Origin of the sequence: Amycolatopsis sp. NPDC089917 (genome assembly GCF_040684635.1) — a bacterium.
GTDB lineage: Bacteria > Actinomycetota > Actinomycetes > Mycobacteriales > Pseudonocardiaceae > Amycolatopsis.
Genome location: NZ_JBFBGL010000015.1, coordinates 55,662 through 112,268 on the forward strand (window position 1 = coordinate 55,662; position 56,607 = coordinate 112,268).

Genomic DNA, 56,607 nt, shown 5'->3' on the forward strand with positions numbered 1-56,607 from the left:
GCGCGTCGTCGAGATCGGGCAGGTCCAGCAGGTCGCAGAAGTTCACGGTCGTGGGGTCGCCGAGGGCTTCGCGTAGCGTCAACGGGGCCGAAGGCGGGGGCGCCGGAGTCGGTGGCGGCGCAGTCGTGCAGCCGGTCAGTACGAGAAAGGCCGCGGTCAGTACGGCGAACGCCGTCGCTCTCCCCATCGTCGAAGCCTACGGGGAAGCGTCCTCGTACAACATCACCGCGACACGTTTCCATTCGTCGAGCAACTGCCGTCGTCGTTTCGGATCGCCGCCGAGTTCGGCGTCGAGCGCGAGCCCCCGGGTGAGGTTCACGGTCAGCCAGAACAGGATCTCCGCGCGTTCTTTCGGCAGGTCCCCGGCGACCGCGGTGATGTGCTCCAGCGTCGAGCGGCCCAGCGCCTTGTCGACCGGGCGGATCGCCGCGCGGAGTTCGGGGTCGGTGCGCGCCGCGACCCACAGTTCCGTGGCGGCCGTGGACAGCGTGCCCGAATAGCCCTCCCACAGCAGGTCGATCGCCGCCGCGACCCCCGACGCGCCGCCGGGGAGTTCCGTGATCGACGTCGCGAGCCGCCCGCGCAGCTTTTCCGTCAGGTGTTCGACGGCGGCCGCCATGAGTTCCGCCTTCGCGGAGAAGTGGTGCTGCACGGCGCCTTTGGAGACCCCGGCGCGGGCGCAGATCTCCTGCACCGACGTGCGCGCGTACCCGAGGTCGACCAGGCAGTCGATGGTCGCGTCGAGCAGGGCGGTGCGGGTCTGCTCACGCCGTTCGGCCTGGGTGCGGTGGGTCCTGCCGATCACGCTCACGGACCTGACCCCCTTTACGTGCAGCTCGGTACGGATGTACATTCCGAATGGAACTTACATCCTAAGCGTCATGTTTTCCAGGTCCGATCAGGAGGCGTAGGCCGTGCCGTTGCAGATCCAGAAGAGCTCGTGGAGCACGACGGAGCTCGAAGACCTCCGGGACCTCGCCCGGACCTTCTGCCAGAAGGAACTCGCGCCGAACCAGGAGCGCTGGGCGGCCGAGAAGAAGGTCGACCGCGAGCTGTGGACGAAGGCGGGCGAGGTCGGCCTGCTGGCACTGTCCATCCCGGAGGAGTACGGCGGTGGCGGCGGCACGTTCGCCCACGAGGCGGTGCTCTACGAAGAGCAGGCCCGCTCCGGAGACAGCGCCTGGGGCGTCACCGTCCACAATGGAATCGTCGCGCACTACATCCTCGAGTACGCCAACGAAGAACAGAAGAAGGCGTGGCTGCCGAAGTTCGCCTCCGGCGAGATGGTCGGCGCCGTCGCGATGACCGAGCCCGGTACGGGTTCGGACCTGCAGAACATCAAGACCCGTGCGGTGCGCGACGGCGACCACTACGTGATCAACGGCGCGAAGACGTTCATCACCAACGGTTTCCACGCCGACCTCGTCGTCGTCGCGGTGAAGACCGATCCGGACGCGGGCGCGCAGGGCGTCTCGCTGATCGCCGTCGAGACCGACACCCCGGGCTTCAGCCGCGGCCGCGTCCTCGACAAGATCGGGCTCAAGGGCCAGGACACCGCGGAGCTGAACTTCGACGACGTCCGCGTGCCCGCCGCCAACCTCCTCGGTGACCAGGAAGGCCTCGGCTTCATCCAGCTCATGCAGCAGCTGCCGCAGGAACGGCTGATCATCGCCGTCACCGCGGTCGCCGGCATGGAGGCCGCGATCGACCAGACCATCGCCTACACCAAGGACCGCCAGGCGTTCGGCCGTCCGATCTACCACTTCCAGAACACGAAGTTCAAGCTCGCCGAGGCCGCCACCGAGGCCGCGGTGTCGCGCGCGTACCTCGACCAGTGCATCGAACGGCACCTGCGCAAGGAACTCGACGTGCAGGGCGCGGCCATGGCGAAGCTGTGGACCACCGAACGGGTCAACAAGGTCGTCGACGACTGCCTGCAGCTCTTCGGCGGCTACGGCTACATGACCGAGTACCCGATCGCGCGCGCGTGGGCCGACATCCGGATCTCGCGGATCTTCGGCGGCACCAGCGAGATCATGAAGGAAATCATCTCCCGCACGCTGTGAAACCGTTGCCGTATCAGGAAAGGACGTGGCGATGAAGGCTGGGCCGCTGAGCGGGCTCAAGGTCGTCGAACTGGCCGGGCTCGCCCCGGCGCCGTTCGCCTGCACGATCCTCGCCGATCTCGGCGCGGAGGTCGTCCGGATCGACCGGGCGACACCGGGCAACGACGTCATCGGCTTCCCGAACGACCCCCTCGCCCGGGGCAGGCGGTCGATCGGGATCAACACCAAGACCCCCGAAGGGGTCGAACTGGTGCTGAAACTCGCCGAGGGCGCCGACGTGCTCATCGAAGGTTTCCGCCCCGGCGTCGCCGAGCGGATGGGCATCGGACCGGACCAGGTCCACGCCCGGAACCCTCGGCTGGTCTACGGCCGGATGACCGGCTACGGCCAGGAAGGCCCGCTGGCGACCGTCGCCGGGCACGACATCAACTACATCGGCATCTCCGGCGCGCTCGAACCCATCGGGCACGCCGGGCAGCGGCCGGTGGTGCCGCTCAACCTCGTCGGCGACTTCGGCGGCGGTGGCCTCCTGCTCGCGATGGGCGTGCTGGCGGCGCTGTACGAACGCACGTCGTCGGGCAAGGGACAGGTGGTCGACGCGTCCATGGTGGACGGCGCGGCCCTGCTGACCACCAGCCTGCACGGGATGCTGGACTCCGGGCTGTGGCCCGGCGGGCGCGGCGAGAACATGCTCGACGGCGGCGCGCCGTTCTACGACACCTACGAGACCGCCGACGGCAAGTACGTCGCCATCGGCGCGATCGAGATGCGGTTCTGGGGCGACCTGGTGAAGGTGCTCGGCCTCGATCCCGAGAAGACGCCGGTCCACGTCGACAAGAACGAGTGGCCGAAGCTGCGCGAGATCGTCGCCGAGGCCGTCGCGAAGCACACCCGTGACGAACTGGTCGCGAAGGCCGAGGGCACCGACGCGTGCCTGACGGCGGTGCTTTCGCCGCGTGAGGCGCCGTCGCATCCGCACAACGTCGCGCGGGGGACGTTCGTCGACGTCGGGGGCATGATGCAGCCCGCGCCGGCGCCGAGGTTCGACCGCACGCCGCCGGAGACGCCGGAACCGCCGCGGCCCAAGGGCGGCGACACCGCCGACGTCCTCACCGAACTCGGAGTGGACGCCGACGGGATCGAGCGGCTCAAGGCCGCGGGAGCGATCGTTTAAGGACGTTCCGGGCCGGGGTCCAGATCGGACCGCAGCATCGAATAGAGGATGTGGTCGCGCCAGGCCCCGTCCCGGAACCCGTAGCCGCGTAGCACGCCTTCCCTGCTGAAGCCCGCCTTCGCCAGGGAGCGCTGCTCGGCGGTGTTGCCCGCTTCCGTCGACGCCTCGACCCGGTTCATCTGCGTGTGCGCGAAGAGGTAGCGGACCAGCTGTCGCTGGGCCTCGGTGCCGTAGCCGTGCCCGCGGGCCTCGGGGATGAGCACGAGGCCCGCGTTCCAGCAGTACGACGTCGACCCGGTCCTGGTCTTGTGCCACGAGACGAAACCGAGCCGCTGCCCGTCGAGCTCGATCATCAGCATCCCGTTGTCCGCCGCGAGCATGCCGGTCTCGGTCCAGCGGCGGCGCAGGAAGTGCGGGTCGTGCCAGCCGTGCCACTCGAACGCGCCCGCCGCCCGCGGATCGTTCGTGAGCGCTTCGAGCATCGGCAGGTCTTCTTCGGACACCGGTCTGAGTGAGACTCCGGTTTCGTTCATCCTCAGAGGCTAGGGCTGATGGCCACCGAAGCTGCCGTGACGCCCCGCGCCCTCACTGAACCGGCCGGCGCCCGCGACGGCCTCTTCGGCGAGCCCTCCGCCGATCAGGGCGTTCGAGAACTCGGCCCGCATCGCCTCTTCCTCGGTGAGCCCGTACTGGCCGTACGCCGAGTTCCGGTCCGCGCGCAGGCAGGCTTGCGGGAACGCGGCCAGATCAAGCGCCAGGGCCTGCGCGGCCGCCAGTGCCTCGCCGTCGGGGACGACCCGGTTCGCGAGCCCGATGGCGAGCGCCTCGCCGGCGTCGACCGGGCGGCCGGTGAGGATCAGGTCCATCGCCCGCGAATGCCCGATCAGCCGGGGGAGGCGCACCGTGCCGCCGTCGATCAGCGGGACACCCCAGCGGCGGCAGAAGACGCCGAACACGGCCGTGCTGTCGGCGACCCGCAGATCGCACCACAGCGCCAGCTCCAGACCGCCCGCTACGGCGTGCCCGCGGACCGCGGCGATCACCGGCTTCGACAGCGTCATCCGCGTCGGCCCCATCGGCCCGTCACCCGATGGAGCGAGGGCGTTCGCGCGGTCGGTCCCGACGGCCTTCAGGTCGGCTCCGGCGCAGAACGCGTCACCCGAACCGGTGAGGACGGCGACGGCGGCCTCCTCGTCGGCCTCGAAGGCGCGGAACGCGTCCGCCAGCGCGGCCGCGGTCGGCCCGTCCACCGCGTTGCGGGCTTCCGGCCGGTTCAGCGTGATCGTCGTCACCGGTCCTTCCCGGTGGACGAGAACGTTTTCTCGCATCGATCGCTCCCTCGGGGAAACCTGGTGGGCAACGGGGCCTGATTTTCCTTAAAGTGGTGACAAAGTCCGCAGTGCGCGCGGAGTCATCGTCTGGACACTACGGTGTGATGGGATGGAGCCATGTCGCCCGGCTTGAAGAAATTCCTCGTGATCGCTGTCGTCGCGCTCGTGCTCTTCTTTCTGATCAGCAGGCCGACCCAGTCCGCCGACGCCGTCCACACCGCGCTCGGCTGGCTCCGGTCCGGCGCCGAAGCCATCGTGACGTTCGTCCGGAGCCTCTTCTCCTGACCTTGCCGCCACGTCCACCGGTGTCCCTGGTGACGCCGGCGGTCACTGTGCGCATCCACCTGCGGATATGACTCAGCGTAACCCGTCTCGGATTTCGGTCGGACGACTCGACCATCCGGGTGGATTGCCCCCGAAAACCCGCTGGTCGACGAATTCGTGCCCTGGAAGCTCTGGCGGAAAAGACCTCCGCGCCCCTACGGTGCTCACATTGCGTGATCGGTTGGTCCTCCAGGCGCCGGAGCCGGCCTCCTGGGCGAGGAGTTTCCGCAGGTGCAAGCCCCAAGTCAGCGGGAACTTCCAGCCGGGCAAGTAAGTCAGGACTTGTCAGTCGGGGAATCATGAGGAGGCAGGGATGACCGGAGATCCCGGAGTCGATGCGTTGATCCGGCAGTGGGCGGCCGAGCGTGAGCAAACCCCCGAAGAGCAGGAGACGGACAGGATCGCGTCCGCGTGGCTCGCCGACGCACCCCGTCAGGCTCCCGGTATCCCGGGTCAGCGTCAGCAGTCCGGCCAGGCGCGCTGGGCGCCGGTCGAGGCCGCCGACCCCGGCTACCTCGACGCCATGAGCAGCCGTCTTCCCGACGTCCCGCGTGACCTGCTCGTCGCCGCCGCGGGCTGGTGGCAGATGGTCGGCGGCGTCGCCGAGGCCGAAGCCTGGTGGGACGCCGGCATCAGCCCGCTCGACCAGCGTGCTCTCGACTACCGCGCGGCCGGGCTCTCGCCGTCCGACCTGAGCCGCCGTCTCGGCCCGATGACCGTCTTGCAGCACCTTCGCCGCGGCAGCGCCCCGGCCTGGTGCGTCGCGCGGCTGGCGAGGCAGCAGAAGTCCGCCTGATGGGAACTTCTCGCACGCGCGGGTGAACCGGCGTGGCAAGGGCGATCTCGGCTACCGCGTAACGCTAACCTGCGCGGGCTCGTTGTTCGAGCATCGGTCGTGATCGCCGCCCACGCTGGAGGACCCGCTTCGTGCGCACCACCCCGGAAGACGACGAGCTCGTCGAAGACCCGGCCACGCCCGCTCCGCGACGTCGCGGGGTGGGTGCCGCCGTACTCGGCAGGCTGGTGATCGTGCTGGCCGTGCTCGGCCTCGCCGGGGGCGGGATCTGGCTGGTGACCAAGGCGTCCGCGCCGGTCGCGAGCCCCACGACGATGGAGATCCCGGCGCTGCAGGTCAAGGCGGCGGACGTCAAACCCGGCTCGGTCGCCCCGGTGAACGCCACCCTCGCGGGCGGCGGCACCCAGCAGACCACGCCACAGCAGGCGCAGCCGAAACCCGGCAAGGACCCTCTGGCCGCCTGGTCCGAGCGGGCGGCGCAGGCCACCAACATCCCGGCCAGGGCCCTGCTCGCCTACGGTAACGCCGAGCTGGCGATGCGCCAGATGCAGCCGAACTGCAAGATCTCGTGGGCCACCCTGGCGGGGATCGGCCGGATCGAGTCGAACCACGGCCAGTACGGCGGCGCAGTCCTCGGCCAGGACGGACGGCCCTCGAAGCCCATCATCGGCGTCCCGCTCGACGGGTCGCCCGGGGTGAAGGCCATCGGCGACACCGACGGCGGCCAGTTCGACGGCGACCCGGCCGTCGACCGCGCGGTCGGCCCGATGCAGTTCATCCCCAGCACCTGGCGCCGGTACGCCGCCGACGGCAACCGCGACGGCGTCGGCGACCCGCAGCAGATCGACGACGCGTCCCTGGCGGCGGCGCGCTACCTGTGCGTGAACAACCGCGACATGTCGGCCGCCTCGGGCTGGTGGCAGGGGATCCTGTCGTACAACAACTCGACCGAGTACGCGCAGAAGGTCTTCGGGCTTGCGGACGACTACGCGAAGGCCGTCGCGACCGCCAAGTGACTTCGGGCGCGTGTGATGGCTCCCGGATGTGTCATGAAAGGGTCGTTCAGGACATTTTTCGTCCTGAACGACCCTTTCATGACATGCGGGGGAAGCTCCACCGTCGCTCCCGGAGCGGCCGGGACCAAGGTCCCGACCGGCCCGGTCGCCGAACTTTCGCCGCGCGCCCAGTGCTAGCGTCGATGCGTGCCCGCATCGTCCGTCACCCTGCGCCGTCTCGGCATCGCCGGCGTCTGCCTGGTGAGCCTGGCGCTGTGCTGCGGGCTGGCCTGGTGGCAGTGGGAACGGTTCTCCTCGGCCAGCGGGACCTTCCAGAATCTCGGGTACGTCCTGCAGTGGCCGCTGTTCGGGCTGTTCCCCGCGTTCATGTTCTGGCGCATCCGCAAACTCCGCCGCCGCGCCGCCGAGGCCGACGCCCAGGAGATCACGGCCGAGACCGCCGTCCCCGAGGTGCCGGCTCCCCGGCTGCGGCGCGCCCCGGCACCGCAGCCGCCCGAGGACGACGAGCTCGCCGCCTACAACCGGTACCTGCGCGAACTCAACGCCCGCGACAAGTAGTCCCCAGAGAGGTTCGAGACCCTATGACCACCCGAACTGACGACGCCGCCCCGGCCCGCCCGGTCTCGCTGGGCGGACCGCTGATCCGGTTCCGCGTCGCGGCGTACGCCACCGGTGTGGCCCTGCTCGGGCTGGTCGTCGAGATGCTGCTGCAGTACGTCTTCCGCGTGGAACTTCCCCAGTTCGTCAAGATGATCCCCATGGTCCACGGCGGGCTCTACCTGATCTACCTGCTGCTCGCGGTCGACCTCGCGATCAAGGCCCGCTGGTCGATGAAGGGCACCCTTCTCGTGCTGATCGCCGGGTGTGTCCCGTTCTTCTCGTTCGTGATGGAGCGCAAGGTCACGCACAAGGTCCACGCGGGCGCGAAGCTCTAAGCGCGACGCCGGAAGGTCGTGGCCACCAGGAACGACAACGCCGTCACCACGGCGGCCGCGGTGAACGCCGCGGTCATCCCGTCGACGGTGGTCTCCGCGGGGCTCCCCGACGGCGTCCGCGTCACCGTGCCGAACACGGTGATCAGGATGGCCAGCCCCAGTGTCGCCCCGACCTGCTGCAACGTCTGCAGCGCGCCGCCCGCGGCACCCGCGTCGTCGGTGGGCACCGTCGCCATGATGATCACGCTCAGCGGGGAGAACGCCAGTCCCGCGCCGATCCCCATCAGCAGCATCGGCCCGAGCAGATGCGAGAAGTACCCGCTGTCCGTGGTGAGCGTGGTCAGCCAGGCGACCCCGCCGGTCATCAGCGCGGTCCCGGTCAGGGCGAGCGGTTTCGGCCCGAAGCGGGGGAGCAGCTTCGGGATCAGCCTGCTGAGCCCGAACATGCAGACCGCCATCGGCAGGAACGCGAAACCGGTCTCCAGCGCGGCGAATCCCACGATGTCCTGCAGGAACTGGGTCAGGAAGAAGAACATCGACATCATCGCCATCGGCCCGAGGAAGAAGTTGACGTAGGCCGCCGCCCGGTCGCGTTCGGCGAACAGGCGCAACGGGATCAACGGCTCGCTCACCCTGCGCTCGATGGTGACGAACGCGGTCAGCAGCGCCAGACCGGCGGCGAGGGCGCCGAGGGTGATCGTGTCGCCCCAGCCGTCGGAGGCGGCGTGGGTGAAGGCGAACACGAGCGAGCCGACGCCGAAGGTGCCGGTGACCGCGCCGGGCAGGTCCAGCCGGGCGCGACGGCGCGGCGGATCGGCGACGTACCTCGGGGTGAGCAGGACGATCGCGAGCCCGAACGGGACGTTGATGTACAGCGCCGCGCGCCAGGAGATCCATTCGGTCAGCAGCCCGCCGAGCAGCAGGCCGATCGCGAAACCGCCGCTGGACATCGCCGAGAACAGCGCCAGCGCGCGCACCCTGGCCTTGGCCTCGGTGAACGTGCTGGTGATCAGGGCCAAGGTGCTCGGACCGGCGAGTGCGGCGCCGACACCTTGCGCGACGCGGGCCGCGATCAGCGTCTCCGCCGAGCCCGCGAGGCCGCCGAGCAGGGAAGCGGCGGTGAAGACCGCCGCGCCGACGACGAACATCCGGCGTCGGCCGAACAGGTCGCCCGCCCGTCCTCCGAGCAGCAGCAAACCGCCGAAGACGAGGCTGTACGCCGTCATCACCCAGGACAGGCCGGTGTCGCTGAAGCCGAGATCGGACTGGATGCGGGGGAGCGCGACGTTCATCACCGTCGCGTCGAGGATGAGCATGAGCTGGCAGGTCAGGACGATCGGGAGGACCAGCCGGTGTGGAGGTGGTGGGGCCGCGGCCGTCTCCGGCCTAGGCTCGGCACGCAGGGTTCGTTCGGTCAAGGAATACTCCAAAGACGTAACGAGATGAAGCGGAGAGACTCTCCGCTTGAGGTCGTGAGCGATGATATGGAGAGACTCTCCGCTTACGCAAGTGAATTCGGAGAACGTCTCCGTTTTCGTCGCCCGAGGAGGTGCAGATGGTCACGGCCGATCCGGCCCGCCCCATGCGTGCGGACGCGCGGCGCAACTACGAGCGCATCGTGGCCGTGGCGAAGGAGGCGTTCACCGCCGACGGCGTGGACGTGCCCGCCGACGACATCGCCAAACGCGCCGGAGTCGGCGCGGGCACGTTGTACCGGCACTTCCCGACGCGCGACAAGCTGATCGAGGCCGTCTACCGCGACGAGATCGACGGACTGGCGCAGCAGGCCTACGACCTGCTCGAAGAGCTGCCGCCCGGGGAGGCCCTCGAAACGTGGCTGGCGACGCACGTCGTCTACGTGGTCGAGAAGCACGGGCTCGCGATGACGCTGAAGGCGTCCGTCGACGCCGGCTCCGAGGTCTTCGGCTGGTGCCAGTCACGGCTGCGGGCCGCGTCCGACACGATCGTGAAGGCGGCTCAGGACGAAGGCGTGATCCGGGCCGACGTCACCGGCACCGACATCCTGCGGCTGGGGCACGGGCTGGGTTCGGCCGCGAGCAAGGCGTCGGGGGAAGACACGAAGCGGCTCCTGGCGATCGTGCTGGACGGCCTCCGAGTGTCATGAAAGGGTCGTTCCTGACGAAAAACGTCAGGAACGACCCTTTCATGACATTTGAGCGTGGGGTCAGGAGCCGATCCCGGTCAGGGACCGGACCTCCATCTCCGCGTGCTTGACCGGATCGGCCTTCGACCGGCCGACGAAGGTGCCCACGAACCCGCACAGGAACGAGAACGGGATCGACACCAGGCCCGGGTTCTTCAGCGGGAACCAGTGGAAGTCGACGCTCTTGACGATCGAGTCCGCGGCCCCGGACATCACCGGCGAGAAGAACACGAGCACCAGGCTCGCGATCAGCCCGCCGTAGATGCCCCACAGCGTGCCGGTGGTGTTGAAGCGCTTCCAGAACAGGGAGTACAGCAGCGTCGAGAGGTTCGCCGACGCCGCGACCGCGAACGCCAGCGCCACCAGGAACGCGATGTTCTGCCCGTTCGCGAGGATGCCGCCCACGATCGCGAGCGCCCCGACGGCGACCGCCGTCAGCCGGGCGACCCGGACCTCCGAGGCCGGTTCCGCCTTGCCGCGTTTGAAGATGTTGGCGTAGACGTCGTGCGCGAACGAGGCCGAAGCGGTGATCGTCAGCCCGGCGACGACGGCGAGGATGGTCGCGAACGCCACCGCCGAGACGATGCCGAGCAGCAGGGTGCCGCCGATGTTCAACGCGAGCAGCGGCGCCGCCGAGTTCTCCCCGCCCGGCGCGTTCTTGATCGTCTCCGGGCCGACCAGCGCGGCCGCGCCGAAGCCGATGACCAGGGTGCAGAGATAGAAGACGGTCATGCACGCGGTCGCCCACACCACCGAACGCCGCGCCTCGCGCGAGTTCGGCACCGTGTAGAAGCGCATCAGCACGTGCGGGAGCGCGGCTGCGCCGAGGACCAGTGCGAGTGCCAGCGAGACGAAGTCGAGTTTGGTGACCTCGCTCTTGCCGTACGAGCCGCCCGGCTCCAGCAGTTCGTCGCCGAGCGGGCTGTTGTCGGCGGCGGCCGAGAGCAGGTTCGAGAAACTGAAACCGAACTTGCCGAACAGGAACACGGTGATCAGCGCGCCGGTCAGCAGCAGGATGGTCGCCTTGATGATCTGCACCCACGTGGTGCCCTTCATCCCGCCGACCAGCACGTACAGCACCATGACGACGCCGACGACGCCGATCACCAGCGCCTGGCCGATGCCGCCGTGGATGTCCAGCAGCAGGGCCACCAGACCGCCGGCGCCCGCCATCTGCGCGAGCATGTAGAAGAAGGAGATCACCAGGGTCGACGTCGCGGCCGCGGCGCGGACCGGGCGCTGCTTCATCCGGAAGCTCAGCACGTCGCCCATGGTGAACCGGCCGGTGTTGCGCAGCAGTTCGGCGATCAGCAGCAGGTCCACCATCCAGGCGACGAGGAACCCGATCGAGTACAGGAAGCCGTCGTAGCCGTGGATCGCGATCGCTCCGGCGATACCGAGGAACGACGCCGCCGAGAGGAAGTCACCCGAAAGCGCGATTCCGTTCTGGCGTCCGGTGAAGGCGCTTCCCGCCGCGTAGTAGTCCGAAGTGGACGAATTGCGCGTACTGGCGCGATACACCACATAGAGGGTGATCGCGACGAACAGCGCGAACACCGCGATGTTCAGGACCGGGTTGTTGTCGGGGATGCTCATCGCTCACCCGCCCCGACCGAGGCGCGCAACTGTTCGACCTTGGGGTCGAGCCGTTTCCGGGCGAAGCGGAGATAGGCGATCGTGATCAGGATCGTGCTGGCGAACTGGCCGAGGCCGAGCAGGATGCCGACGTTGACCTCGCCCCACACCCGGCGGCTCATGAAGTCGTGGGCGTAGGCCGCCAGCAGCACGAACGTCATGTACCAGGTGAAGAACAGCAGGCTCATCGGGAACACGAACCGCCGGAAGGTCTTGCGCAGCGAGACGAATTCCTTGCCGTGCTGGATCCGGTCGAAGTCCGGGCCGGTGTTGCGCGGTTGCGGGGGAGCGGGCTGGCGCTCGCGGACGAACAACGCGGGCATCTGCCCGGTGTCTTCCAGGGCGTTGCTCGCCGCGTAAGGACGCGCGACGTCGGGCATGGGTTCCTCCGGGGCTTGCTTGCATCCGTGGCGCGGTACGGGAGCGCACATACTAACTACGGCTTCACGCGCTCTGAATAGGCGACCCCGCTTCCACGACAGTGGGAGCCGGTATTCGCTTTCGCCTCGGAATAGTGTTCCCGGAATTCGTTTCGGCCGAAATGATCCGGCTTTCTCACTCGTAATAGTGAGGCGGATTGTCACGCGGGGTCGTCGCCCGATCGGCCCACTGCGGCAAACGATGGACCATGACCACGCTGCGTCCCTCGTTTCGGTGACAGATCGTAGTTTCGCTTCCCGGCGCCGGCGCGCTTCGATACGGTGCCCGCCATCCCGGACCGGGGAAGATCCCCCGGTTCACCGGGTGTCCTGAAAGAAATCACCGTGTCGGGCGACAACCTGACGTCTCGAACGGCAAGGCCACAACATCGGGCACATATTTGGGCTTGACCCACCCGTTGGGGGCACGGACAGTAGTTCGACCGGGCGACGTGGCTACCGTACGTAGGCTGATCGGGTGATGAGGGCACCCTGTGTATCGGCGCAACTTGTAACCGGAATTCCCTCGTTTGTGACGCGAAGACGGATTTCGGGCCTTGTACGTCGTTCGGGTGCGCACTTTTCCCAGGTCAGCGCCCGTGCACCGAACAGAATTGACGGCACCCGGATTGGTGTACGATTCTTTGGCCCGGCTGACCAGCAGTGATCGATTGGCAAAGAAAAGTTGATCTCGATGACCTTGCACTTCGCAGGTTGCGACCTGCATGTGCAGGTGCACGACCTTCCGACGCGGACCGTTGTTCCTGGGGACACACGGATCGCCGGACCAGGTCCCTCGCGTCGCGATCGATCACGTGATCAGACCGGGGCCGAGTTCTCCGCAGGCAGGTACCTCGCGGGAACGGACGCCTCAGACCGTGCCAGGACGCCGGACAGGGAGTCACCTACGTGACCGTTGCAGGAGAAGGCCAAGTGCCGGTCGGGGAGCTGCTGGGACGCACTCCCCGGCCATCTCGATGGGCCACCGGCTGGCGTGCGCTCGTGCGCTGGCGGGACTGGAGCCTGCCGGTGAAGCTGTCGGCGGTGACGCTGGTGCCGATCCTCATCGCGCTCGCGCTGGGCATCGCCACCATCGCCGGCCAGGTCGGCCGTTCCGACGACTACCAGCGGCTGGACCGGCTCGTCGCGCTGAGCGGGCAGATCCGCACCCTCGCCGACGGGCTCGGCCGCGAACGCACCCAGTCCGCCGCCGGGCTGACCGCGGGCACCGTCGGCGGGACCCTCGAACTCGGCTCGGCCCGCGCCGACGTCGACACCGCCATCCCGCTGTACGGGGCCGCCGCGTCCAGGGCCGTCGAGAACGAACCGTCGCTCCGCCAGGCGCGGGACGCCGCGGCGACCCAGCTGGACAAGCTGGCCGGCATCCGGCAGCGGGCCTCCGCCGGGCAGCTCGACCCCATCCAGTCGATCGGCGAATACACCGACATCACCACCGCGCTGCTCGCCCTCGACACCGCGTTGTCCGCCGGTGCCAGTGAAAACGTCCTCGGCGGCACGCCCGCGGCGCTGCACGACCTCGCCGTGATGAAGGAACAGCTTTCGCTGAGCCAGGCACTGGTCTCCTTCGGCATCTCGCGGACGAGCCTCGCGCCGAGCGAGCTCGACCAGCTGCGCACCGCCGAACTGCGGCTGTCCGACCGCTTCACCGACTTCAAGGCCGCCGCTTCGGACCAGCAGCGCCAGGAGTTCGCCGCCGCCGTCACCGACAGCGCGATGGAAAACCGTGACAGGCTGGCGAAAACCGCCCTCGGCGAACAGGGCACCCCGTCCACGCAGGCCTTCCGCACGCTGTCCGCGCAGGGCTGGACCGACGCCTCGAACGCCGTCATCACCAAGGTCGGCGAGGTCGCGAACAAGTTCGGCGGCGAGACGAGCGCGGTGTCGGCCGAACTGGTCGACGACGCCAGCAGCGGCGCGGGTCTGCTCGCGGTCCTGCTGTTCGGCGCGATGGTGCTCGCCGTCGCGGTCGTCTTCCTCATCACCCGCCAGTTGCTGCGCTCGCTGAAAGTGCTGCGCGCCAGCGCTCTCGACGTCGCCGAGAAACAGCTGCCCGACGCCGTCCGCAACATCCAGGAGGGCCGCTCGCAGGGCACCGACGTCCAGCCGGTCCCGGTCGGCAGCGACGACGAGGTCGGCGAGGTCGCCAGGGCCTTCGACAAGGTGCACCACCAGGCGTTGCGCCTGGCCACCGAGCAGGCCTCGATGCGCACCGGCTACAGCAACGTGTTCGTCAACCTCTCCCGCCGCAGCCAGAGCCTCGTGCAGCGGCAGCTTCAGCTGATCGAGCGGCTGGAGCGGGACGAAGAGGACGCCGACCAGCTCGCCACGCTGTTCCAGCTCGACCACCTCGCCACCCGCATGCGCCGCAACAACGAGAACCTGATGGTCCTCTCCGGCGCCGAGCCCGGCAGGCGGTCCGGCCAGCCGGTCTCCGCCACCGACGTGGTGCGCGCGGCGGTGTCCGAGATCGAGCAGTACCAGCGGGTCACCGTGCAGAACCCGCCGCCGGTGCGGCTGGTCGGGTACGCCGCCAACGACCTGATGCGCCTGATCGCCGAACTGCTGGACAACGCGACCGCGTTCTCCGCGCCCGAAACCCAGGTGACCGTCGCGACGCGGCTCGTCGAGGACGGCTCGTTCGGCATCGACATCCTCGACAAGGGCATCGGCATGAACGAGGCCGAGGTCGCCGAGGCCAACGCCCGGCTCACCGAGGCCCCCAACGTCGACCTGACCACCTCGCGCCGGATGGGCCTGTTCGTGGTCGGACGGCTGGCCAGCAGGCACCGCATCGTCGTCTCGCTGCACGGCGGCAAGGACATCGTCGGTGTCCGCGCCACCGTCTCGGTCCCGGCGGACCTCGTGATGGTGCCCGCCGGGGGAGACCCCGGTCCCGCCACCGGCCCGATCACCCAGCGCCTCGCGCCGCTGCCGCCGCAGCAGGCGGGCAGCCTGCCCCGCCGCCAGCGTCCCGCGACGAACGGTTCGCGGCCGGGAGTGCCGAGTGTCCCGCCGCAGGGCGGCGAGCGGTGGCCGTCGGCCAACGATCTGGCCGGGCACACCAAACCCGGTGTGAACGGGCACGGCCAGACCCGGGAGCCGCGGCCTCCGTCCACTGTGGAGATCTCGGGAACGGCGCTGTTCAGCCCGATCCCCAAGGACGACGCGACACCGCCTCCCGCGCAGCCGCCGGCGCCGCAGCCGCGCCGGCCCGAGCCGGAGCCCGCCGCCGAGCCCGAGCCGGTCGCCAAGGAGACGGCGAAGCCCGCCACGCCGGAAGACGAACTGCCCAGCGGCAAGGAACTGTTCGAAGCCAAGAACAGCACCACGCTGAGCGAGTGGTGGAACCAGGCGACCACGCCGCCCCCGGCCGCCGCCCCGGTGCCCACCGCTCCGGAGACGACGCCGATCTTCGACGAGATGCTCTCGGCGTGGTTCCGTTCGCCCGCGCCCGCTCCGGAAAAGCCCGCGGCCACACCCGCGGTCAAGAAGGAGAAGCCGGGAACGAAGGAGCCCGAAGAGGAGAAGGCGGCCGAGCCGGCCACCGAAGCCGGTGCCACCGCCGAGCAGGAAGCCCGCAACTGGGACTTCGCCAGTGACAAGGCCTTCCGCACGGTGCAGGAGGTTTCCCAGCACGCGCCGTCGACGTTCACCCAGGCCGGGTTGCCGCGCCGTCGCAAGGGTGAGCAGCTGCTGCCGGGCAGCGCGTCGTCGTCGGTCCCGGCCGCCGAGCCCGCCGCCAAGTCGGATCTGCCGGTCCGCGACCCGGCGAACGTGCGCGGCAGGCTGAGCAGCTTCCAGCAGGGCGTCAAGAGGGGCCGCAAGGAAGCCGCGGACAAGGCGGCTCCGGCTCCCCGGCCGGACACCGCTCCGGCGCCCGAGGCCGTGAAGGCGGTCGAGACTCCGGAGACGGCCGCGCGGCCCTCGGCGTCGCCCGCCGCGTTGCCGAGCCGGAAACCCGACAAGAAACCGCAGGCAGCGCCCCCGGAACCGGAACCGGTCACCGCTGTCGAGGAGACCGATGCCTGGAACTTCGGCTCCGACGAAGGCTGGAAAGCCGCCCAAGCGGTGTCCCAGTCTGTGCCCTCGAGGATGACTTCGGCAGGATTACCCCGGCGCCGTCGCGGGGAGCAACTGCTCCCGGGCAGCGCGGGACCCCCCGCCGGGGCGGTCACCCCCCGACCACAGCGAGACGCGCACGACGTGCGCGGCCGCCTGAGCAGCTTCCAGCAGGGCATCCAGCGCGGACGGCACCACACAGCCCAGGCGACCGAAGGCAACCACGAAACCCTGGAGGGTGAATGACCTCGCCGAACCCGGCCCAGCCCCAGCAGAACCAGTTCGGGTGGCTGGTCAATGACTTCGCCGAGCGGGTACCCGGAGTGGCGCACGCCGTGGTCGTGTCGGCGGACGGCCTCCTGCTCACCGCGTCCAGCAGGCTCCCGCTGGACCGCGCCGACCAGCTGGCCGCCGTCGCGTCCGGCCTGGTGAGCCTGACCCAGGGCGCCGCGCGCTGCTTCGAAGCGGGCGCGGTCAACGAGACCGTCGTCGAGATGGAACTCGGCATCATGGTGCTGATGTCCATCAGCGACGGCTCCTGCCTGGCCATCCTCGCCGCCCCGAACTGCGACATCGGTCAGGTCGCCTACGAGATGACGATGCTCGTCGACCGCGTCGGTCAGATCCTCACTCCGGAACTCCGTGCACAATTGCAGGGCTCCGGTGGGTCGCTGATCGGCGAACCGGTGGGATGATGTCCCGATGAGCACCGGATCCGGATCCTTCGGCGAACCGCCGGGGACGGGTGAACACCAGCCTCCGTACCCGGGGGCCGCTCATGCTGCCGGTTCACGGGACGACGGCACCTTCGCCGACGTCCTGAACGGCTTCACCCTGGATTCGGGCCGTGGTCGTCGGAAGCGCAAGAAGAACAAGCAGTCCGAAGATGCCCCTGTTCCCCAGGCAGGCGGAGCACACGCCGCCGGGGAATCGGCAGTCCCGCAGCCGACCGATCAAGGAGACCGCGTGACCTCACTTGCCTCTCCACCCGACAGCGGCGCAGGCGCCGTCGGGCCGAGACCAGGTGGTCTTTTCGACCCGGGTCCACCCAGTGGCGAGTTCATCATGCCCGCCGTTTTCGAGCAGGCGCCTTCGCCGCTCGAAGAGACGGCGATCGTCCGTCCCTATGCCCTCACGGGCGGCCGGACCAAGGCGAACTACGCTCTCGAGCTGGAGACCCTCATCTCCACCAAGGACCACGTCGCCGCGGGTAGCCTTCCGGCGGTGGCCTCGGACCAGATCGAATGCATTTCGATCATCGAGGAGTGCCGCACCCCGCGTTCGGTCGCCGAGATCGCGGCGACCCTGCGCGTACCGCTGGGTGTGGCACGCGTGCTGATCAGCGACGCGGCGGACGCGGGGCTGGTCAGCGTGCACAAGACGATTTCGGGCAATGACGGCGCCGAGGCACATCTGGTGTTGATGGAAAGGGTTTTGAGTGGACTCCGTCGGCTTTAAGGCACCGCGGGACACCGCGCCCCCGACCATGACATCCGCGAAGATCGTCGTGGCGGGTGGCTTCGGTGCGGGCAAGACGACCTTCGTCGGGTCGGTGTCGGAGATCGTCCCGCTCACCACCGAGGCGATGATGACCGACGCCAGTCGGGGGATCGACAACCTCGACCAGACGCCCAACAAGTCGACGACCACGGTCGCGATGGACTTCGGCCGGGTGTCCCTGGACGCGGACCTGATCCTCTACCTGTTCGGCACGCCCGGGCAGCAGCGGTTCTGGTTCATGTGGGACGACCTCGTCCGCGGCGCGATCGGCGCCGTGGTGCTGGCCGACACACGGCGGCTGGCCGATTCGTTCGCGCCGATCGACTTCTTCGAGGACCGGGGCCTGCCCTACATCGTCGGGGTGAACACCTTCGACGGCATCCTCGAACACGACATCAACGACGTGCGTGAAGCGCTGTCGATCGACCCCAACATCCCGATCGTCCGCTGTGACGCGCGGGAGCGGGAGTCGACCAAGCAGACGCTGATCACGCTGGTCGAGTACGCGATGCGGCAGTGGATCGCGTTGCGCGCGAGCAACGCGAGGTGATCCCGACGGCGGCAGCGTAGGGGCTGCCGCCCGGTCTCACCCCACTTCGTAGGTCAGCAGGACCGCGCGCCCGTCCATGGTGCGGGTGCCGGTCAAACGCAGGTTCGCGCGGACGCCGCCCGCGAGCACCTGCTTCCCGCCGCCGAGCACGACCGGATGGACGACGACGTGGACTTCGTCGACCAGACCGTGGGCGGCGAGCGCGGTCGCCAGTTCGGTCCCGCCCGTGAGCAGCAGATCCTTGCCGGGCCTGGCCTTGAGTTCGGCCATGCCTTCGGTGATGTCGCCGCCGATGACCTCGGTGTCCCAGTCCGCCTTCTCCAGCGTCCGGGAGAAGACGATCTTCGGCGTCTTCCGCCAGATCGGCGCGAAATCCAGGACGTGGGGGTGGGTCGACTTCTTCTCGGCCTCCGGCCAGAACGACGACATCATGTCCCAGACGCGCCGCCCGTAGACGAAGGTGTCGGAGCGGCCGGCCAGTTCTTTGGAGTGGCCGGACAGCTCGGGACCCATCTCGGGCCAGTCGAACTCGCCGTTCGGGCCCTCGATGCGGCCGTCGATCGAGGTGTGGACGAAGTAGACGAGCTTGCGCACGGTGTGCTCCCTCTCGGTGTCCGGCGCCCGCCTTCCGGGCGCCGGACACCGAGGGGTCGGAGCGGTCTCGCGGTTCTCGACACGCCTCGACCGCATCCAGAGGACTAATTGCGTCCGGGGTAGACGGCACAGCGTTCCGTGAAGGCCTCCTTGAGGGACCCAGAGTCCCTCAAGGAGGCCTTCACGGACTTGCGTCCGGGCGTGGGCGGGTCGGGCTCAGTACTCGTCGTGCCGCTTCCACCAATGGCCAGGGCCGTCGGTCCCTCGACTGGACTCCTCCCAGGCCTCCTGCCGTCCGAGCGGCGTCAGGTCCAGGTAGCGCAGCGTCCCGATCAGCTGGTCCCCGCCGCGGTTCGTGGTGAAGTAGGTGCGGAACACGTCGTCGCCGTCGCGCAGGAAGACGCTGACCCCGAACCCGCCGTCGACGCCGCAGTCCGGGTTGAAGTCGCCGAGGGTGGAGACGAACGGGACGGTCCAGCCCATCCGCTCCTTGTATCGCTCGATCTCCGGCAACGTCGCCGGCGCGACCACGTACAGCGTCGTGTCGCGAGCGTGCAGGTGGGCCGGATGGCCGATGTTGTCCACCAGGAACGAGCAGCCGGGGCAGCCCGCCTTCTGCCCGGGGGCGAGCATGAAGTGATAGACGATCAGCTGACGTCGTCCCTCGAACAGGTCGAGCAGCGTGACCCGGCCCTGGGGACCCTCGAACTCGTACGTGCCGTCGAAGCGGACCATCGGCAGCCGTCGCCGTTCGGCGGCGATCGCGTCCGCGGCCCGCGTGAGCTCCTTTTCCTTGGCCAGCAGCGCTTCCCGCGCGACCTGCCAGTCTTTCCGCGAGACGATGTCCGGCAGGGTGGTGGTCTCAGTCATCTTTGTCGCCTTTCCGCAGCTCGGCCAGGTGCCGTTCCATCCGGTCGAAGCCGCCTTCCCAGAAGTGCCGGTAGCGCTCGACCCAGTCGGAGATCTCGCCGAGCGGGGCGGCCTCCAGCCGGCAGGGCCGCCATTGCGCCGTGCGGCTCCGGCTGATCAAGCCCGCGCGTTCGAGGACTTTCAGGTGTTTGGAGATGGCCTGGAGGCTGACCGGAAAGGGCTCGGCCAGCTCGTTGACGCTGGCCTCGCCCGTGGACAGACGAGCGAGGATCGCCCGCCGGGTGGGGTCCGCCAAGGCGGCGAACGTGGCGCTGAGCTGATCAGTGGTCATCGCTGCTCAATCGATCGGTTGTTTAACCTTTGAGTTGAATATACTGGTGCGAGTTGATCTGTCAAGAACGAGTGAGAGCGCCGTCACGCGAGTGGATGGGTTTAAAACAGTAGGAAGTCCAAGTATTTTGGAGGGATGAGCAGCGACCTGTACCGGCCCGTGAACCCCGTTCGCTTCGTGACGGCGTCGAGCCTCTTCGACGGGCACGACGCGTCCATCAACATCATGCGGCGCATCCTGCAGTCGCAGGGCGCGGAGGTGGTGCACCTCGGGCACAACCGGTCGGTCGACGAGGTCGCGACCGCGGCCATCGCCGAGGACGTCCAGGGCGTGGCCATCAGCGCCTACCAGGGCGGGCACGTCGAGTACTTCAGCTATCTGGTCGAGCTGCTCAACGAACGCGGCGCGGGGCACATCAAGGTGTTCGGCGGTGGTGGCGGCGTCATCGTCCGCGAGGAGATCGACCTGCTGCACTCGCGGGGGGTCGCGCGGATCTTCTCGCCCGAGGACGGCTACGAGATGGGCCTCCCGGGCATGATCAACATGATGATCAAGGCCTGCGACTCGGACCTGACCACACAGCCGCCGGATTCGGCCGACAAGCTGCTCTCCGGTGACATCCCGGCGCTCTCCCGCGTCATCACGCAGCTTCAGCGTGAAGCCCTGCCGCAGGACTGGCTCGACAAGATCGCCGAGACCGCCAAGTCGCGCACCGTGCCGGTCCTCGGCATCACCGGGACGGGTGGTTCGGGCAAGTCGTCGCTCACCGACGAGCTGATCCGCCGGTTCCGGCTGGACCAGGAGGACAAGCTCCGCATCGCCGTGCTCGCCGTCGACCCGTCACGCCGCAAGGGCGGGGGAGCGCTGCTCGGCGACCGCATCCGGATGAACTGCCTCGACGGCAGCCCGGTCTACTTCCGCTCGCTCGCCACCCGCACCACCAGCGGCGAGATCCCCACCGGGCTCTCCGAGTCGATCCTCGCCTGCAAGGCCGCGGGCTTCGACCTCGTGATCGTCGAGACGCCGGGTATCGGCCAGGGCGACGCCGGCATCGTCGACTACGTGGACCAGTCGCTGTACGTCATGACGCCGGAGTTCGGCGCCGCGTCGCAACTGGAGAAGATCGACATGCTCGACTTCGCCGACGCCGTCGCCATCAACAAGTTCGAGCGCCGTGGCGCCGAAGACGCCCGCCGCGACGTCGCGCGCCAGCTCGTCCGCAACCGTGAGGCGTTCAGCTCCTCGCCCGAGGACATGCCGGTCTACGGCACCAGCGCCGCGAAGTTCAACGACGACGGTGTCACCGCGCTGTATCAGCACCTGCGCGACACCCTCGCCGAGCGCGGCCTGACCGTCTCGCCCGGCGTGCTCCCGAAGGTCGACGGCAAGGTCTCGACCGACGCCAGCACGATCATCCCGGCCAACCGGACGCGCTACCTCGCCGAGATCTCCGACACCGTCCGCGGCTACCACACCAAGACCGAGCAGCAGGTCGCCGCGCTCCGCAAGCGCGAACACCTCGCCGTCGCCAAGGAAGCGCTGGCCGCCGTCGACGCGAGCACCGACGCGCTCGACGGGCTCCTGGCCGCCGCCGAATCCGATGTGGACGGTGAGTCGACAAATCTGCTCGCCCGGTTCCAGGAACTCGCGGAGTCCTACCGCGCCGACGAACTGGTCGTGAAGATCCGGGACAAGGAACTGCACACCCAGCTCTGGCGCGACACGCTGTCCGGCAACCGGATCCCGCGCGTGGCGCTGCCGCGCTACACCGAGTCCGGCGAACTGCTTTCGTTCCTGCGCCGCGAGCACCTGCCCGGATACTTCCCTTACACCGCCGGTGTTTTCCCGTTCAAGCGCGAGGGTGAGGACCCGGCGCGCATGTTCGCCGGCGAGGGCGACCCCTTCCGCACCAACAAGCGGTTCAAGCTCCTTTCAGCCGACTCCGACGCGAAGCGGCTTTCGACCGCCTTCGACTCCGTGACTCTCTACGGGCACGACCCGCACACCCGCCCCGACATCTACGGCAAGGTCGGCACCTCCGGCGTCTCCATCGCGACCCTGGAGGATATGGAGGTGCTCTACGACGGCTTCGACCTGACGTCGCCGAGCACGTCGGTGTCGATGACGATCAACGGCCCGGCGCCGACGATCCTCGCGTTCTTCCTCAACACCGCGATCGATCAGCGCGTGGAGGCGTTCAAGGCCGAGCACGGCCGCGAGCCGTCCGAAACCGAGGCCGCCGAACTGCGCGAGTGGGCGCTGCGCAACGTCCGCGGCACCGTGCAGGCGGATATCCTCAAGGAGGACCAGGGGCAGAACACCTGCATCTTCTCCACCGAGTTCAGCCTGCGGATGATGGCCGACATCCAGGAATGGTTCATCGACCACGGCGTCCGGAACTTCTACTCGGTGTCGATCTCCGGCTATCACATCGCCGAGGCCGGGGCGAACCCGATCTCGCAGCTCGCGTTCACCCTGTCGAACGGGTTCACCTACGTCGAGAGCTACCTCGCGCGCGGGATGAACATCGACGACTTCGCGCCGAACCTGTCGTTCTTCTTCTCCAACGGCATGGACGCCGAGTACTCGGTGCTGGGCCGGGTCGCGCGCCGGATCTGGGCGGTCGCGATGCGGGAGCGCTACGGCGCCAACGACCGCTCGCAGAAGCTCAAGTACCACGTGCAGACCTCCGGCCGGTCGCTGCACGCGCAGGAGATGAGCTTCAACGACATCCGCACCACGCTGCAGGCGCTGTGCGCGCTCTACGACAACGCGAACTCCTTGCACACCAACGCCTTCGACGAGGCGATCACGACGCCGTCGGAGAGCTCGGTGCGCCGGGCGATGGCCATCCAGATGATCATCAACAAGGAGTGGGGCCTGTCGAAGAACGAGAACCCGTTGCAGGGCTCGTTCATCATCGACGAGCTGACCGACCTGGTCGAAGAGGCCGTCCTGCTGGAGTTCGACCGGATCTCCGAGCGCGGCGGCGTCCTGGGCGCGATGGAAACCGGCTATCAGCGAGGCAAGATCCAGGACGAGTCGATCCTCTACGAACGCCAGAAGCACGACGGCACGCTCCCGATCATCGGCGTCAACACCTTCCGCAACCCGCACGGCGGCGAGAACGACGTCGAGGTCGAACTCGCGCGGGCGACCGAGGACGAGAAGGTGTCGCAGCTGAACCGGCTGGAGGACTTCCAGCACCGGCACCACGCCGAGGCACAGGTCGCGCTCAAGACGCTGCGCGAGGCGGCGACCCGCGGCGGCAACCTGTTCGGCGTGCTGATGGACGCGGCGCGCGTGTGCTCTCTCGGCCAGATCACCGAGGCGTTCTTCGAGGTGGGTGGGCAGTACCGCCGCAACGTCTAGCGGTGCGGGAATATCGCGGGGCGTGTCCGGGTAGTTGCTGGACATGGAGATCGGAATCGCCACCTTCATCACCGATGAAGGCATCAGGCCGGACGTCCTCGCCGCAGCCGTCGAAGAACGCGGATTCAGCTCGCTCCACATCGCGGAGCATTCGCACATCCCGGTGAGCCGGGAAACACCGTACCCGGGCGGTGGCGAGCTGCCGCGCGTGTACTACCGGACGCTGGACCCGTTCGTCGCGCTGACCGCGGCGGCCGGGGCCACGTCGAACCTGAAGCTGGGCACGGGTGTCGCGCTGCTCCAGCAGCGTGACGTCATCCACACGGCGAAAGAAGTCGCTTCGCTGGACCTGGTCTCCCGAGGCCGGTTCGTCTTCGGCGTCGGCGTCGGGTGGAACAGGGAGGAAATGCGCAATCACGGCACGGACCCGCGGACGCGGGGCGCGCTCGTCGACGAGCAGCTCGCCGCGCTGAAGGAGATCTGGACCAAGGACGAGGCCGAGTTCCACGGCAAGCTCGTCGACTTCGACCCGATCTTCGCCTGGCCCAAGCCGGTGCAGAAGCCGCATCCGCCGATCTACATCGGGGGCGCGGGGGAGAAGGCGATGCAGCGGATCGCCAAGTACGGCGACGGCTGGCTGCCGCACGCCCACACCCCGCCGGAGGAACTTCGCCGGGTGCGCCAGTGGCTGGCCGACCAGGGCCGGACCGACGTCAAGTTCTCGGCCTTCGGTGCCACGCCTGAAGCGGACGCGCTCGGCAGGCTGGTCGACGGGGGCGTCGACGAGGCCACACTCTTCCTGCCGACCGAGCCCGAAGCGGCGACACTGGAACGACTCGACCATTTCGCGAAGGTCGCCGAGAGCTTTCGAAAGGGGCAGCAGGCGTGACTGAGGTACAAATCGGCTTGGCCGCGGCGCTGGAGCAGTTCTCGCCGCGCGAGTCGATCCGGCTGGCCGCGCTGGCCGAACAACACGGGTTCTCCGGCCAGATGGCCGCCGACCACTTCCAGCCGTGGGTCCCTCAACAGGGTGAAGCTTCCTTCGTGTGGAGCGTGCTCGCCTCGTTGGCGGAGAACACCACCGGCGACCTCGGGCCGGGCGTGACCTGCCCGTCGTTCCGGCTGCACCCGTCGATGGTCGCGCAGGCCGCGGCGACGCTGGAGGCGACCTACCCGGGCCGGACCTGGCTCGGCATCGGCTCCGGCGAGGCGCTCAACGAGCACATCATCGGCGGTTACTGGCCCGAGGCGCCCGAGCGGGTGCGGCGGATGTTCGAGGCGCTCGAGATCATCCGGAAGCTGTTCACCGGCAAGGACGTCAAGCACAGCGGCGAATTCTTCAAGCTGCACACGACGCGGCTGTGGACGCTGCCGGACGAGCCGCCGCCGATCTACATCGCGTCGGCGGGCCCGTACACCTCGCGCAAGACCGGTGAACTCGCGGACGGGCTGATCACTCCCGGCGCGTCGATCGAGAAGCTGGCGGGCATCCTCGACAACTTCGGCACCGGCGCGCGCAAGGCGGGCAAGGACCCGGACTCGATGCCGAAGCTGCTGCAGGTGCACCTGTCGTGGGCCGAGGACGACGAGACGGCGTGGGCCAACGCGATGGACCAGTGGCCCAACGGCGGCATGAAGTTCCCGAAGGCCGACATCCGCTCGCCGTTCGACTTCGCGCAGATGGCGAAGCTGGTGCGGCGCGAGGACTTCGAGGGCCGCATGGTCGTCTCGTCCGACCCGGACGTGCACCGGGCGGCGCTGCAGAAGTACGTCGATGCCGGCTTCAACCGGATCTACGTCCACAACGTGGGCCGGAACCAGGACGAGTTCATCGAGACCTTCGGCCGGGACGTGCTGCCGAAGCTGACCGCCTGACACGCTCCACACGCGCTATGAACGGTCCGTTCGTTGCAAAATTCGCAAGGAACGGACCGTTCATAGCGTTCAGGCGGGGATGATCAGGCGTTCTTGTCCAGCAGCAGGTGCACCGAGAGTTCCAGCCGGTTCGCGACGTCGGCCGCCGAAGCGCGCCGCGTCACCCAGGCGACCAGGTTCGCCATCCAGACGTCGGCGATGACGTGGAAGATGTCGCGATCGGCCTCGGTCGGGTCCTCGATGCCCATGGCCTTGGCGAACATGTTCTCCATCAGCCGCCCGACCTGCTCGACCTCGGCGGCCGCGGTGGTGTCGGCGAACATGAACGCGCGGACCATGGCCTCGGTGAGGTGCGGATCCCGCTGCATCATCCGGGTGTTGCGGCCGAGGACGACCATGAGCCGCTCGCTCGGGGTCTCGCCGGGGATGGCCGCGCGGTCGAGTTTCTCCTGCGCGCGTTCGAATTCCCTGGCCAGCCCGGAAACCAGCAGGTGGATCTTCGACGGGAAGTAGCGGTACAGCGTGCCGAGCGCGACGTCCGCCTTCTCGGCCACCGCCCGCATCTGGACCGCGTCGTACCCGCCCTTCGCGGCGAGGGTGAGGGTCGCGTCGATGATGCGGCGCCGTCGGTCGCGCTGGGCCGCGGAGCCGAGCTCCTCGCCGCCCAGCGCGGAGAGCCCGTTGCCGCTTCGCGCCTTCGCGCTCGTGGGTGCCTTGGCCTTCCCTGGCATCGCCACGTCCCCCTTCATCGAACGATCTTCGTAACTTGTTCCACTTTCCTCGCGTAGCGTACCCAAACGGACGAACTGTTCAAGACGTGACCCACTGGGCAAGAAACTGTAACACGTTCTACACTCGCGGGTAGGTCCGACGAGGAGGTCCCACCCGTGTCGATCGCGCTCACCGAGGAACAGGCGGCGCTGGCCGCGTCGATCCGGGCCTGGGCGGCTTCCGCCCACCCGGTCGAGGCCGTCCGGAGTGGCCGGATCGCCGAGCCGCCGCCAGGGCTGGCGGACCTCGGCCTGTTCGGCGTGGCGATTCCCGAAGACGTCGGCGGCGCGGGCGGCACCGTCGCCGATCTGGCCGCCGGGCTCGCCGAAGCGGCCGAAGCGCTGGTGCCCGGTCCTGTGCTCGGGACGGCGCTGGGCGGCGCGTTGCTCGCGACGGTTCCCCAAGCGGCCAAAGAGATCCTGCCCGGTCTCGCGGACGGGACCGAGCGGCTGGCGGTGGTGCTCGGCGAAGGCTTCCGCGTCACGGATTCGACGGTCGACGGCGAGTCGGGACCGGCCCTCGACGTCCACCCGTCGGCGTGGTTGCTGGTCTCCGACGGTGAGCTCTCCGCACTCGTTCCACCTGGGACGTCCGGAGTGGACATCGAGGAGTGCGCACCGTTCGACGTCTCCCGGCCGGTCGGCCGCGTCCGGTGCGCGAGCGCGCGGCCCGAGGCGGTTTTCGGCGCTCTGCCAGTGGATGCCTACGCGGCCACGCTCGGTGCCGCCGAAGCCGCCGGGATCGCGCGATGGTGTCTGCGGACCGCCGTCGAGTACGCGAAGGTGCGGGAGCAGTTCGGCCGTCCCATTGGGTCGTTCCAGGCGATCAAGCATCTGTGCGCGGAAATGCTGTGCCGGGCCGAAGCCACCGACGCGCTCGCGTGGGACGCGGCGAGGGCCGCCGATGAACCCGCGCAGCACGCCCTCGCGGCCGCGACCGCCGCGGCTTACGCCCTCGACGCGGCCGTGGCCAACGCGAAGGACTGCATCCAGGTCCTCGGTGGGATCGGCTTCACCTGGGAGCACGACGCGCACTTCTACCTGCGCCGCGCCGTGGCCCTGCTGCAGTGGCTCGGCGGTTCCGCCCGCTGGCGCCGCCGCGCCGCCGGACTCGCGCTGCGGGGTGACCGCCGGACGTTGAGCGTCGAAGTCGGCGAAGACGCCGGACTCCGCGACCTGGTCGGCGAAATCGCCGCTCTGCCGGAGCCGGGACGGCGGGTCGCGCTGGCCGATTCGGGACTGCTGGCCCCGCATTGGCCCGCGCCGTACGGCCGCGGCGCCACCGCCGCCGAGCAACTGCGGATCGACGCCGCCCTCACCGGCGCGGGCGTCCGCCGCCCGGATCTGGTCATCGGTGCCTGGGCCGTGCCGACGTTGCTGGAACACGGCTCCGAGGCCCAGCGCGAACGGTTCGCCGCACCCACTCTGCGCGGCGAGATCACCTGGTGCCAGCTGTTCAGCGAGCCCGAGGCGGGCTCCGATCTCGCGGCACTCCGCACGACGGCCCGCCGCACCGACGGCGGCTGGCTGCTGACCGGCCAGAAGGTGTGGACCTCGCTCGCACGCGAAGCCGATTGGGCGATCTGCCTGGCGCGCACCGACCCGGACGCGCCGAAACACCAGGGGATCACCTACTTCCTCGTCGACATGACCACGAGCGGGATCAGCACGCGGCCACTGCGCGAGATCACCGGCGACGCCGTCTTCAACGAGGTGTTCCTCGACGACGTCTTCGTCCCGGACGACATGGTGGTCGGGGAGATCGACGGCGGCTGGCGGCTCGCCCGGACCACGCTGGCGAACGAGCGCGTCGCTCTCGGGAGCGGGTCCGCGGTGGGAGAAGGTGTCGAGAACCTGCTCGCCACCCTCGGCGACGGGGCGGACCTGGAGAAACTCGGGGAGCTGATCGCCGACGGGAGCGCGTGTTCGGTCCTGGACCTGCGGGCGACGCTGCGGCGGCTCGACGGTCAGGACCCGGGCGCGGAGTCGAGCGTGCGCAAGCTGCTGGGCGTCCGGCACCGGCAGGCGGTGGCGGAATTCGCGCTGGAGGCGCTCGGCGAGGACGCTCTCGTGGCCGGTGATCCCGCGCAGCACGAGTTCCTGCTCACGCGGTGCCTCAGTATCGCGGGCGGCACGACGCAGGTGCTGCTCTCGCTGACCGCCGAGCGGCTGCTGGGGCTTCCTCGGTCCTGAGCGCCGGGTCGTGAAGGTCCCGGTCACGGCCGTTTCGAGTGTCATGAAAGGGTCGTTCAAGACGTTTCGTGTCCTGAACGACCCTTTCATGACACTGTCGCCCGACAGCTGTCGGTCCCGTGCTCTAGCGTGCGGGTCGTGGAGTTCGGCACAGGAACCCAAGCCACCTTCGTCCCCTCGGATCCCCCGCGGGACGGTGTGCTGGCGCTCTGGGGAGACGGCACAGCGGGTGACACCGCGATCGAACTCGTGCTGCCGGTCGGAAAGGTCTTCCGGCGCACGAAGGTCGACGCGGCGCTCGTCCCGTTGTCACGCGTGATTCCGCGGCTGCTGACCGCGGACGGCGAGCTGAGCCCTGCCATCGCGGCGTGGGCGGCCGTCGCCGAGGCCGGGGTGAACCTCATCGCCCGCGGCAGGCTGCTGCCCGCGGCCTCACCCGGCGGGGTGGATTCGTGGCGGGTCGGCCCGCTCGACGTCGCCGACGAGGAGATGCTGCGCGGTCTCGCCGCCGCGCTGCCGCCCGAGGCGCACGCGCTGCCGTTGTCCGGGCTGAAACGGATCCGGCTGCACTCGCCGGAATCGCTGATCCGCGCGTTCTGGGACGCGACGGCGGACGTGCTGGTCCGCACCCCGGCCGCGAGCGTCGCGGCGGGTGGTCCGGCGTTCGCCTCGGCGGAGCCGACGCTGGTCGGGCCGGACGGGGCCGCGTGGCTCGCGGAACTGAGCTCACGGCAGGCGCAGGGCGCGCATCTCGTGCTGCGCCTGGAGGTGCACGAGCCCGAGGAACCCGAAGGCGAAGCCACGTTCGCGGCCGTCGTCGCCGTGCGGAGCGCGGCCGACCCGAGCCTGATCGTCGAAGCGGCGACCTTGTGGGACGCGCCCGAAGCCGTCCTGGAGCGGATGGGTGAGCAGGTCGAGACCCAGATGCTGCTCGGTCTGCGCCGTGGCGCCAGGGCGTGGGCGCCGCTCGGGCGCATCCTCCAGTCGGCCGCGCCGACCGGACTGGCGCTGGAGTACGACGAGGTCGTCGACCTGCTGACCCACGGCGACGCGGCGCTCGGCGGCGCCGGCATCGAGGTCCAGTGGCCGAAGGACCTCTTCTCGGGCGAGCTCAAGGCCAAGGCGAGCGCGACGCAGGCCCCGGGCAGCGTCACCGGACCCGAGTTCACGCTCAAGAGCCTGTTGCAGTTCCGCTGGCGGCTGAGCCTCGGGGGCGAGGAACTCACCGACGCCGAGGTCGCCGCGCTCGCGGAGGCGAAGCGGCCGCTGGTGCGGCTGCGCGGCAAGTGGGTCAAGGTCGACGCGCGCCTGATCGCGAAGGTGCGCGCTCATCGCGCGAAGAAGCTGTCCGGGGCCGAGGCGCTGGCCGCGGCGCTCACCGGCGAGCTGGAACTGGACGGCGAGAAGGTCGAGTTCACCGCCCCGCCGGCGTTGACGGGGCTGCTCGAACGCATCCGTGAAAGCGCCGGGGAACCGATCGAACAACCCGCGGAACTGAAGGCCACCCTGCGGCCGTATCAGAAGGCGGGCCTCGCCTGGCTGGCCACGATGACCGGACTAGGTCTCGGCGCCTGCCTCGCCGACGACATGGGGCTGGGCAAGACGATCCAGCTCATCTCCCTGCACCTGCACCGCCGCCCGCGCGGGGAGGGCCCCACGCTCGTCCTGTGCCCGACGTCGTTGCTGGGCAACTGGGAACGCGAGTTCGCGCGGTTCGCGCCGGACATCCCGGTGCGCCGGTTCCACGGCGGCGGACGGCATCTCGACGAGGTCGCGCCGGACGAGGTCGTGCTCGCCACGTACGGCGTCCTCCGCCGGGATCGCGCGGCACTGTCCGAAGTGAGCTGGGGGATGGTCGCCGCCGACGAGGCGCAGCACGTCAAGAACCCGCTTTCGGTCACCGCCAAGGAACTGCGGAAGATCCCGGCCGCCGCGAAGGTGGCGCTGACCGGCACGCCGATGGAGAACCGGCTCACCGAGCTGTGGTCCATCGTGGACTGGACGACGCCAGGCCTGCTCGGCTCGCTCGACGGGTTCCGCCGCAAGGTCGCCCGCCCGATCGAGCGGAACCGGGACGTCGCCGCCACCGAACGGCTGGCCGCCACCGTCCGGCCGTTCCTGTTGCGCCGTAAGAAGACCGACCCGGACATCGCCCCCGAACTCCCCCGCAAGACCGAGACCGACCGGTTCGTCCCGCTCACCGCCGAGCAGACGACGCTGTACGAGGCCGTGGTCCGGGAGAACCTCGCGATGATCCGCGAGCTGGACGGCGCGGCTCGGCGCGGGCAGGTGCTCAATCTGCTCACCGAGCTCAAGCAGATCTGCAACCATCCGGCGCAGTACCTCAAGGAACCCGGGGTGCTGCACGGCCGGTCCGGCAAGCTCGCCGCGTTCGAGGAACTGCTCGACGTCATCCTCGACGAGGGCGACAGCGTGCTCGTGTTCAGCCAGTACGTCCAGCTGTGCCGCCTGCTGGAGAAACGCCTGGCCGAACGCGGGCTGCCGACGATGCTGCTGTCCGGGTCGAGCACGCCGGAGGACCGCGAGGACATGGTCGCCCGGTTCCAGGCAGGTGAGGTGCCGGTGTTCCTGCTGTCGCTGAAGGCGGGCGGCGTCGGGCTCAACTTGACCAAGGCCACCCACGTGATCCACTACGACCGCTGGTGGAACCCGGCGGTCGAGGACCAGGCCACCGACCGCGCGTACCGGATCGGGCAGGACAGGCCGGTCCAGGTGCATCGGCTGATCGCCGAGGGCACCCTGGAAGAGCGCATCGCCGCGGTGCTGGAGACCAAACGCGGGCTGGCCGACGCGGTCATCGGCGCGGGCGAGAACTGGATCACCGAACTGTCCGACGACGAACTCGCCGATCTCGTCCGGCTCGGGGAGACCTGATGCCCGGCGTGACCGGCCGGAAGCGGCGCACCTTCGGCAACACGTGGTGGGGCGCGGCGTGGGTCGAGGCGCTGGAGGAGCGCGCGAAGCTCGACCCGAACCGCCTGCCGCGCGGCCGGACGTACGCGCGCAAAGGCACGGTCAGCAAGCTCACGGTCGGCGCGGGTGAGGTGACGGCCTGGGTGCAGGGCAGCCGGGCGGTGCCGTACCGGGTGACCATTCACATGCGGGCGTTCGCCGAAGCGCAGTGGGAGAGCCTGCTCGTCATGGCCGGTTCCCGGCTCGGGCACGTCGCCGCCCTGCTCGACGGCGAACTGCCCGGAGAGCTCGCCGAGGACGCGCGGGCCGCCGGCGCGGATCTGCTTCCCGGCCCCGGCGATCTCCGCCCGAAGTGTTCCTGTCCCGACAGCGCGAATCCGTGCAAACACGTCGCCGCGGTGTACTACCTGGTCGCGGACGAGGTCGACACCGATCCGTTCGTGCTGTTCCTGTTGCGCGGCAGGCCGAGGGAAGCCGTGCTCGCGGAACTGCGGTCCCGCCGGGCTCCCGCGGGTCAGCCGGGGAAGCGGGTGCGCGTCCCCTCGGCGCCCGGTGTCGACCCGAAACGCGCCTACACCCGGCGGATCGCCGCGCTGCCACCGCGGCTGGCCGTCCCGGGCACGGTCGGCCCGCCGGCGGTCCTCGACGTCGATCCGCCGCACCGCACCGGCTGGAGCAGCGACACCTTCGCGGAACTGGCCGCCGACGCGGCCGCGAGGGCCTGGGAACTGCTGGTCATGGGGCCCGAGCGGGAGACGGAGCTGTCGTTCGTGGAGGACCTCGCGCGCCGGGCCGCCGCAGGCGATCCGGGCGAGGTCGCCGGACTCGCGGAGGCGGCCGGGATCGCGGTGCGGGATCTGGCCCTCTGGGCGCAGGCCTGGCGTGAGGCGGGCAGGGGCGGGATGGCGGTGGTCCGGGAGGTCTGGCGGCCGGCGCAGGCTCCGCTCGCACAGGCCAAGTCGGACTTCGCGGAGTCGGGGCTGCCGGGAACGCCGAAGACCTGGCGGAACCGGATCACCCAGGGCGACCTGCAACTGCGCTACGGCCGCGACGAACGCTGGTACCGCTTCGTGCGCGACGGCGAAGGCTGGCGCGTCGACGGACCAGGGGCCGCGCGGCCGACGGACGTGATCTACCCGCCGTGACGGCGAGCCTCGCGAGTGGCGTTCCCGGTCCTTGTTCCCAATGCGACATTGGGAACAAGGACTTTCCGGGCGTGCGATGAGGGGAAGTCCGCTCCCGTGGCTCGACAACCGGGAAGACCCGAGGTGAGCCAAGACGTGACTCGCGTGATCAGGGGCGGAACTCGCGTGACTGGATGCCGCGCTCGGGTGTGCGGTGCCTGGTCACGTGAGTCCCGTTCTCACTCACGCGAGTTCCGGGTCTGATCACGTGAGTGCGGTGCCGCGTCACCCCGGTCACCCTGGGACCGGCGCTTCTCCGACCGGTAAGCCCATTCCAGGAACCGCTCCACCCCGCGGACCACGTGCGCGCTGCGGATGGAGGGGAAAACGTCGAAGGCGTGCTGCGCGCCGGAGATCTCCGCGTACGCGACCTCACGCTGGGACTTCTCCCGCAGCCGCCGCACGAATTCGCGCGCCTCGCCGACCGGCACCAGCGAGTCGTGGACGCCGTGGATCACGAAGAACGGCGGCGCGTCCTCGGTGATCCGATCCAGCGGTGACGCCGCGATGTAGTCGTCGAGGAAGTTCACCGGATCCCGGTCCGCCTCGAAGACGTGCCGGGCGATCAGCGTCTTCAGCCGGGTCTGGCTGGACCGCCGTCCGCTGGTCGCGGCGAAGTCGTACACGCCGTAGTGCGGGGCGCACGCCTGGACGCTCGTGTCGGCCTCGGTGAAGCCGGGCTGCAGCGCCGGGTCGTTGGCGGTCAGCGCCAGGAGCGCCGCGAGATGCCCGCCCGCCGAACCCCCGGTGACGGCGACGAACGACGGGTCGCCGCCGTAGGACTCGGCGTTGTCCCGGATCCACGCCAGCGCGCGTTTCGCCGCGACGATATGCGCCGGCCAGCGGGCGGCGGGGGAGAGCGGGTAGTTGATCGCGATGCAGATCCAGCCGCGTTTGGCCATGTGCAGCATCAGCGGCAGGCCCTGCTGGTCCTTGTTGCCGATCACCCACGCGCCGCCATGTACCTGCAGCAGGATCGGCGCCCCGGTGACCGGTTCGCGCGGGGCGTAGACGTCGAGCAGGAACCGCTTCCCGCCGGGGGCGTAGGCGATGTTCCGCGTCCGCCGGACCCCCGGGTCGCGCATGCGGAACGGCATGGCCAGCTGACCCCACGGGGTCGCGAGGTCGGTCGGGCTCGGCGGGTGCTCGAGTTCGTCGGCGTAGGACTCGCCGATGCCTTCGCTGAGCGCGGTCTCGATCTCGCCCCTGGCCCGCTGCGACTGCGCGATCAGCGCGCCGAGCCCGGCCGCCGACGCCGTCGCGAGCGCGAGACCGGCCTTGCTCGACCCGCCGCGGTGCCGCGCGACGTGCGCCGCCGCGTCGGCCGCGGTGAGCGCGAGCAGATGCGGGGCGAGCTCTCCGGTGAGCCAGCCCGCGAAGAACGCCGGGACCGCCGTCCGGGCCCCTCTCGGCGGCCTCAGCGCGTTCGCGGTGAGCGCGAGCTGGAGTGCCTGGCGGACGACGAAACTCGGCTGCATGGGCACCGATCCTACCGCCGGGTGACCGCCTAGAACCGGTTGCAAAGTTCACTTAAGGTGATTCTTATGCAGAGATTGAGTGGTCTGGACGCGAGTTTCCTCTACCTGGAGACACCCGCCCAGGTCCTGCATGTGTGCGGCCTGCTCACCCTCGACGGTTCGACCATGCCGGGCGGCTACGACTTCGAGCGCTTCAAGGAGAAGCTGGCCGAACGCGTCAAGCTGATCCCGGCATTCCGCCGTAAGCTGCACAATCCACTCTGGAACCTGACGCATCCGGTCTGGGTCGAGGACGAGGACTTCGACCTCGAAGCCCACGTTCACCGGATCGGCGTACCCGCGCCCGGCGACCGGCGGGAACTGGCCGAGCTCTGCGCCCACATCGCGGGACAACGACTGGACCGCGCACAGCCGCTCTGGCAGTTGTACGTCATCGAAGGGCTGGCGGACGGCGGGATCGCGGTCCTGCTGAAGATGCACCACGCCAGTGTCGACGGGGTCAGCGGAGCCAGCCTGATCACCTATCTCGCCGGTCTCGAACCGGACGCCCCGCCGCCGGAGATCGCGAAGGACGAACGCCACAACGGAGGCGTCCCCGGCAGGCGCGCGCTGCTCGGCGAAGGGCTGACGTCGTTCGCGAAACGCCCGGCCGAGGTGGTGAAACTGCTCCCGGACCTGCTCGGACTCGTGCCGAAGTGGCTCGGGAAAGCCTTGCAAGGCAAGGGAATGCCGGTGCCGTTCACCGCGCCGCGCACGTCGTTCAACGGGACGATCACGGCACACCGCAGCGTCGCCTACACCTCTCTCGACCTCGACGAGGTCAAACGGATCAAGAACGCCTTCGGGGTGACCGTCAACGACGTCGTCCTCGCCGTCGTTTCCGGTGCGCTGCGGCGGTTCCTGCGGGATCGCGGCGAACTGCCGGAAGATCCGCTGGTGGCGACCGTGCCGGTGTCGGTGCACGAACGCACCGAACGCGACCACGGCAGCAACAAGGTCTCGGCGTTCTTCGCGTCGTTGCCCACTCATCTGGAGGATCCCGCCGCGCGCGTGTTCATGCTCGCGGAGTCGAACCGGCAGTCCAAGGAGCACCACCACGACATCCACGCCGACATGCTCCAGGATTGGGCCCAGTTTTCCGCGGCGACCATGTTCGGCCTCGCGGTGCGCGCCTATTCCGCGCTGCGCCTGGCCGAACGGCACCCGGTGGTGCACAACCTGGTGGTGTCCAATGTGCCCGGTCCGCCGATGCCGCTGTACCTGCTGGGCTGCCGGATCACCGGGCTCTACCCGCTCGGGCCGGTGTTCCACGGCGCCGGGCTCAACGTCACCGTGCTGTCCAACGCGGGCAGGGTGGACGTCGGCCTGCTCGGCGCGCGCGAACTGACCGGAGACCTGTGGCCGCTCGCCGACCACTTCCCGGACGCTCTCGAGGAACTGCTGAAAGCCACCTCCTAGATCCTCCCCCTTGCCGTCGGGGCTCCTTCCGGATAAGACTAGAACAGGTTTCAGTATTGTGCCCGTTCGCCCCGGTGAGGAGCCAGTGTGGACTTCCAGTTCGACGAGACGCAGACCGAGGTCACCGCGCTGACCGCGGGTGTGCTCGGCAAGGAGCGTGAACCCGGCGGCACGTGGCGTGCGCTCGCCGACGCCGGTCTGCTCGCCCTGGCGCTGCCCGCCGAACTCGGCGGTGACGGCCTCGGCGTCGCCGAAGTCGCCTTGGTGCTGACCGAACTCGGCCGCGTCGCCTCGCCGGCGCCCGCGCTGGCGTCGCTGGCCTTCGGGGTCCTGCCGGTCACGGCGCTCGGCGGGCCGGACCAGCGTGCGGCGCTGCTCCCGCCGGTCGCCGCGGGCGACTCCGTGCTCACCGCCGCGCTGCACGAACCTTCCGCGCCGTTCACCACCCGGCCCGCGACCGTCGCGGAATCGGCCGGGGACTGGCGGCTGAGCGGGGTCAAGGTCGGCGTGCCGTTCGCGGCGGAGGCCACCCGGATCCTGACGCCCGCCTCGCTGCCCGGCGGCACCGGCGTCTTCCTCGTCGATCCCCGGGCCGACGGCGTGACGCTGACCCCGACGAGAACCTCTTCGGGCACGCCGGACTACACGATGACGCTGGATTCCGTGACCGTCACCGACGCCGATCTCCTCAACGGGCACGGCCCCGGCGAGTCGATCGCGACGCTGCACCTGTTCGCGCTCGCGGGCACGGTGGCGTTCGGCGACGGGCTGCTCGCCGGCGCGCTCGCGTTGACCACCAAGCACGTCGGCGAACGAGAGCAGTTCGGGCGTCCACTGGCGGCGTTCCAGGCGGTGGCGCAACAGATCGCGGACGTCTACGTCGCGTCGAGGACCGTCCAGCTGGCCGCGCGGTCGGCGGTCTGGCGGCTCGCGGCGGGGCTCGACGCCGAGGCGGAACTCGACATCGCGGCGTACTGGGTGGCGGAGGAGGCGCCCGCGGCGCTGGCCGTCTGCCATCACTTGCACGGCGGGATCGGCGTGGACGAAACGTATCCACTGCACCGGTTCTCGTCGGCGGTCAAGGATCTGGGACGAACGCTCGGCGGCGCCTCGCATCGGCTGGCCGCGCTGGGCGAACTGGTGGCGGGGTGAGAATGCTGATCGAACTGACCGCGGCGCAGCAGCGGCTGCGAACCGAACTGCGCAAGTACTTCGCCGGGCTGGTGAGCGCCGACGAGCGGCGTGCGATGCTGCGCGAGCGGCACGGGCCGGTGTACCGCGAGATCGTGCGGCGGATGGGCAGGGACGGCTGGCTCGGCGTCGGCTGGCCCGAACAGTACGGCGGCCGGGGTTTCGGCGAGATCGAGCAGCACCTCTTCGTCGACGAGGCCGCCCGGGCCGACGTCCAGCTGCCGTCGGTGACCCTGCAGACCGTCGGGCCGACGCTGCAGGCGTTCGGCACCGAGGAACAGAAGTCGTTGTTCCTGCCCAAGATCCTCGCGGGCGAGGTGCATTTCGCGATCGGCTACACCGAACCCGACGCGGGGACGGACCTCGCGTCGCTGCGCATGACGGCGGTGCGCGAAGGGGACGAGTACGTCGTCAACGGCCAGAAGATCTTCACCACCGGCGGGCACGACGCCGACTACATCTGGCTGGCCGTGCGGACCGCGCCGGACGCGCCGAAGCACAAGGGGATCTCGATCCTCATCATGGACACCCGCGATCCGGGCTACTCCTGGACGCCGATCATCACCTGCGACGGCGCGCACCACGTGAACGCCACCTACTACTCCGACGTCCGGGTGCCCGCGAACATGCTGGTGGGCAAGGAGAACGAGGGCTGGCGGCTGATCACCACCCAGCTGAACCACGAACGCGTCATGCTCGGCCCCGCGGGGCGCATCGGCGGGCTCCACGACCGCGTCCGCGACTGGGCGGCGTCCCGGAAGACCCCGGACGGCACGCCGTTGCTCCAGCTGCTCGACGTCCGCGGCGTGCTCGCGGAAACCCTGGCGGCCGCCAGGGTCAACGAACTGCTGAACTGGCAGGTCGCGGCGTCGTCGGCGACCGGACCGGTGGCGGTGGCCGACGCGTCGGCCACCAAGATCTTCGGTTCCGAACGCATCCAGCGGCTGGCCAGGGAACTGGAGGAGATCGTGGCACGACACGGCGATCAGGCCGACGCGGAAACCGCCGAACTGGCGCAGTGGCTGGACGTGGTGGCCAAACGCAATCTGGTGCTGACCTTCGGCGGCGGCGTCAACGAGATCCAGCGCGAGCTGATCGCCACCGCCGGGCTCGGCCTGCCGAGGGTGCCGCGATGAGCATCCAGGAAGCGGCGGAACGCATCGCCGCACAAGGGGAATCCGCGCCGAGGGCCGCTCGCGACGTGGTCAACCAGGCGATGGTCAACAACTGGGTCGAAGCCATCGGCGACCGCAATCCGGTCTACGTCGACGAAGAGTTCGCCGCCGCGAGTGTCCACAAGGGACTCGTCGCGCCGCCCGCGATGGCGCAGGTGTGGACGATGGGCGGGCTGCACTGGGCGAGGGCGTCGGACGACCCGCTCGGCGCGATGATGGAGGTGCTCGACGAAGCCGGGTTCACCTCGGTCGTCGCGACCAACTCCGAGCAGAACTACTTCCGCTATCTGCGTCACGGCGAACGGGTCGAGGCGACCGCGAAACTCGAAAGCGTCGTCGGGCCGAAGCGCACCGCACTGGGCGAAGGCTGGTTCGTGACGACGAAGACCACCTGGTACGTCGGCGACGAGGCCGTCGCGGACATGGTGTTCCGGGTGCTGAAGTTCCGCCCGCCGGGTGCCGAACCCGCCAAACCCTCGGCCCCGGTCCTGCGGCCGGTGATCAGCAAGGACACCGAGTTCTTCTGGGCCGGACTCCGGGAAGGCGAGCTGCGGATCCAGCGCTGGGGCGAGATCCTGCGGCATCCGCCCGGCCCGATGCCACCGGACGGCGACCTCGACGCCAAGCCGGATTACGTCGTCGCGTCCGGACGCGGGACGGTCTACAGCTACGTGGTGCACCACCATCCGAAGGTTCCCGGCAAGGATCTGCCGTTCGTGGTCGCGCTCGTCGAACTGGAGGAGGGCGTCCGGGTGATGGGTGAACTGCTCGACGCCGATCCCGATTCAGTCCACATCGGACTCGGAGTGGAAGCGGCTTTCGTGAAGGTCGACGACGAACTGACGTTGCCCGCTTGGAGGGTCGCGCGATGAAGGACTGTCCGGTCGGCACCGAGCTGCCGCCGCTGACGATCGAGGCCACCCCGACCTTCGTGGTGAGCACCGCGCTGGCGACGCGGGATTTCCAGGACGTCCATCACGACCGCGACGCCGCCGTGCGACGCGGTTCGAAGGACATCTTCCTCAACATCCTCACCGACACCGGCCTGGTGCAACGGTTCGTCACGGACTGGGCGGGACCGGAGGCGTTCGTGCGGTCGATCAAGATCCGGCTCGGCGTGCCCTGCTACGCCTACGACACCCTGACCTTCACCGGCCGGGTCACCGAACGCGACGGCGACGACGTGGTGATCGCGGTGTCCGGTGTGGACAGTCTCGGCGAGCACGTGGTGGGCACCGTGGCGCTCACCTTGGGAGGCGAGTGATGACCCTTTCGGGACGGGCGGCGATCGCCGGTATCGGCGCGACGGAGTTCTCCAAGGATTCCGGGCGCAGCGAGCTGCGTCTGGCGGCCGAATCGGTTTCGAGCGCGCTGAAGGACGCCGGGCTCTCTCCGTCCGATGTGGACGGTCTGGTGTCGTTCACCATGGACGGCAACAGCGAGATCGCCGTGGCGCGGGAACTCGGCATCCCCGAACTCAAGTTCTTCAGCCGGATCCACTACGGCGGCGGGGCGGCCGCGGCGACCGTGCAGCAGGCCGCGATGGCCGTCGCGACCGGGGTCGCGGACGTCGTCGTCGCGTACCGGGCGTTCAACGAGCGGTCCGGGATGCGGTTCGGGCAGGTGTCCTCGGCCGCGGCGGGGCAGGTGAACTCCTCCGGTGTCGACAACGCGTTCCACTACCCGATGGGGATCGCGACCCCCGCCGCGACCGTCGCCATGCTCGCCCGGCGCTACATGCACGAGTACGGCGCGACCAGCGAGGACTTCGGCCGGGTGGCCGTGATCGACCGCGCCCGCGCGGCGACGAACCCGAAGGCCTGGTTCCACGGCAAGCCGATCACGCTCGAAGACCATCAGGCGTCGCGCTGGGTCGCCGAACCGTTGCACCTGCTGGACTGCTGCCAGGAGAGCGACGGCGGTGTCGCGCTGGTGATCACCAGCGCCGAACGGGCGCGCGACCTGCCGCACCGGCCCGCCGTGATCGCGGCGGCCGCGCAGGGCAGTGGTCCGGACCAGTACGTGATGACCAGCTACTACCGCGACGACCTCCCGGCGCTGCCCGAGATGGGGGTCGTGGGACGGCAGTTGTGGGAGCAGTCCGGGCTCGGACCCGGCGACATGGACCTCGCCGTGCTCTACGACCACTTCACCCCTTATGTCCTGATGCAGCTGGAAGAACTCGGCTTCTGCGGGAAGGGCGAGGCCAAGGACTTCATCGGCGGCGGCACCCTGGAACTCGACGGGAAACTCCCGCTCAACCCGCACGGCGGGCAGCTCGGGGAGGCCTACATCCACGGGATGAACGGGATCGCCGAAGCGGTCCGGCAGCTGCGGGGCGACGCCGTCAACCAGGTCGGCGGGGCCTCCCGGGTGCTCGTGACCGCCGGCACGGGCGTACCTACGAGCGGACTGGTCCTGACCGCAGGTTGAGATCACCTCAATGCCCGCTGGTGCCCTGGTGCGCCACCTGCGACGGTGAGAGGTATACCGGCCAGGAGGTGACATGTCTGGACCACTCGTCGTCGCGTGGGCCCTGACCGCGGTGTTCGCCGCGCTCGTCCTGCCCTGCGTGCTGAGACTCGTCCGGCTGGACTACGGGCGCCAGGGCGCGGCGGTCCGCAACGGCGACCTGGCGGAACTGCTGCTCGTCGTCGCCATGATCGCGATGCTGTCCCCGGTGGGCGGCCCGATCCCCGCGGCGGGCTGGCAGGCGGTGCTGGCGCTGACCGCGGGCTGGTTCGCCGTCTCGTGGTGGAAGGGACGGCGGTCCGGGCACGCCGCGTGCGGGCATCACGCGGTCTCCGCCACCGCGATGCTGTTCATGGTGACGTTCATGCCGCACAGCGAGGTTTCTCACGGTCCGTGGCTGGTGATGTCCGGCCCCGGCGGCGGTTCGGCGCTGTGGCTTTCGCTGGTCTTCGGCGCCGTGGCCGGGTACTTCGCGGTGGACTCCGTGCGCGCCGGCGTCCTCGCCGCGAGGGGGACCGGTGGCGAATCCGGTCAGGTGTCGCGGCGGGTGTGCCGGGTGATCATGGGCGCCGGGATGGGCTACATGCTGGTCGGCGCGGCCCTCTGACCCCTCGGGTGCCGGGCGGCGATCGCGTTCAGAGGACTAAACGCCTTCACCGCACGGGCCGGCGTGCACGGGGTGGGTCACGCCACAGAGTCATGTCGCGAAAGCCACTTTCGGGACATCAGACGTCGCGAAAGTGGCTTTCGCGTCACGTGCGCCTAGAGGCTCAGGGGAGCGGTACCCGCCGGACGACACCGTCCCCGGCGTCTTCCGCGTCCGGCAGGCCCTCGGCCGGGTTGTCCGCGGCCCACTTGCCCGCGTCCGCGATGTCCTTGTCGAGCGCGACGATCAGCGCCTCCGACGACGGGTACGCCTTCTGCTCCCGCAGGTGGTGGCCCAGCCACACGGTCAGCACCTCGCCGTACAGGTCACCGCTGAAGTCCAGCAGGTGCGCCTCGACGAGCCGGTAGCCGTCCGCGCCGTAGTAGGTCGGGCGCCTGCCGACCGAGACCGCCGCCGCGACGCGCGTGCCGTCGGCGCGTTCGGCCCAGCCCGCCCACACTCCGTCGCCGACCTGGCCGTCCTGGTCGCGCAGCGCGATGTTGGCGGTCGGGAAGCCCAGTTCCCGGCCCCGCTGATCGCCCTTCTCCACCTGGCCACGGACCACGAAGTACTCCGCCGTCATGCCGCCCCCGTCCTCGCTGTCACGAAAGCCATGAATACCACGCCTCGCGGAAGAGGTCGACCGCTGTCCACGCCACGGACAGTGTCCACTGTGTACTGAGTCACCTGGATGAACCCGCGTCCGCGATCGACATCGGCAGGACGCTGCCTGTCGTCTACGTCACGATGCCCGTACAAGGCGTCCTTTGCCGGGGCACCTCTCTGCTCCGCCACCTGGCGCGGTCACGTCGTGACGAGCCGGTACCCCAGATCCAGTTCCGTCCGGCCGAGCAGGCCGACGTGATGCCGGTGCCAGTGCCCGTCGGCGAGGTCCGCCCGCAGCCGCCCGACGGCGTCGGCGACGACGTTCTGGTCCAGCAGCGCGACTCCGGACATCCCGGCGCGCACCCGCTCGGACAGGTAGGCCTCCGGCCTGCGCCAATACGCGCCGAGGAACCCGTCGACGCAGTCCGAGGGCACCGGCAGCGGGGCGACGGCGGGTGTCTCGCCCGCCGCGCGCAGCTCCTCGACGATCCTGTCGAGGCAGGCCAGCCTGCTCTCGTGCTCGGCGATCTCTGGCAGGTAGTCCCGCACCAGCCAGAACCGCGCGAACACCGCCTGGTCCCAGGTCACGATCACCTGGCGGCGCGACACCCGCCGCAACTCGGCCAGCCCGGCGGTCACGTCCGTCCAGTGGTGCACGGTGAGCACGGCCAGGCCGACGTCGAAGGCGCCGTCGGGGAAAGGCAGCCCTTCCGCGCAGGCCTGGACGGCGGGAGCCGCCGCCGCGGGACGCTGCGCGATCATGCGTGAAGACGGCTCGACGGCGATCACATCGCGGTCGGCCGGCTCGTAGGAGCCGGTTCCGGCACCGACGTTGACCACCGAGCGCGCGTCGCCGAGAGCGGCTGTCACGGTGGCCGCGATCCGGGGGTCCGGACGTCTTGATCGCGCGTAGTCCCGGCCGAGTTCGGCGTACGGGTCGGAGATCAAGGGGCGCACCCGGCCGAGTCTAGCCAGACCCGCTACCAGCGGGAACGAGGATTCAGTCTGTCGTGGTCAAGAAAGTGTCGGAAAGGACGGGCGCCTCGTCCCGATCCGGCGCCGACGTCGTGATCAGCAGCCCGGCGGGCTCCCGCCAGACGCGGGTCCGCAGCGGCTCGCCGGGGAAGACGACGCCGGCGAACTTGGCCGAGAACGACGCGACGCGGGAGGTGTCGCCGTCGAGGAACTCGTCGGTGACGGCCTTCGCGACGACGCCGTAGGTGCACAGGCCGTGCAGGATCGGCTTGTCGAACCCGGACGCCGCGGCGAACCCGGGGTCGGCGTGCAGCGGGTTGCGGTCCCCGCAGAGCCGGTAGAGCAGCGCCTGCTGCGGCAGCGTCGGGGTGTCGATGACCGCGTCCGGATCCCGCGACGGGAGCTCGACGCGGTCGGACGGGCCGCGTTCGCCGCCGAAACCTCCTTCGCCGCGGGCGAAGATGCTCGATCGCAGCGTCCACAGCGGAGTGCCGCCGGAGTCGGTGGCGACCGTCTCGTTCACGATCACGGCCGCCTTGCCCTTGTCGAAGACGTCGACGATCCGCGTCCGGGCCACGGCCTTGCCCGACGTCGGGATCGGCCGGTGCGCGATCACCTCCTGCTTGCCGTGCAACACCTTCCCGAGGTCCACCTCGACGCCGGGGAAGGAGACCGCGGGCGGTTCGAACACGCGCAGGTTCGCCGCCACGGTGGCGAACGTCGGCAGCACCTGGAGGCCGTCCTCGTAGGTGTAGCGCAGCTCCCGCGGGCTCATCGGATCGGAGCCGGCGCCCAGCGCCAGGTGGTAGAGCTGCACGTCCGACGCGGTCCAGGCGAAGCTCACCTCGCCGAGGTCGGCGCCGATCGCGACCGAAGGATCGATGGGCACGGGGGAACTCCTACTCGTAGGTGACGGTGACCTCGTCGGTCAGTGGCAGGGACTGGCACGCCAGCACGATGCCTTCGGCGATGTCGTCGCCGTCGAGGACCTCGTTGTTCAGCATCTTGACCTCCCCGGAGGTGATCCGGCAGGCACACGCGCTGCACTGGCCCTCGCGGCACGAGTACGGCGCGTCGAAACCCTTTTCCAGCAACAGGTCCAGCAGTTTCGTCCGGCGCGGCCAGTCGAGGTTCCTGGTCTCGCCGTCGAGGGTGACTTCGACCTTCGCCGGGGCCTCGGACTCTTCGACGGCGACCGGTTCGGCCACCTCGAACGGGTTCCCGCCGAGGGACAGGAACCGCTCCAGGTGGATCCGTTTGCGTGGCAGCCCGAGGTCCTTGAGCACCGTGCGCGCGGCGTCCATGAACGGGCCGGGGCCGCAGATGAACGCCTCGTGCGCGGTGTACGGCGTCACCAGCGCGCGAAGGTGCGCCTCGGTCGGCAGCCCTTGCAGGCTCTCCAGCCAATGCGTCACGACCAGCCTGTCCGCGTGCTTCGCGGCGAGGTCCGCGAGCTCCCGCGCGAAGATCACCGACCCTTCGTCGCGGTTGGCGTAGAGCAGCACCACCTTGCCGGTTCCGTGCTCCAGCGCGGACTTCAGGATCGACATCACCGGCGTGATGCCGCTGCCGCCCGCGAGCAGCAGGAAGTCCTCGTCGAGCGACGCGGGGCTGAACACCCCGGACGGCGGCAGGACCTGGACCTCCTGGCCCGCCCGGAGGTTGTCGCAGAGCCAGTTCGACCCGTAGCCGTCGGCGGTGCGTTTGACGGTGACCTGGACCCGGTTCTCGTGCGGCGCGCTGGAGAGCGAATAGCAGCGGGCCACGGAGCCGGTCCGCTCGCTCGGCACCCGGACAGTGAGGAACTGCCCTGGTGCGTAAGCGAAAACGGCAGCGTGCTCGGCCGGGATCTCGAACACGATCGAGCGTGCGTCGGCCGTCTCGGTGATCACCTCGGCCACGGTCACGGTCACGGGACCGCTCATCCGGGTACCTCCAGCAAGCCGTCCTTCAAGGCGATCTCGATGCTCTCGCTGAGATTGCCGCAGGTGTCGAGCAACGCCGTCTGCGCCCCGGATGCCTTCTGCTCCGCGAACACCGGGCAGCTGCGGGACGCGTCACTCGTCCACTGGATGCTGGTGTGCTGCATGCTGTTCTTCTTGACCAGCACACACGTCCCGCACGCGCGGCAGCTCAGCGGCCGTAGCCCGGCGGTGAGGAACTCGGCGGTCTCGGGCTTCACACCCCGGCCTCTTCCGCCTGCTGCCTCGCCAGGTTGTCGGCCACCTCCGCCGCCCAGACCTCGTTGGCGCGGCTGGTGTCCACTTCGAACTCGAACCGCCGCGTCATGTCCTCGGTGACGTCGGCGGCGTCCACGTAGAACTGGTCGTACCAGCGGCGCAGCTGGTAGACCGGGCCGTCCTCCTCGCACAGCAACGGGTTGTCGATCCGCGTCTTGTTGCGCCAGATCTCCACGTCCTGCAGGAAGCCGACGCCGATGCCCTTGGCGAACTTGCCGGCGATCTTGTCCGCGTGCTCGTCCGAGACGCCCTCGAACTTCTTCACGCTCACGCCCCACTGCAGCACGAACGAGTTCTCGGTGACCGGGTAGTGGCAGTTGATCAGCACGTTCTCGATCTCGAAACCCTGGTACGTGTTGAGCAGCTTGTTGATCATGTACGAGGGTCCGAAGTACGACGCCTCCGACCGCAGCAGGTTCTCCTCGCCGCCGTAGTTGGACGCCATCCCCTTGTCCGGACGGCCCTTCGTGTTCAGGTACTGCGTGGCGATATGCCCTTCGAACACGTTCTTGAAGTAGGTCGGGAAGGCGTAGTGGATGTAGAAGAAGTGCGCCATGTCGACCATGTTGTCGATGATCTCGCGGCAGTTGGAGCCCTCGATCAGCACCGAGTCCCAGGTCCAGTTGCTCCACTCGCCGGTGAACACGCCCTCGATCCGCGGGATGACGACGTCCTCGGGCGGCGGGTTGCCCTCCGCGTCGTGCCAGACGAACAGCTGCTTGTTCTCTTCCAGCACCTGCCACGTCTTGGTCCGCGCGCGCAGCGGAACCCGCTTGGCGTAGGGGATCGAGACGCATTTGCCGTTGCCGTTCCAGCGCCAGTCGTGGAACGGGCAGGCGATCTCGTCGCCCTTGACCTCGCCCTGGGTGAGGTCGCCGCCCATGTGGCGGCAGTACCCGTCGAGCACGTTCAGCTTGCCGGACGAATCGGCGAAGACCACCAGCTTCGTCCCGAACGCCGTGATGGCGTGCGGCTTCCCGTCCCGGAACGTCTCGGCGAGGCCGAGACAGTGCCAGCCGCGCGCGAACCGCGAAGGGAGCGCGCCCGCGTCGATCTGCCGTACGGATTCCGTCGTCATCGGCTGCCTCCCGCTTTGGTGTGATCTTGCTTCGCGAGGTGCTCGGCCGCAAGGTAGCCGAACACCATCGCCGGGCCGATCGTCGCGCCGGGGCCCGCGTAGGTGCGGCCCATCACCGCCGCGCTCGTGTTGCCCGCCGCGTAGAGTCCGTCGATCACCGAACCGTCTTCGCGCAGGACACGCGCGTGCGGATCGATCCTCAACCCGCCCTTGGTGCCCAGGTCGCCGGGCACGATCTTCACCGCGTAGTACGGCGCGACGTCCAGCGGGCCCAGGCTCGGATTGGGCTTGTTCCGAGGGTCGCCGTAGTAGTGGTCGTACGCGCTGCGCCCGCGGTGGAAGTCCTCGTCCACGCCGCTCTTCGCGAAGCCGTTGAACCGCCGCACGGTGTTCTCCAGCGCTTCGGCCGGGACCTCGATCCGCTCGGCGAGTTTCGCGATCGTGCTCGCTTTGACCGCGATGCCCGCTTTGAACCAGCGGCCGGGCAGCGGCTGGCGCGGGCCGAGGCCGGTGAACATGTACCGGTTGCGGTTGCGCTGGTCGAACACCAGCCAGGTCGGGATGTTCTCGCCGGGGCCGTCACCGTCGCCGTACATCGCGTGCACGGCCTCGACGTAGGGCGCGGACTCGTTGACGAAGCGTTCGCCCCGCGTGTTGACCATCAGGCAGCCCGGCCGTGACCGCTCGGCGAGCGCGAACCACGGGCCGCCGGTCAGCGGGATGGACGGACCCCACCAGGCGTCGTCCATCAGGTCGACGGCCGCGCCGAGTTTGAGCCCGGCGTCGATGGCGTCGCCGGTGTTGGCTTCGGCGCCGACCGTCCATTCGGTGCCGATGGGCGCCCGCTGGTACTTGACCCGCATCTCTTCGTTGCGCTCGAACCCGCCCGCGCCGAGGACGACGCCGAGCCGGGCGCGGATCAGCTTCTCCTCGCCCTCGTGGCGGACGACGACGCCGACCACGCGGTCGCCTTCGACCTTCAGGTCCACGAGCGGCGTGTCCAGCCAGACCGGGACGTTCGCCCGTCGCAGACCCTCGCGCAGCCCGGCCGCAAGCGCTTGCCCCATGGAAAGGAGCCGCTGACGGCGGATCCGGCCGACGAGCCAGCGTCCGCCGAGACCGAGGACGCGGAGGATGCCGCGGGGATGCCGGGCGAGCAGGCTCAGCCACCGGTAGTCCGCCTGGGTGATCGGGACGCCCAGCGGGGGAGCACTGTACGGCGGCTCCAGATTCGCCAGTTCCGGTCCGAGCAGGTTGCCGTCGAACGCGGCCGGTTCGACCGACCGTCCGCCGGGCCGGCCGCCGGGGGCTTCCGGGTGGTAGTCCGAGTAGCCGCGGACCCAGCGGAAGCGCAACGGTGTCTTGTCGCAGACGAAGGACAGGACTTCGGGACCGCGGTCGAGGAAGGCAGACCGGAGTTCGGCCGGGACGACGTCACCGACGATCGACTCCAGGTATTCGTGCGCCCGCTCCGGGGGTTCGGAGATCCCGGCGGTACGCAGCGCGTGGTTGCCCGGGATCCAGACGCCGCCGCCGGATCGCGCGGTCGAGCCACCGAAACGCGCGGCCTTCTCCACGACCAGGACGTCGAGTCCCCGATGGGCCGCGGACAGTGCGGCGGTCATCCCGGCGGCACCACTGCCCGCCACGATCACGTCGTAGTCCATACGCCCCTCACCTGAAACACGTTGTAGGAAGCATGTAGCAGCATTCGCGCTGCTCCAGTCACCATAGACGAGAACGTGTTCTAGTTCTAGGGTGGGGTCATGGACTCCCTCATCGCGGATGTGGTGATCGTGGGCTTCGGGGCGGCCGGCGCCTGTGCGGCGATCGAGGCCGCCGACGCCGGAGCCAGGGTGCTCGTGCTGGACCGGTTCTCCGGCGGTGGCGCGAGCGCCGTCAGCGGAGGTGTCGTCTACGCCGGTGGCGGGACGGCGCACCAACGGGACGCGGGCGTCGACGACAGCGTCGACGCGATGTACGACTACCTGCGGCTCGAGGTCGGCGACGTCGTCTCCGAGGAGACCCTGCGGCGGTTCTGCGCGGGGAGCACGGAGATGATCTCCTGGCTGGAGGGCAACGGCGTGCCCTTCGAGGGCAGTCTTTGTCCTTATAAGACGTCGTATCCGAGCGACAAGCACTATCTGTACTACTCGGGCAGTGAGGCGGCGGGCGGCTTCCGTGACACGGCCAAGCCGGCGCCGCGCGGGCATCGGGTCAAAGGCCCCGGGACCTCCGGAAAGCTGCTGATGAAACGCCTGGCAGAGGCCGTGCGGAGTCGCGGGATCCAGGTGCTGCCGCAGACCACCGCCCGAAATCTGATCGTGGACGCCGGTGGGACCGTGACCGGTGTCGTCGTGTCCACCCTGCGGGACGCGCCCGCGCGTGTGCGGGCGGCGCATCGGAAGCTGGCCGCGTACGCCGCGAAGCCGGGGATCTACGTGCCGTCGCTGCGGAAGTCGCTGCATCGGCGGGTGGAGCGGATCGAACGCCGCTACGGCCGTGAGCTGCGGATATCCGCCTCGCGCGGGGTCGTCCTCGCGGCGGGCGGGTTCATCGCGAACCGCGAGATGGTGCGCGAGCACGCGCCCGCGTATCGCGGCGGCCTCGCGCTCGGGACCTCCGCCGACGACGGGTCCGGGATCCGGATGGGGGTCGAGGCGGGCGGGGCCACCGCGGAACTCGGGCGGATCTCCGCCTGGCGCTTCATCACCCCGCCGTCGGCGTTCCTCGGCGGCTTGCTCGTGAGCAAGTCGGGCGGCCGGATCATCGACGAATCCCGGTACGGCGCGGCCGTCGGCGAACGCATGATCGCCGAGCACGAAGGACGCGGCTGGCTGCTGGTCGACGACGCCATCGTCCGTGAGGTGCGCCGTGACGCGCGGAAGCAAAGTCAGTGGTTCCAAGGACTTCAGGTGCGCTACCTGCTGCGGCAACGCGTCGTCGCGGGCTCGCTCGAAGACGTCGCGCGCAAGGCGGGTGTGGACCCAGTGGGGCTGGCCGCCAGCGTCGAAGCCGCACGTTCCGGCGCGGATCCGATGGGCAAACCCCCGGAATTCGCGCGCCCGCTGGACCGGGCGCCGTACTCGCTGATCGACGTCTCGATCAAACCGAACCTCGGCTATCCGTGCCCGATGCTGACGCTGGGCGGCCTGGTCGTGGACGAGGAGACCGGCGCCGTCCGTTCCGGTTCCGGTGCCCCGATCCGCGGTCTGTACGCGGCGGGCCGGACCGCGGTGGGAATCTGTTCTAGGTCCTATGTGAGCGGCCTGTCGCTGGCCGACTGCGTGTTTTCCGGCCGCCGTGCGGGAGCGCACAGTGCGCTCGACCGGGGATCGGTCGACAAGAACGAGAACGTGTTCTAGTCTTGAATCCGGTTCACGGAGTATGGCGAGAGAGGGAACGCATATGAGCGAGCACGCCGCGCAGGACGTGATCGCGGGGATCCGGGAGCTGCTGCCGGTCCTGCGGGAACGGGCGCAGGAGGCGGAGGACGCCAGGCGCGTTCCCGAGGAATCCGTCAAGGCCCTGCAGGAGACCGGTTTCTTCAAACTGCTGCAGCCGAAGACGTTCGGTGGTCTCGAAGCCGACCCGGTCAGCTTCTACACCGCGGTCAAACTCATCGCGAGCGCCTGCGGTTCCACGGGCTGGGTCGCCTCCATCCTCGGCGTCCACCCGTGGCACCTCGGCCTGTTCGAAGCGCAGGCGCAGCAGGACGTCTGGGGCGACGACGTCGACGTCCGCGTCTCCTCGTCGTACGCGCCGATGGGCAAGGCGGACGTCGTCGACGGCGGCTACCGGCTCAGCGGGCGCTGGAGCTTCTCCTCCGGCTGCGACCACGCGACCTGGGTACTGCTGGGCGGACCGGTGTTCTCCGGCGGCAAGCCCGTCGACTTCTGCACCTACCTGGTGCCGATCTCCGACTACACGATCGAAGACGTCTGGGACACCGTGGGCCTGCGCGGCACCGGGTCCAATGACATCATCGTGAACGACGTCTTCGTCCCGAAACACCGCGCGCTCAGCTTCATCGCGACGTCGAAGTGCAAGACGCCCGGGCAGGAGATCAATCCCGGTCCGCTGTACAAACTGCCGTACGGTTCGGTGCATCCGAGCACGATCACCGCGCCCATCATCGGGATGGCGCAGGGCGCCTACGACGCGCACGTCGAGCATCAGGGCAAGCGGGTCCGCGCGGCGTACGCGGGCGAGCAGTCCAAAGAGGACCCCTTCGCCAAGGTGCGGATCGCCGAGGCGGCGAGCGAGATCGACGCGGCCTGGCTCCAGCTGACGCACAACATCGACGAGCTGTACCAGCTGGCGTGCAAGGGGGAGAAGCTGCCGTTCCCCACGCGGCTGCGCGTCCGCCGCGACCAGGTCCGCGGCACGGAGCGCGCGATCTTCGCGATCGACAGGCTCTTCGAGAACTCCGGCGGCCGCGCCTTGAAGGCCGGCACTCCGATCCAGCGTTTCTGGCGCGACGCCCACGCCGGGCGGGTGCACGCGGCGAACGACGCCGAGCGCGCGTACGTCATGTTCGGAACCGGCGCCTTCGGGCTGCCCGTCGAGAATGCGATGGTCTGATGACCGAAGGCAAGTACGCCACCGTCCAAGGTGGATTGAAGCTGCACTACCATGAAGCGGGTACGGAACATCCGGAGACGGTGATCCTCCTGCACGGTGGCGGCCCCGGCGCGTCGGCGTGGAGCAACTTCGGCCGCAACCTGCCGGTGTTCGGCAAGAACTACCGGACGCTGGCCATCGACCAGCCCGGGTTCGGCCGCTCGGACAAACCGACCGAGCATCCGCAGTACTTCCGGCACAGCGCGGACGCGGTCGTCGGGCTGATGGACGAACTCGGCATCGAGCGCGCGCACTTCGTCGGCAACTCGCTCGGCGGCGGGACGTCCGTACGGCTCGCGCTCAATCATCCGAAACGCGCCGGACGTCTGGTCCTGATGGGGCCGGGTGGGCTGAGCATCAACCTGTTCGCACCCGATCCGACCGAGGGCATCAAGAACCTGGGCCGGTTCAGTGCCCCGCCGGGGCCGAGCCGGGAAAAGCTCGAAGCCTTCCTGCGGGTCATGGTGCACGACCAGTCCTTGATCACCGACGAACTGATCGACGAGCGGTTCGCCGTCGCGAGCGCGCCCGAGTCCCTCGCCGCGATGAAGGCGATGGGCAAGTCGTTCGCCCAGCCCGAAACCTACGAAGAGGGCATGCTCTGGCGTGAGGCGCACCGCCTGCGCCAGCGGGTGTTGCTCATCTGGGGCCGGGAGGACCGGGTCAACCCGCTCGACGGCGCGCTGCTCGCGCTCAAGACGATCCCGCGTGCCCAGCTGCACGTGTTCGGCGGCTGCGGCCACTGGGCGCAGCTGGAGAAGTTCGACGAGTTCAACCGGCTGGCACTCGACTTCCTGGGAGCCTCCTGATGGGTATCCGTTCACTCGCCTACCTCCGCATCGAAGCCACCGACATGGCCGCGTGGCGCGAATACGGGCTGAAGGTCCTCGGCATGGTCGAGGGCTCCGGCACGAACCCCGAAGCGCTCTATCTGCGCATGGACGACTTCCCGGCCCGGCTGGTGGTCTTCCCCGGGGAGCACGACAGGCTCGCCGTGGCGGGCTGGGAGGTCGCCACCGCCGGCGAACTCGACGAGATCCGCGACTCGCTCGACGCGCACTCGGTGCCGTACAAGGAAGGAACGCCGGATCAGCTGGCCGATCGCCGGGTCGACGGCCTGGTGTCCTTCGAGGACCCTTCCGGCAACACGCTCGAAGTCTTTCACGGCGTCGCGCTGCAACATCGGCGCGTGGTGAGCCCGTACGGCCACAGGTTCGTGACCGGCGAGCAAGGGCTCGGGCACGTCGTACTGTCCACCCACGACGACGACGCGTCCCTGCGGTTCTATCGTGACGTGCTCGGGTTCCGGCTGCGGGACTCGATGAAACTGCCGCCCCAGATGGTCGGCAGGCCCGCCGACGGCGCGCCCGCGTGGCTGCGGTTCTTCGGCTGCAACCCGCGTCACCACAGTCTCGCGTTCCTGCCGATGCCGACTCCGAGCGGCATCGTGCATCTCATGGTCGAAGTGGAGAACACCGACGACGTCGGTCTCTGTCTCGACCGGGCCATCCGCCGGAAGGTGCCGATGTCGGCCACCCTCGGGCGGCACGTCAACGATCTGATGCTCTCGTTCTACATGAAGACCCCCGGTGGCTTCGACGTCGAATACGGCTGCGAGGGACGCCAAGTGGACGACGAGAGCTGGATCGCCCGAGAGAGTACGGCGGTTTCGTTGTGGGGACACGACTTTTCAGTCGGCGCCCGCCCGCAGGGTCAGTCGTGAACCCGGTGACGGACGTCGAATCGGAGATCGACGCGGCGCGGTTCCGCTCGGTGCTCGGGCATTTCTGCACCGGTGTCGCCGTGGTGACCGGGCACGACGGCGAGGCGCCGGTGGGCTTCGCGTGCCAGTCGTTCGCGGCCCTCTCCCTGGATCCGCCGCTGGTGCTTTTCTGCCCTGCCAAGACTTCCCGGACGTGGGGGGTGCTCGCCGAGTCCGGCCGGTTCGCCGTCAACGTGCTCGCCGAGCACCAGCAGGACGTCAGCGCGGTGTTCGGCGCCCGGGGCGCGGACAAGTTCGCGTCGGTCGACTGGGCGCCCGCTCCGTCCGGATCTCCTTTGCTGGCAGGGGCTTTGACGTGGATCGACTGCACGCTCGAAGCCGTGCACGAGGCGGGTGACCATTACGTCGTCGTCGGCAGGGTGACCGCGCTCGGGGAGCCGTCCGACGATCGGCCGCTGTTGTTCCACCGCGGCCGGTACACGGTGACCGAACCGGTGACGGACGCGCTCGCCGCGCTGATGCCGTGGCCGCGTCCGGACGATTGGTTATAACCGTATAAACGAAAAAATGTAAAGCTGTCCTTTCCCGGTGCTTCCGCTTAGCGTTTTCGGCGGAAGCTCACCAAGGAATGGGGACAGCAACGTGAATTCTCGCAGACTGGCCGGAATGGGGTTGGCCGCCGCCGTCGTCACGGTCTTGGCAGGCGTGACGCCGGCGCAGGCCGCCGAGGGCGCGATCGTGGGCGCCGGTGCGGAGGGCGCCCTCGCCGACAGCTACATCGTCGTGCTCAAGGACGGATCCACCGCGGACAAGCCTTCGCTGGCGGGCAAGTTCGGCGGCACGATCGGGCGGCAGTACACGCAGGGTCTCAGCGGTTTCTCCGTGGCGCTGGGGGAGCGGCAGGCCAGGCGTCTCGCGGCCGACCCGGCGGTCGCCTTCGTGGAGCAGAACAAGGTGCTGCACGCCGAAGCGACGCAGACGAATCCGCCGTCCTGGGGGCTCGACCGCATCGATCAGCGGAACCTTCCGCTGGACAACAAGTACAATTATTCGACGACCGCTTCGAATGTGAACGTGTACGTTCTCGACACCGGGATCCGCGCCACGCACACCGATTTCGGTGGCCGGGTGAAGCAGGGTTACGATTTCGTGGACAATGACACGAACGCGGACGACGGTTACGGCCACGGCACGCACGTCGCGGCCACCATCGCCGGCGCGAAGTACGGTGTCGCCAAGGGCGCTTCGCTGTACCCGGTGCGCGTCCTCGGCTCCGATGGCAGCGGCACGACCGCGGGCGTGATCTCCGGCGTCAACTGGATCACCCAGAACGCCAAGAAGCCCGCCGTGGCCAACGCCAGCCTCGGTGGCGGCGCGTCGACCGCGCTGGACACCGCGGTGCGGAACTCGATCAAGGCGGGGGTCACCTGGACGGTCGCGGCCGGTAATTCGAACGTGAACGCCGCCAACACGTCGCCCGCCCGGGTCACCGAAGCGCTGACGGTCGCCGCGGCGGATCGCACCGACCGCCGCGCTTCCTTCTCCAACTACGGCTCCGTCGTCGACCTGTTCGCGCCGGGCGTCTCGATCACCTCGGCCTGGAAGGACAACGACACCGCGACCTACACCGGTGACGGCACCTCGTTCGCCGCTCCGCACGTCGCCGGTGCCGCCGCGCTGTACCTGTCTTCGCACACCGGCGCCACCGCGGCGCAGGTGGCCCAGGCGCTGATCAGCGCTTCGACTCCGGGGCTGGTCACCAACCCCGGTAGCGGTAGCCCGAACCGCACGCTCTACGTGGGATAGGTTCCCTCGGTGGTGGCTCGGTCCCGGCGTCGCGCCGGGACCGAGCTTTTCCGTCCGCGTGGCCGAGGCGGTCCGAGGAGCGAGCTCAAAGCCAACGGCGGCAAGGACAACAGCTGTTCGAGCTCGGCGAGCGCCCGGAGGGATTCCGGGCGTTCGGGTCTGCGTCTGCCCGATTGCCAATGGCTCAGCGTCGGCACACTGATGGAGACTCCGCGCAGTTCGAGGCGATGGCGGATCCGGTCCAGCGGCAGCCCGCTGGCCGTGATCGCCGCGCGCAGGGCTCGCGGGAACGGTTCTGCATGCAGGGTGGCGCCGGGGAAGATCTTCGAAGGCGTCATGCACTGAAAGTAAGAAGCCGTATCTGGAGTGTCAACGACGTCCGGCGGCCGTCTCAGCCGGTGAACTCTCCGAAAGTCGGATCGGCTCACCCGCTTCGTGCAGACTGCGCAACGCGAGCCGATACGACTCGACGAGCCCCGTCTCGTGATACGGGACGCCGATCTCCGCGCAGTATCCTTGGACGATGGGCCGGGCGCGGCGAAGATGCGGCGACGGCATGCTCGGGAAGAGATGGTGCTCGATCTGGTAGTTGAGCCCGCCGAGCGCGACGTCGACGATCCGGCCACCGCGGACGTTGCGGGACGTGAGCACCTGCTTGCGCAGGAAGTCGAGTTCGGTGTCGCCGGACAGGATCGGCATGCCCTTGTGGTTGGGCGCGAAGATCGATCCCATGTAGACACCCCACAGTGCTTTGTGGACGATGAAGAACACGAGCGCCTTGCCAGGGGACAGGACGACGAACAACGCGCTGAAGTAGAGCGCGAAATGCGCCAGCAGCAAGGCCGCTTCGAGCCCGCGTCGCCGGAGGCCCGGCTTCGAGACCGCGCGGATGCCGGAGAAGTGCAGGTTCAGGCCTTCGAGGGTGAGCAACGGGAAGAACAGGAACGCCTGATAGCGGCCGATGAACCGCGGAAGCCCCTTGCTGGCCTTCGCCTGCTCCTTCGACCACACGAGGATGTCCGGGTCGACGTCGGGATCGAGGTCCTCGTGGTTCGGGTTCGCGTGGTGGCGGGTGTGCTTGTCCATCCACCAGCCGTAACTCATGCCGACACCGAGATTGCCCGCGATCCGGCCCGCGACCTCGCTCGGGCGGCGGGTCCGGAACACCTGGCGATGCGCGAGATCGTGCGACAGCAGGGCGATCTGGCCGAACATCACCGCCTGGAACACGGCGATCGCCAGCTGCCACCACGAGTCCCCGATCGCGAAGAAGGCGATCCAGCCGGAGACGAAGAGGGTGGCGACCAGGCCGATGCGGAAGACGTAGTAGCCGGGACGGCGGTCGAGGAGGCCCGCTTCGCTGACGCGGCGGGACAGACGGGCGAAATCGCTGCCTGTGCGGAGGTTTGCGGTCACCGTGGTGAGTCTGGTTCGGGGGCGGGGCGGGGTGAATGCGGTGGGCCGGTGGGTTGATGCGGGGGCTGGCCCTACCTTGCCCTCTACCGCGCTTGAGGTTTTACCGTCTCCGTATGAGAAGCGACAAAGGGAGGCATGACATGTCCGACGTCGAACTGGCCGGACAGCCCGCCGCGTATTGGACCGGTGTCGCCTACGAGGCGCTCATCGCGTACACGCGGGCCCGACAGGCCGAAAAGGGCTATACCCAGCCTCAGTTCTGGCTGCTGCGAAACCTGTCGGCGAACGACATCTCGCCCGACGGCCAGGGAATGACCTTGGCCGAACTGGGAGCCGCGATGGTCTCCTACATCCGTCCCGAGGACGATCTGGCCGCGGAGGCCGAAGTGCTCCTGGAGCGTGGCTGGCTGACTCGGGACACCGCGAACCGGCTGTGGCTCACCGAGGAGGGAGAGCAGGCCCGTGTCGATCTCGCGCGCAACGCCCCTGCGATCCGAGCCGTCCTCCATGAAGGCATCGACGATGCGGACTACGTGACAACGGTGAAGGTGCTTCAGCGGCTGATCCGCAATGCGGGTGGAACGGGCGTTTAGCTGGACTGGGCTCAAAGGGTCAGTGCATCACCGACAGTACCTCCCCAAGGGAGCCGACCTATCCGGGTATTCGCAGGACGAGCTTGATGCCATCGCCGACGAACTCAACGACCGGCCGCGGCAGACGTTGGAATGGCTTAATCCGATCGAAGCGTTCGGCAAAGTGTTGCACCGACTAGAGGCCGTGTGCTCACGTTGAAACCACCTGCCCTCGTTCATGGCAATCGAACGCGTGTTCGAGTACGATCATGGACATGACCACCTCTCTTGTTTTTAATCCGAAAGCCGCTCGCCTTCTCGATACCGCCCACGACGAAGAGATTCTGCTTCGGCAGGCGCAGGGTCGTCAGGTGCGGTCCATAGCCGAGTTCGCCGCCGTGGGTGGCTCGCGAAGATCGGTGGCCGAGGAGCTCGCCTTGTGCTTCTCGGTCTCTCGCAATCAAGCCTTTCTGCTGGTCGAAACGTCCTGTGCGCTCGTGGCGCGCCTGCCGAACACGTTGGCGGCGCTGGAGAAGGGTGACATCGATCTGTACAAGGCGTCGAAGGTCAGTCAGCTGACCCGCGAGGTCTCGGACGAGGTCGCCGCGCAGGTGGACGCGTTCATGGCCAAACGGCTCGCCGATCGTGATGCCAGGGCGATCGGTAGATCGGTGAGCGGCGCGGTGCAGAAGTTCGACCGGGAGGGCTACAAGGCGCGGGCGGAAAAGAAACGCGCGCGGCGGCACGTTTCGTTGGAACACGAAGACGAGACCATGTCGACTCTCTCCGGTCTTCTGCCTGCCGAGGTGGCCAGCTCGATTTACGCGTCCATGAACCGCGCCGCGCAGGCGCGCCGGGCGCAAGACAAATCCCGGACCCTGGATCAGCATCGTGCGGACGTGTTCGCCGAACGACTACTGGCCGAGGACGGTCACGGAAAGCCTCGCGCGCACATCCATGTCTACGTGGATCTGCTGACGCTGGCCGGAGCGCGCGACGATCCCGCGACCCTGGCCGGGTACGGGCCCATCCCGG

Annotated in this window: 54 protein-coding genes and 1 pseudogene (2 of these 55 running past the window's edge); 34 read left to right on the top strand and 21 right to left on the bottom strand. The window is 69.1% G+C overall.

The annotated features are described in order from the left end of the window. A protein-coding gene (locus AB0N89_RS13700; RefSeq protein WP_364204237.1) for a hypothetical protein crosses the window boundary here: on the bottom strand, window positions 1-187 show its 5' portion. 740 nt of this gene lie to the left of the window's left edge; only the first 187 of its 927 coding nucleotides appear in the window; it begins with the start codon at window positions 185-187; the stop codon falls past the left edge of the window. A gap of 9 nt (window positions 188-196) precedes the next feature. Beyond that, window positions 197-811: a TetR/AcrR family transcriptional regulator gene (locus tag AB0N89_RS13705; protein ID WP_364204239.1), complete on the bottom strand. Its 615-nt coding sequence runs from the start codon at window positions 809-811 to the stop codon at window positions 197-199. 103 nt (window positions 812-914) lie between these two features. Between AB0N89_RS13705 and AB0N89_RS13710 the strand changes: the two genes are divergently transcribed. Next, window positions 915-2,066: an acyl-CoA dehydrogenase family protein gene (locus AB0N89_RS13710; RefSeq protein WP_364204241.1), complete on the top strand. Its 1,152-nt coding sequence runs from the start codon at window positions 915-917 to the stop codon at window positions 2,064-2,066. Window positions 2,067-2,097: 31 nt separating this feature from the next. Next, window positions 2,098-3,240, top strand: coding sequence for a CaiB/BaiF CoA-transferase family protein (locus AB0N89_RS13715; RefSeq protein ID WP_364204243.1), 1,143 nt, complete (start codon window positions 2,098-2,100; stop codon window positions 3,238-3,240). Here the strand turns inward: AB0N89_RS13715 and AB0N89_RS13720 are convergent. Together AB0N89_RS13720 and AB0N89_RS13725 are read right to left on the bottom strand one after the other, a co-directional pair. Continuing rightward, window positions 3,237-3,773 (bottom strand): GNAT family protein, encoded by a 537-nt coding sequence (locus AB0N89_RS13720; protein WP_364204245.1) that lies wholly within the window; start codon window positions 3,771-3,773, stop codon window positions 3,237-3,239. The genes AB0N89_RS13715 and AB0N89_RS13720 overlap by 4 nt on opposite strands. Before the next feature lie 9 nt (window positions 3,774-3,782). Beyond that, window positions 3,783-4,568 carry a crotonase/enoyl-CoA hydratase family protein gene (locus AB0N89_RS13725; RefSeq protein WP_364204247.1) on the bottom strand — a complete coding sequence of 262 codons (786 nt, stop codon included), beginning with the start codon at window positions 4,566-4,568 and terminating at the stop codon, window positions 3,783-3,785. A gap of 120 nt (window positions 4,569-4,688) precedes the next feature. Here AB0N89_RS13725 and AB0N89_RS13730 point away from each other — a divergent pair, with 120 nt between their 5' ends. From AB0N89_RS13730 to AB0N89_RS13750, 5 genes are all read left to right on the top strand, one after another. Further along, window positions 4,689-4,856, top strand: coding sequence for a hypothetical protein (locus AB0N89_RS13730; RefSeq protein WP_364204249.1), 168 nt, complete (start codon window positions 4,689-4,691; stop codon window positions 4,854-4,856). A 352-nt stretch (window positions 4,857-5,208) separates the two neighbouring features. Then, window positions 5,209-5,691, top strand: a complete 483-nt coding sequence (locus AB0N89_RS13735; protein ID WP_364204251.1) for a helix-turn-helix transcriptional regulator — start codon at window positions 5,209-5,211, stop codon at window positions 5,689-5,691. Window positions 5,692-5,822: 131 nt separating this feature from the next. Then, window positions 5,823-6,707 carry a lytic murein transglycosylase gene (locus tag AB0N89_RS13740; protein WP_364204253.1) on the top strand — a complete coding sequence of 295 codons (885 nt, stop codon included), beginning with the start codon at window positions 5,823-5,825 and terminating at the stop codon, window positions 6,705-6,707. 186 nt (window positions 6,708-6,893) lie between these two features. Continuing rightward, window positions 6,894-7,265, top strand: a complete 372-nt coding sequence (locus tag AB0N89_RS13745) for a hypothetical protein (RefSeq protein WP_364204254.1) — start codon at window positions 6,894-6,896, stop codon at window positions 7,263-7,265. Between the two features lie 23 nt (window positions 7,266-7,288). Then, window positions 7,289-7,642 (top strand): DUF3817 domain-containing protein, encoded by a 354-nt coding sequence (locus AB0N89_RS13750; RefSeq protein ID WP_364204256.1) that lies wholly within the window; start codon window positions 7,289-7,291, stop codon window positions 7,640-7,642. Here AB0N89_RS13750 and AB0N89_RS13755 read toward each other — a convergent pair. Continuing rightward, complete coding sequence (locus AB0N89_RS13755) at window positions 7,639-9,060, bottom strand: MFS transporter (protein ID WP_364204258.1); 1,422 nt, start codon at window positions 9,058-9,060, stop codon at window positions 7,639-7,641. The two genes, AB0N89_RS13750 and AB0N89_RS13755, sit on opposite strands and share 4 nt — an antisense overlap. A gap of 137 nt (window positions 9,061-9,197) precedes the next feature. On the opposite strand from AB0N89_RS13755, the gene AB0N89_RS13760 reads away from it, so the two are divergent. Continuing rightward, entirely contained in the window at window positions 9,198-9,767 is a 570-nt protein-coding gene (locus tag AB0N89_RS13760; protein WP_364204259.1) for a TetR/AcrR family transcriptional regulator, read from the top strand. A 60-nt stretch (window positions 9,768-9,827) separates the two neighbouring features. On the opposite strand, the gene AB0N89_RS13765 is transcribed toward AB0N89_RS13760, so the two are convergent. Further along, window positions 9,828-11,402 (bottom strand): cation acetate symporter, encoded by a 1,575-nt coding sequence (locus AB0N89_RS13765; protein ID WP_364204261.1) that lies wholly within the window; start codon window positions 11,400-11,402, stop codon window positions 9,828-9,830. Further along, window positions 11,399-11,821, bottom strand: coding sequence for a DUF485 domain-containing protein (locus AB0N89_RS13770; protein ID WP_364204262.1), 423 nt, complete (start codon window positions 11,819-11,821; stop codon window positions 11,399-11,401). The genes AB0N89_RS13765 and AB0N89_RS13770 overlap by 4 nt, the downstream gene beginning before the upstream one ends. 972 nt (window positions 11,822-12,793) lie before the next feature. Between AB0N89_RS13770 and AB0N89_RS13775 the strand changes: the two genes are divergently transcribed. The 4 genes from AB0N89_RS13775 to AB0N89_RS13790 are packed head-to-tail and all read left to right on the top strand — an operon-like array spanning window position 12,794 to window position 17,990. Beyond that, on the top strand, window positions 12,794-16,186 hold the full coding sequence (locus AB0N89_RS13775; protein ID WP_364204379.1) for a nitrate- and nitrite sensing domain-containing protein: 3,393 nt from the start codon (window positions 12,794-12,796) through the stop codon (window positions 16,184-16,186). After that, on the top strand, window positions 16,183-16,635 hold the full coding sequence (locus AB0N89_RS13780; protein WP_364204263.1) for a roadblock/LC7 domain-containing protein: 453 nt from the start codon (window positions 16,183-16,185) through the stop codon (window positions 16,633-16,635). The genes AB0N89_RS13775 and AB0N89_RS13780 overlap by 4 nt, the downstream gene beginning before the upstream one ends. Window positions 16,636-16,642: 7 nt before the next feature. After that, the gene (locus AB0N89_RS13785) at window positions 16,643-17,398 is read left to right on the top strand and encodes a DUF742 domain-containing protein (protein ID WP_364204265.1); all 756 of its coding nucleotides are present in this window, start codon (window positions 16,643-16,645) and stop codon (window positions 17,396-17,398) included. Between the two features lie 28 nt (window positions 17,399-17,426). Then, window positions 17,427-17,990, top strand: coding sequence for an ATP/GTP-binding protein (locus AB0N89_RS13790; RefSeq protein ID WP_007033694.1), 564 nt, complete (start codon window positions 17,427-17,429; stop codon window positions 17,988-17,990). A gap of 36 nt (window positions 17,991-18,026) precedes the next feature. Here AB0N89_RS13790 and AB0N89_RS13795 read toward each other — a convergent pair whose 3' ends face one another. From AB0N89_RS13795 to AB0N89_RS13805, 3 genes are all read right to left on the bottom strand, one after another. Then, window positions 18,027-18,584 carry a dihydrofolate reductase family protein gene (locus AB0N89_RS13795; RefSeq protein WP_364204267.1) on the bottom strand — a complete coding sequence of 186 codons (558 nt, stop codon included), beginning with the start codon at window positions 18,582-18,584 and terminating at the stop codon, window positions 18,027-18,029. A gap of 216 nt (window positions 18,585-18,800) precedes the next feature. Next, window positions 18,801-19,454, bottom strand: a complete 654-nt coding sequence (locus AB0N89_RS13800) for a DUF899 domain-containing protein (protein WP_364204269.1) — start codon at window positions 19,452-19,454, stop codon at window positions 18,801-18,803. Further along, on the bottom strand, window positions 19,447-19,785 hold the full coding sequence (locus AB0N89_RS13805) for a metalloregulator ArsR/SmtB family transcription factor (RefSeq protein ID WP_364204271.1): 339 nt from the start codon (window positions 19,783-19,785) through the stop codon (window positions 19,447-19,449). Before AB0N89_RS13805 ends, AB0N89_RS13800 begins: the two co-directional genes overlap by 8 nt. 135 nt (window positions 19,786-19,920) lie before the next feature. Between AB0N89_RS13805 and icmF the strand changes: the two genes are divergently transcribed. From icmF to AB0N89_RS13820, 3 genes are read left to right on the top strand one after another with little or no spacing between them, the layout of a single operon-like run. Beyond that, complete coding sequence (gene icmF, locus AB0N89_RS13810) at window positions 19,921-23,157, top strand: fused isobutyryl-CoA mutase/GTPase IcmF (RefSeq protein ID WP_364204273.1); 3,237 nt, start codon at window positions 19,921-19,923, stop codon at window positions 23,155-23,157. 43 nt (window positions 23,158-23,200) lie between these two features. Continuing rightward, entirely contained in the window at window positions 23,201-24,046 is an 846-nt protein-coding gene (locus AB0N89_RS13815) for an LLM class F420-dependent oxidoreductase (RefSeq protein WP_364204275.1), read from the top strand. Beyond that, window positions 24,043-25,032 (top strand): TIGR03557 family F420-dependent LLM class oxidoreductase, encoded by a 990-nt coding sequence (locus tag AB0N89_RS13820; RefSeq protein WP_364204277.1) that lies wholly within the window; start codon window positions 24,043-24,045, stop codon window positions 25,030-25,032. The genes AB0N89_RS13815 and AB0N89_RS13820 overlap by 4 nt, the downstream gene beginning before the upstream one ends. Before the next feature lie 83 nt (window positions 25,033-25,115). Here AB0N89_RS13820 and kstR read toward each other — a convergent pair whose 3' ends face one another. Further along, window positions 25,116-25,763: a cholesterol catabolism transcriptional regulator KstR gene (gene kstR / locus AB0N89_RS13825; protein WP_364204381.1), complete on the bottom strand. Its 648-nt coding sequence runs from the start codon at window positions 25,761-25,763 to the stop codon at window positions 25,116-25,118. A 156-nt stretch (window positions 25,764-25,919) separates the two neighbouring features. Here kstR and AB0N89_RS13830 point away from each other — a divergent pair, with 156 nt between their 5' ends. From AB0N89_RS13830 to AB0N89_RS13840, 3 genes are all read left to right on the top strand, one after another. After that, a complete protein-coding gene (locus tag AB0N89_RS13830) occupies window positions 25,920-27,995 on the top strand; it encodes an acyl-CoA dehydrogenase (RefSeq protein WP_364204278.1) in 2,076 nt (691 codons plus the stop codon). A gap of 129 nt (window positions 27,996-28,124) precedes the next feature. Beyond that, on the top strand, window positions 28,125-30,890 hold the full coding sequence (locus AB0N89_RS13835; protein ID WP_364204280.1) for a DEAD/DEAH box helicase: 2,766 nt from the start codon (window positions 28,125-28,127) through the stop codon (window positions 30,888-30,890). Beyond that, window positions 30,890-32,074, top strand: coding sequence for an SWIM zinc finger family protein (locus tag AB0N89_RS13840; protein WP_364204282.1), 1,185 nt, complete (start codon window positions 30,890-30,892; stop codon window positions 32,072-32,074). Before AB0N89_RS13835 ends, AB0N89_RS13840 begins: the two co-directional genes overlap by 1 nt. A 218-nt stretch (window positions 32,075-32,292) precedes the next feature. On the opposite strand, the gene AB0N89_RS13845 is transcribed toward AB0N89_RS13840, so the two are convergent. Continuing rightward, window positions 32,293-33,591: an alpha/beta hydrolase gene (locus AB0N89_RS13845; protein WP_364204284.1), complete on the bottom strand. Its 1,299-nt coding sequence runs from the start codon at window positions 33,589-33,591 to the stop codon at window positions 32,293-32,295. A gap of 66 nt (window positions 33,592-33,657) precedes the next feature. Between AB0N89_RS13845 and AB0N89_RS13850 the strand changes: the two genes are divergently transcribed. The 7 genes from AB0N89_RS13850 (at window position 33,658) to AB0N89_RS13880 (ending at window position 40,494) form a co-directional block, all read left to right on the top strand. Further along, window positions 33,658-35,049, top strand: a complete 1,392-nt coding sequence (locus tag AB0N89_RS13850) for a wax ester/triacylglycerol synthase family O-acyltransferase (protein ID WP_364204286.1) — start codon at window positions 33,658-33,660, stop codon at window positions 35,047-35,049. Window positions 35,050-35,136: 87 nt separating this feature from the next. Beyond that, window positions 35,137-36,201: an acyl-CoA dehydrogenase gene (locus AB0N89_RS13855; RefSeq protein WP_364204288.1), complete on the top strand. Its 1,065-nt coding sequence runs from the start codon at window positions 35,137-35,139 to the stop codon at window positions 36,199-36,201. 2 nt (window positions 36,202-36,203) lie between these two features. Beyond that, window positions 36,204-37,376, top strand: a complete 1,173-nt coding sequence (locus AB0N89_RS13860; RefSeq protein ID WP_364204290.1) for an acyl-CoA dehydrogenase family protein — start codon at window positions 36,204-36,206, stop codon at window positions 37,374-37,376. Then, entirely contained in the window at window positions 37,373-38,287 is a 915-nt protein-coding gene (locus tag AB0N89_RS13865) for an OB-fold domain-containing protein (protein ID WP_364204292.1), read from the top strand. Before AB0N89_RS13860 ends, AB0N89_RS13865 begins: the two co-directional genes overlap by 4 nt. Next, complete coding sequence (locus tag AB0N89_RS13870) at window positions 38,284-38,679, top strand: MaoC family dehydratase (protein WP_364204294.1); 396 nt, start codon at window positions 38,284-38,286, stop codon at window positions 38,677-38,679. Before AB0N89_RS13865 ends, AB0N89_RS13870 begins: the two co-directional genes overlap by 4 nt. Then, a complete protein-coding gene (locus AB0N89_RS13875) occupies window positions 38,679-39,848 on the top strand; it encodes a lipid-transfer protein (RefSeq protein WP_364204296.1) in 1,170 nt (389 codons plus the stop codon). Before AB0N89_RS13870 ends, AB0N89_RS13875 begins: the two co-directional genes overlap by 1 nt. A 73-nt stretch (window positions 39,849-39,921) precedes the next feature. After that, a complete protein-coding gene (locus AB0N89_RS13880; RefSeq protein WP_364204298.1) occupies window positions 39,922-40,494 on the top strand; it encodes a DUF5134 domain-containing protein in 573 nt (190 codons plus the stop codon). Between the two features lie 163 nt (window positions 40,495-40,657). Here the strand turns inward: AB0N89_RS13880 and AB0N89_RS13885 are convergent, their stop codons facing one another. From AB0N89_RS13885 to kstD, 7 genes are all read right to left on the bottom strand, one after another. Beyond that, a complete protein-coding gene (locus tag AB0N89_RS13885; RefSeq protein WP_364204300.1) occupies window positions 40,658-41,116 on the bottom strand; it encodes a riboflavin kinase in 459 nt (152 codons plus the stop codon). A gap of 221 nt (window positions 41,117-41,337) precedes the next feature. Further along, entirely contained in the window at window positions 41,338-42,087 is a 750-nt protein-coding gene (locus AB0N89_RS13890; RefSeq protein ID WP_364204383.1) for a methyltransferase domain-containing protein, read from the bottom strand. Window positions 42,088-42,139: 52 nt separating this feature from the next. After that, window positions 42,140-43,003 carry a MaoC/PaaZ C-terminal domain-containing protein gene (locus tag AB0N89_RS13895; RefSeq protein ID WP_364204302.1) on the bottom strand — a complete coding sequence of 288 codons (864 nt, stop codon included), beginning with the start codon at window positions 43,001-43,003 and terminating at the stop codon, window positions 42,140-42,142. A gap of 10 nt (window positions 43,004-43,013) precedes the next feature. Next, window positions 43,014-44,039: a ferredoxin--NADP reductase gene (locus AB0N89_RS13900; protein ID WP_364204304.1), complete on the bottom strand. Its 1,026-nt coding sequence runs from the start codon at window positions 44,037-44,039 to the stop codon at window positions 43,014-43,016. Continuing rightward, window positions 44,036-44,296, bottom strand: coding sequence for a hypothetical protein (locus AB0N89_RS13905; RefSeq protein ID WP_364204306.1), 261 nt, complete (start codon window positions 44,294-44,296; stop codon window positions 44,036-44,038). Before AB0N89_RS13905 ends, AB0N89_RS13900 begins: the two co-directional genes overlap by 4 nt. Then, complete coding sequence (locus AB0N89_RS13910) at window positions 44,293-45,432, bottom strand: Rieske 2Fe-2S domain-containing protein (RefSeq protein WP_364204308.1); 1,140 nt, start codon at window positions 45,430-45,432, stop codon at window positions 44,293-44,295. The genes AB0N89_RS13905 and AB0N89_RS13910 overlap by 4 nt, the downstream gene beginning before the upstream one ends. After that, window positions 45,429-47,099, bottom strand: coding sequence for a 3-oxosteroid 1-dehydrogenase (kstD, locus tag AB0N89_RS13915; protein WP_364204310.1), 1,671 nt, complete (start codon window positions 47,097-47,099; stop codon window positions 45,429-45,431). The genes AB0N89_RS13910 and kstD overlap by 4 nt, the downstream gene beginning before the upstream one ends. 99 nt (window positions 47,100-47,198) lie before the next feature. Here kstD and AB0N89_RS13920 point away from each other — a divergent pair, with 99 nt between their 5' ends. From AB0N89_RS13920 to AB0N89_RS13945, 6 genes are all read left to right on the top strand, one after another. Further along, a complete protein-coding gene (locus AB0N89_RS13920) occupies window positions 47,199-48,797 on the top strand; it encodes an FAD-binding protein (protein ID WP_364204312.1) in 1,599 nt (532 codons plus the stop codon). Window positions 48,798-48,840: 43 nt separating this feature from the next. Continuing rightward, window positions 48,841-50,016, top strand: a complete 1,176-nt coding sequence (hsaA, locus tag AB0N89_RS13925) for a 3-hydroxy-9,10-secoandrosta-1,3,5(10)-triene-9,17-dione monooxygenase oxygenase subunit (protein WP_364204314.1) — start codon at window positions 48,841-48,843, stop codon at window positions 50,014-50,016. Then, window positions 50,016-50,864 (top strand): 4,5:9,10-diseco-3-hydroxy-5,9,17-trioxoandrosta-1(10),2-diene-4-oate hydrolase, encoded by an 849-nt coding sequence (hsaD, locus tag AB0N89_RS13930; protein ID WP_364204316.1) that lies wholly within the window; start codon window positions 50,016-50,018, stop codon window positions 50,862-50,864. The genes hsaA and hsaD overlap by 1 nt, the downstream gene beginning before the upstream one ends. Beyond that, window positions 50,864-51,778, top strand: a complete 915-nt coding sequence (gene hsaC / locus AB0N89_RS13935; protein ID WP_364204318.1) for an iron-dependent extradiol dioxygenase HsaC — start codon at window positions 50,864-50,866, stop codon at window positions 51,776-51,778. The genes hsaD and hsaC overlap by 1 nt, the downstream gene beginning before the upstream one ends. Further along, window positions 51,775-52,329, top strand: a complete 555-nt coding sequence (hsaB, locus tag AB0N89_RS13940; protein WP_364204320.1) for a 3-hydroxy-9,10-secoandrosta-1,3,5(10)-triene-9,17-dione monooxygenase reductase subunit — start codon at window positions 51,775-51,777, stop codon at window positions 52,327-52,329. The genes hsaC and hsaB overlap by 4 nt, the downstream gene beginning before the upstream one ends. 121 nt (window positions 52,330-52,450) lie before the next feature. After that, window positions 52,451-53,584, top strand: coding sequence for a S8 family peptidase (locus AB0N89_RS13945; protein WP_364204385.1), 1,134 nt, complete (start codon window positions 52,451-52,453; stop codon window positions 53,582-53,584). Here AB0N89_RS13945 and AB0N89_RS13950 read toward each other — a convergent pair. Further along, complete coding sequence (locus AB0N89_RS13950; protein ID WP_364204321.1) at window positions 53,572-53,922, bottom strand: transcriptional regulator; 351 nt, start codon at window positions 53,920-53,922, stop codon at window positions 53,572-53,574. The two genes, AB0N89_RS13945 and AB0N89_RS13950, sit on opposite strands and share 13 nt — an antisense overlap. 31 nt (window positions 53,923-53,953) lie before the next feature. Further along, entirely contained in the window at window positions 53,954-55,000 is a 1,047-nt protein-coding gene (locus AB0N89_RS13955) for an acyl-CoA desaturase (protein WP_364204323.1), read from the bottom strand. Between the two features lie 140 nt (window positions 55,001-55,140). Here AB0N89_RS13955 and AB0N89_RS13960 point away from each other — a divergent pair, with 140 nt between their 5' ends. From AB0N89_RS13960 to AB0N89_RS13970, 3 genes and pseudogenes are all read left to right on the top strand, one after another. Further along, window positions 55,141-55,593 (top strand): MarR family winged helix-turn-helix transcriptional regulator, encoded by a 453-nt coding sequence (locus AB0N89_RS13960; RefSeq protein WP_364204325.1) that lies wholly within the window; start codon window positions 55,141-55,143, stop codon window positions 55,591-55,593. Between the two features lie 31 nt (window positions 55,594-55,624). Further along, window positions 55,625-55,792 (top strand): annotated as a pseudogene (locus AB0N89_RS13965) (IS30 family transposase); the annotation flags it as partial. Window positions 55,793-55,991: 199 nt separating this feature from the next. Next, a protein-coding gene (locus AB0N89_RS13970; protein WP_364204387.1) for a DUF222 domain-containing protein crosses the window boundary here: on the top strand, window positions 55,992-56,607 show its 5' portion. It continues 422 nt past the right edge of the window; only the first 616 of its 1,038 coding nucleotides appear in the window; its start codon is at window positions 55,992-55,994; its stop codon lies beyond the right edge, outside the window.

Bases quoted from the DNA above. Each gene is read 5' to 3' on its own strand.
- AB0N89_RS13715 (WP_364204243.1), top strand. From the start codon at position 2,098: ATGAAGGCTGGGCCGCTGAGCGGGCTCAAGGTCGTCGAACTGGCCGGG.
- AB0N89_RS13720 (WP_364204245.1), bottom strand. From the start codon at position 3,773: ATGAACGAAACCGGAGTCTCACTCAGACCGGTGTCCGAAGAAGACCTG.
- AB0N89_RS13725 (WP_364204247.1), bottom strand. From the start codon at position 4,568: ATGCGAGAAAACGTTCTCGTCCACCGGGAAGGACCGGTGACGACGATC.
- AB0N89_RS13730 (WP_364204249.1), top strand. From the start codon at position 4,689: ATGTCGCCCGGCTTGAAGAAATTCCTCGTGATCGCTGTCGTCGCGCTC.
- AB0N89_RS13735 (WP_364204251.1), top strand. From the start codon at position 5,209: ATGACCGGAGATCCCGGAGTCGATGCGTTGATCCGGCAGTGGGCGGCC.
- AB0N89_RS13750 (WP_364204256.1), top strand. From the start codon at position 7,289: ATGACCACCCGAACTGACGACGCCGCCCCGGCCCGCCCGGTCTCGCTG.
- AB0N89_RS13760 (WP_364204259.1), top strand. From the start codon at position 9,198: ATGGTCACGGCCGATCCGGCCCGCCCCATGCGTGCGGACGCGCGGCGC.
- AB0N89_RS13765 (WP_364204261.1), bottom strand. From the start codon at position 11,402: ATGAGCATCCCCGACAACAACCCGGTCCTGAACATCGCGGTGTTCGCG.
- AB0N89_RS13770 (WP_364204262.1), bottom strand. From the start codon at position 11,821: ATGCCCGACGTCGCGCGTCCTTACGCGGCGAGCAACGCCCTGGAAGAC.
- AB0N89_RS13780 (WP_364204263.1), top strand. From the start codon at position 16,183: ATGACCTCGCCGAACCCGGCCCAGCCCCAGCAGAACCAGTTCGGGTGG.
- AB0N89_RS13785 (WP_364204265.1), top strand. From the start codon at position 16,643: ATGAGCACCGGATCCGGATCCTTCGGCGAACCGCCGGGGACGGGTGAA.
- AB0N89_RS13790 (WP_007033694.1), top strand. From the start codon at position 17,427: ATGACATCCGCGAAGATCGTCGTGGCGGGTGGCTTCGGTGCGGGCAAG.
- AB0N89_RS13800 (WP_364204269.1), bottom strand. From the start codon at position 19,454: ATGACTGAGACCACCACCCTGCCGGACATCGTCTCGCGGAAAGACTGG.
- AB0N89_RS13805 (WP_364204271.1), bottom strand. From the start codon at position 19,785: ATGACCACTGATCAGCTCAGCGCCACGTTCGCCGCCTTGGCGGACCCC.
- icmF (WP_364204273.1), top strand. From the start codon at position 19,921: ATGAGCAGCGACCTGTACCGGCCCGTGAACCCCGTTCGCTTCGTGACG.
- AB0N89_RS13815 (WP_364204275.1), top strand. From the start codon at position 23,201: ATGGAGATCGGAATCGCCACCTTCATCACCGATGAAGGCATCAGGCCG.
- kstR (WP_364204381.1), bottom strand. From the start codon at position 25,763: ATGCCAGGGAAGGCCAAGGCACCCACGAGCGCGAAGGCGCGAAGCGGC.
- AB0N89_RS13840 (WP_364204282.1), top strand. From the start codon at position 30,890: ATGCCCGGCGTGACCGGCCGGAAGCGGCGCACCTTCGGCAACACGTGG.
- AB0N89_RS13845 (WP_364204284.1), bottom strand. From the start codon at position 33,591: ATGCAGCCGAGTTTCGTCGTCCGCCAGGCACTCCAGCTCGCGCTCACC.
- AB0N89_RS13850 (WP_364204286.1), top strand. From the start codon at position 33,658: ATGCAGAGATTGAGTGGTCTGGACGCGAGTTTCCTCTACCTGGAGACA.
- AB0N89_RS13860 (WP_364204290.1), top strand. From the start codon at position 36,204: ATGCTGATCGAACTGACCGCGGCGCAGCAGCGGCTGCGAACCGAACTG.
- AB0N89_RS13865 (WP_364204292.1), top strand. From the start codon at position 37,373: ATGAGCATCCAGGAAGCGGCGGAACGCATCGCCGCACAAGGGGAATCC.
- AB0N89_RS13870 (WP_364204294.1), top strand. From the start codon at position 38,284: ATGAAGGACTGTCCGGTCGGCACCGAGCTGCCGCCGCTGACGATCGAG.
- AB0N89_RS13875 (WP_364204296.1), top strand. From the start codon at position 38,679: ATGACCCTTTCGGGACGGGCGGCGATCGCCGGTATCGGCGCGACGGAG.
- AB0N89_RS13880 (WP_364204298.1), top strand. From the start codon at position 39,922: ATGTCTGGACCACTCGTCGTCGCGTGGGCCCTGACCGCGGTGTTCGCC.
- AB0N89_RS13885 (WP_364204300.1), bottom strand. From the start codon at position 41,116: ATGACGGCGGAGTACTTCGTGGTCCGTGGCCAGGTGGAGAAGGGCGAT.
- AB0N89_RS13900 (WP_364204304.1), bottom strand. From the start codon at position 44,039: ATGAGCGGTCCCGTGACCGTGACCGTGGCCGAGGTGATCACCGAGACG.
- AB0N89_RS13910 (WP_364204308.1), bottom strand. From the start codon at position 45,432: ATGACGACGGAATCCGTACGGCAGATCGACGCGGGCGCGCTCCCTTCG.
- kstD (WP_364204310.1), bottom strand. From the start codon at position 47,099: ATGGACTACGACGTGATCGTGGCGGGCAGTGGTGCCGCCGGGATGACC.
- AB0N89_RS13920 (WP_364204312.1), top strand. From the start codon at position 47,199: ATGGACTCCCTCATCGCGGATGTGGTGATCGTGGGCTTCGGGGCGGCC.
- hsaA (WP_364204314.1), top strand. From the start codon at position 48,841: ATGAGCGAGCACGCCGCGCAGGACGTGATCGCGGGGATCCGGGAGCTG.
- hsaD (WP_364204316.1), top strand. From the start codon at position 50,016: ATGACCGAAGGCAAGTACGCCACCGTCCAAGGTGGATTGAAGCTGCAC.
- hsaC (WP_364204318.1), top strand. From the start codon at position 50,864: ATGGGTATCCGTTCACTCGCCTACCTCCGCATCGAAGCCACCGACATG.
- AB0N89_RS13950 (WP_364204321.1), bottom strand. From the start codon at position 53,922: ATGACGCCTTCGAAGATCTTCCCCGGCGCCACCCTGCATGCAGAACCG.
- AB0N89_RS13960 (WP_364204325.1), top strand. From the start codon at position 55,141: ATGTCCGACGTCGAACTGGCCGGACAGCCCGCCGCGTATTGGACCGGT.